Source organism: Blautia aquisgranensis (assembly GCF_040096615.1).
In the GTDB taxonomy this organism is placed as follows: domain Bacteria; phylum Bacillota; class Clostridia; order Lachnospirales; family Lachnospiraceae; genus Blautia_A; species Blautia_A aquisgranensis.
The window spans coordinates 57,672-115,342 of record NZ_JBBMEJ010000001.1; the positions used below are offsets into that span (position 1 = coordinate 57,672).

Annotated in this window: 54 protein-coding genes, 2 pseudogenes and 1 riboswitch (1 of these 57 only partly in view); of the genes and pseudogenes, 4 read left to right on the forward strand and 52 right to left on the reverse strand. The window is 42.7% G+C overall.

Annotated features, from left to right (window positions below):
- Positions 1–118 precede the first annotated feature (118 nt).
- From WMO28_RS00300 to ribD, 35 genes and pseudogenes are all read right to left on the reverse strand, one after another.
- Positions 119–1,222, reverse strand: coding sequence for a DUF362 domain-containing protein (locus tag WMO28_RS00300; protein ID WP_178642472.1), 1,104 nt, complete (start codon positions 1,220–1,222; stop codon positions 119–121).
- 3 nt (positions 1,223–1,225) lie between these two features.
- Positions 1,226–1,879, reverse strand: a complete 654-nt coding sequence (locus WMO28_RS00305) for an ABC-2 transporter permease (protein WP_349055732.1) — start codon at positions 1,877–1,879, stop codon at positions 1,226–1,228.
- Positions 1,876–2,727: an ABC transporter ATP-binding protein gene (locus WMO28_RS00310; protein WP_349055733.1), complete on the reverse strand. Its 852-nt coding sequence runs from the start codon at positions 2,725–2,727 to the stop codon at positions 1,876–1,878. Before WMO28_RS00310 ends, WMO28_RS00305 begins: the two co-directional genes overlap by 4 nt.
- Positions 2,728–2,772: 45 nt before the next feature.
- Entirely contained in the window at positions 2,773–3,150 is a 378-nt protein-coding gene (locus WMO28_RS00315; protein WP_349055734.1) for a GntR family transcriptional regulator, read from the reverse strand.
- Between the two features lie 159 nt (positions 3,151–3,309).
- Positions 3,310–5,343 (reverse strand): glycoside hydrolase family 31 protein, encoded by a 2,034-nt coding sequence (locus tag WMO28_RS00320; protein WP_349055735.1) that lies wholly within the window; start codon positions 5,341–5,343, stop codon positions 3,310–3,312.
- A gap of 60 nt (positions 5,344–5,403) precedes the next feature.
- Positions 5,404–6,246 carry an ABC transporter permease subunit gene (locus WMO28_RS00325; RefSeq protein ID WP_178644496.1) on the reverse strand — a complete coding sequence of 281 codons (843 nt, stop codon included), beginning with the start codon at positions 6,244–6,246 and terminating at the stop codon, positions 5,404–5,406.
- Between the two features lies 1 nt (position 6,247).
- Positions 6,248–7,150, reverse strand: a complete 903-nt coding sequence (locus WMO28_RS00330; RefSeq protein WP_178644494.1) for an ABC transporter permease subunit — start codon at positions 7,148–7,150, stop codon at positions 6,248–6,250.
- A 32-nt stretch (positions 7,151–7,182) separates the two neighbouring features.
- Positions 7,183–8,439 (reverse strand): extracellular solute-binding protein, encoded by a 1,257-nt coding sequence (locus WMO28_RS00335; protein ID WP_178644492.1) that lies wholly within the window; start codon positions 8,437–8,439, stop codon positions 7,183–7,185.
- A gap of 199 nt (positions 8,440–8,638) precedes the next feature.
- Positions 8,639–9,388 carry a response regulator transcription factor gene (locus WMO28_RS00340; protein ID WP_349055736.1) on the reverse strand — a complete coding sequence of 250 codons (750 nt, stop codon included), beginning with the start codon at positions 9,386–9,388 and terminating at the stop codon, positions 8,639–8,641.
- A 35-nt stretch (positions 9,389–9,423) separates the two neighbouring features.
- On the reverse strand, positions 9,424–11,271 hold the full coding sequence (locus WMO28_RS00345) for a sensor histidine kinase (RefSeq protein ID WP_349055737.1): 1,848 nt from the start codon (positions 11,269–11,271) through the stop codon (positions 9,424–9,426).
- A 251-nt stretch (positions 11,272–11,522) separates the two neighbouring features.
- Positions 11,523–12,077: a helix-turn-helix domain-containing protein gene (locus WMO28_RS00350; RefSeq protein ID WP_178645116.1), complete on the reverse strand. Its 555-nt coding sequence runs from the start codon at positions 12,075–12,077 to the stop codon at positions 11,523–11,525.
- Between the two features lie 49 nt (positions 12,078–12,126).
- Positions 12,127–13,404: a transglutaminase-like domain-containing protein gene (locus WMO28_RS00355; protein WP_349055738.1), complete on the reverse strand. Its 1,278-nt coding sequence runs from the start codon at positions 13,402–13,404 to the stop codon at positions 12,127–12,129.
- Positions 13,401–13,637 (reverse strand): hypothetical protein, encoded by a 237-nt coding sequence (locus tag WMO28_RS00360; RefSeq protein WP_178645114.1) that lies wholly within the window; start codon positions 13,635–13,637, stop codon positions 13,401–13,403. Before WMO28_RS00360 ends, WMO28_RS00355 begins: the two co-directional genes overlap by 4 nt.
- Positions 13,638–15,362 (reverse strand): ATP-binding protein, encoded by a 1,725-nt coding sequence (locus WMO28_RS00365; protein ID WP_349055739.1) that lies wholly within the window; start codon positions 15,360–15,362, stop codon positions 13,638–13,640.
- Positions 15,363–15,579: 217 nt separating this feature from the next.
- Positions 15,580–16,182 carry a bifunctional phosphoserine phosphatase/homoserine phosphotransferase ThrH gene (gene thrH / locus WMO28_RS00370; RefSeq protein WP_349055740.1) on the reverse strand — a complete coding sequence of 201 codons (603 nt, stop codon included), beginning with the start codon at positions 16,180–16,182 and terminating at the stop codon, positions 15,580–15,582.
- A 176-nt stretch (positions 16,183–16,358) separates the two neighbouring features.
- Positions 16,359–17,759, reverse strand: a complete 1,401-nt coding sequence (locus WMO28_RS00375; RefSeq protein WP_178644324.1) for an amino acid carrier protein — start codon at positions 17,757–17,759, stop codon at positions 16,359–16,361.
- Between the two features lie 269 nt (positions 17,760–18,028).
- A complete protein-coding gene (mgtE, locus tag WMO28_RS00380; protein WP_349055741.1) occupies positions 18,029–19,423 on the reverse strand; it encodes a magnesium transporter in 1,395 nt (464 codons plus the stop codon).
- 364 nt (positions 19,424–19,787) lie between these two features.
- Positions 19,788–20,024: pseudogene (locus tag WMO28_RS00385) on the reverse strand (hypothetical protein); the annotation flags it as partial.
- A gap of 156 nt (positions 20,025–20,180) precedes the next feature.
- A complete protein-coding gene (locus WMO28_RS00390; RefSeq protein WP_349055742.1) occupies positions 20,181–20,615 on the reverse strand; it encodes a phosphatase PAP2 family protein in 435 nt (144 codons plus the stop codon).
- Positions 20,616–20,736: 121 nt separating this feature from the next.
- Positions 20,737–21,294 carry a Fe-S-containing hydro-lyase gene (locus tag WMO28_RS00395; RefSeq protein WP_349055743.1) on the reverse strand — a complete coding sequence of 186 codons (558 nt, stop codon included), beginning with the start codon at positions 21,292–21,294 and terminating at the stop codon, positions 20,737–20,739.
- Positions 21,295–21,321: 27 nt separating this feature from the next.
- The gene (locus tag WMO28_RS00400; RefSeq protein ID WP_349055744.1) at positions 21,322–21,474 is read right to left on the reverse strand and encodes a hypothetical protein; all 153 of its coding nucleotides are present in this window, start codon (positions 21,472–21,474) and stop codon (positions 21,322–21,324) included.
- A 183-nt stretch (positions 21,475–21,657) separates the two neighbouring features.
- Entirely contained in the window at positions 21,658–23,088 is a 1,431-nt protein-coding gene (locus WMO28_RS00405; RefSeq protein WP_349055745.1) for a L,D-transpeptidase family protein, read from the reverse strand.
- 168 nt (positions 23,089–23,256) lie between these two features.
- Positions 23,257–24,501, reverse strand: a complete 1,245-nt coding sequence (locus WMO28_RS00410; protein WP_178644312.1) for an aconitase/3-isopropylmalate dehydratase large subunit family protein — start codon at positions 24,499–24,501, stop codon at positions 23,257–23,259.
- Between the two features lie 21 nt (positions 24,502–24,522).
- Positions 24,523–25,014 carry a LeuD/DmdB family oxidoreductase small subunit gene (locus tag WMO28_RS00415; protein ID WP_178644311.1) on the reverse strand — a complete coding sequence of 164 codons (492 nt, stop codon included), beginning with the start codon at positions 25,012–25,014 and terminating at the stop codon, positions 24,523–24,525.
- 293 nt (positions 25,015–25,307) lie between these two features.
- A complete protein-coding gene (locus WMO28_RS00420; protein WP_349055746.1) occupies positions 25,308–26,558 on the reverse strand; it encodes a 3-isopropylmalate dehydratase large subunit in 1,251 nt (416 codons plus the stop codon).
- A gap of 3 nt (positions 26,559–26,561) precedes the next feature.
- Positions 26,562–27,044 carry a LeuD/DmdB family oxidoreductase small subunit gene (locus WMO28_RS00425; RefSeq protein ID WP_021978214.1) on the reverse strand — a complete coding sequence of 161 codons (483 nt, stop codon included), beginning with the start codon at positions 27,042–27,044 and terminating at the stop codon, positions 26,562–26,564.
- 217 nt (positions 27,045–27,261) lie between these two features.
- Positions 27,262–28,644 carry an MATE family efflux transporter gene (locus WMO28_RS00430; protein WP_349055747.1) on the reverse strand — a complete coding sequence of 461 codons (1,383 nt, stop codon included), beginning with the start codon at positions 28,642–28,644 and terminating at the stop codon, positions 27,262–27,264.
- A 126-nt stretch (positions 28,645–28,770) separates the two neighbouring features.
- Positions 28,771–29,322: a collagen-like domain-containing protein gene (locus WMO28_RS17085; RefSeq protein ID WP_178644427.1), complete on the reverse strand. Its 552-nt coding sequence runs from the start codon at positions 29,320–29,322 to the stop codon at positions 28,771–28,773.
- 117 nt (positions 29,323–29,439) lie between these two features.
- Positions 29,440–30,519, reverse strand: a complete 1,080-nt coding sequence (locus WMO28_RS00440) for a glycosyltransferase (RefSeq protein ID WP_178644425.1) — start codon at positions 30,517–30,519, stop codon at positions 29,440–29,442.
- A gap of 139 nt (positions 30,520–30,658) precedes the next feature.
- Positions 30,659–31,963, reverse strand: coding sequence for a putative ABC transporter permease (locus tag WMO28_RS00445; protein WP_178644422.1), 1,305 nt, complete (start codon positions 31,961–31,963; stop codon positions 30,659–30,661).
- Positions 31,964–32,118: 155 nt separating this feature from the next.
- Positions 32,119–32,769: an HAD family hydrolase gene (locus WMO28_RS00450; RefSeq protein WP_349055748.1), complete on the reverse strand. Its 651-nt coding sequence runs from the start codon at positions 32,767–32,769 to the stop codon at positions 32,119–32,121.
- Positions 32,770–32,784: 15 nt separating this feature from the next.
- A complete protein-coding gene (gene ribH, locus WMO28_RS00455; protein ID WP_004844980.1) occupies positions 32,785–33,258 on the reverse strand; it encodes a 6,7-dimethyl-8-ribityllumazine synthase in 474 nt (157 codons plus the stop codon).
- A 29-nt stretch (positions 33,259–33,287) separates the two neighbouring features.
- Positions 33,288–34,505 (reverse strand): bifunctional 3,4-dihydroxy-2-butanone-4-phosphate synthase/GTP cyclohydrolase II, encoded by a 1,218-nt coding sequence (locus WMO28_RS00460; RefSeq protein WP_349055749.1) that lies wholly within the window; start codon positions 34,503–34,505, stop codon positions 33,288–33,290.
- Positions 34,506–34,523: 18 nt separating this feature from the next.
- Entirely contained in the window at positions 34,524–35,177 is a 654-nt protein-coding gene (ribE, locus tag WMO28_RS00465) for a riboflavin synthase (RefSeq protein WP_349055750.1), read from the reverse strand.
- Positions 35,159–36,286 (reverse strand): bifunctional diaminohydroxyphosphoribosylaminopyrimidine deaminase/5-amino-6-(5-phosphoribosylamino)uracil reductase RibD, encoded by a 1,128-nt coding sequence (gene ribD / locus WMO28_RS00470; RefSeq protein WP_349055751.1) that lies wholly within the window; start codon positions 36,284–36,286, stop codon positions 35,159–35,161. Before ribD ends, ribE begins: the two co-directional genes overlap by 19 nt.
- Positions 36,287–36,504: 218 nt before the next feature.
- Positions 36,505–36,619, reverse strand: a riboswitch (FMN riboswitch).
- A gap of 211 nt (positions 36,620–36,830) precedes the next feature.
- Between ribD and WMO28_RS00475 the strand changes: the two are divergent.
- Positions 36,831–37,076, forward strand: a pseudogene (locus WMO28_RS00475) (IS1634 family transposase); the annotation flags it as partial.
- A gap of 375 nt (positions 37,077–37,451) precedes the next feature.
- Here WMO28_RS00475 and WMO28_RS00480 read toward each other — a convergent pair.
- From WMO28_RS00480 to WMO28_RS00490, 3 genes are read right to left on the reverse strand one after another with little or no spacing between them, the layout of a single operon-like run.
- Positions 37,452–37,898, reverse strand: a complete 447-nt coding sequence (locus WMO28_RS00480; protein WP_349055753.1) for a polysaccharide deacetylase family protein — start codon at positions 37,896–37,898, stop codon at positions 37,452–37,454.
- Between the two features lie 4 nt (positions 37,899–37,902).
- On the reverse strand, positions 37,903–40,002 hold the full coding sequence (locus tag WMO28_RS00485) for a glycoside hydrolase family 3 C-terminal domain-containing protein (protein WP_349055754.1): 2,100 nt from the start codon (positions 40,000–40,002) through the stop codon (positions 37,903–37,905).
- 32 nt (positions 40,003–40,034) lie between these two features.
- Positions 40,035–40,859 carry a carbohydrate ABC transporter permease gene (locus tag WMO28_RS00490; RefSeq protein ID WP_349055755.1) on the reverse strand — a complete coding sequence of 275 codons (825 nt, stop codon included), beginning with the start codon at positions 40,857–40,859 and terminating at the stop codon, positions 40,035–40,037.
- 225 nt (positions 40,860–41,084) lie between these two features.
- Here WMO28_RS00490 and WMO28_RS00495 point away from each other — a divergent pair, with 225 nt between their 5' ends.
- Positions 41,085–41,975, forward strand: coding sequence for a helix-turn-helix domain-containing protein (locus WMO28_RS00495; RefSeq protein ID WP_349055756.1), 891 nt, complete (start codon positions 41,085–41,087; stop codon positions 41,973–41,975).
- Between the two features lie 113 nt (positions 41,976–42,088).
- Here WMO28_RS00495 and WMO28_RS00500 read toward each other — a convergent pair whose 3' ends face one another.
- The 3 genes from WMO28_RS00500 to WMO28_RS00510 all read right to left on the reverse strand — a co-directional run bounded on the left by WMO28_RS00500 (position 42,089) and on the right by WMO28_RS00510 (position 44,824).
- Entirely contained in the window at positions 42,089–42,949 is an 861-nt protein-coding gene (locus WMO28_RS00500) for an ADP-ribosylglycohydrolase family protein (RefSeq protein WP_494337479.1), read from the reverse strand.
- Positions 42,950–43,140: 191 nt separating this feature from the next.
- Positions 43,141–44,208, reverse strand: a complete 1,068-nt coding sequence (locus tag WMO28_RS00505) for a macro domain-containing protein (RefSeq protein WP_349055757.1) — start codon at positions 44,206–44,208, stop codon at positions 43,141–43,143.
- On the reverse strand, positions 44,198–44,824 hold the full coding sequence (locus tag WMO28_RS00510; RefSeq protein ID WP_349055758.1) for a hypothetical protein: 627 nt from the start codon (positions 44,822–44,824) through the stop codon (positions 44,198–44,200). Before WMO28_RS00510 ends, WMO28_RS00505 begins: the two co-directional genes overlap by 11 nt.
- A 505-nt stretch (positions 44,825–45,329) precedes the next feature.
- On the opposite strand from WMO28_RS00510, the gene WMO28_RS00515 reads away from it, so the two are divergent.
- A complete protein-coding gene (locus WMO28_RS00515; RefSeq protein ID WP_349055759.1) occupies positions 45,330–45,599 on the forward strand; it encodes a hypothetical protein in 270 nt (89 codons plus the stop codon).
- A gap of 296 nt (positions 45,600–45,895) precedes the next feature.
- Complete coding sequence (locus WMO28_RS00520) at positions 45,896–46,438, forward strand: SMI1/KNR4 family protein (protein WP_349055760.1); 543 nt, start codon at positions 45,896–45,898, stop codon at positions 46,436–46,438.
- Positions 46,439–46,746: 308 nt separating this feature from the next.
- On the opposite strand, the gene WMO28_RS00525 is transcribed toward WMO28_RS00520, so the two are convergent.
- From WMO28_RS00525 to WMO28_RS00575, 11 genes are all read right to left on the reverse strand, one after another.
- Positions 46,747–46,848: a DUF4357 domain-containing protein gene (locus WMO28_RS00525; RefSeq protein ID WP_349055904.1), complete on the reverse strand. Its 102-nt coding sequence runs from the start codon at positions 46,846–46,848 to the stop codon at positions 46,747–46,749.
- A 103-nt stretch (positions 46,849–46,951) separates the two neighbouring features.
- On the reverse strand, positions 46,952–47,209 hold the full coding sequence (locus tag WMO28_RS00530; protein WP_349055761.1) for a GIY-YIG nuclease family protein: 258 nt from the start codon (positions 47,207–47,209) through the stop codon (positions 46,952–46,954).
- A gap of 616 nt (positions 47,210–47,825) precedes the next feature.
- Positions 47,826–48,674 (reverse strand): Sir2 family NAD-dependent protein deacetylase, encoded by an 849-nt coding sequence (locus WMO28_RS00535; RefSeq protein WP_243251668.1) that lies wholly within the window; start codon positions 48,672–48,674, stop codon positions 47,826–47,828.
- A 4-nt stretch (positions 48,675–48,678) separates the two neighbouring features.
- Positions 48,679–49,005 carry a TIGR04076 family protein gene (locus tag WMO28_RS00540; RefSeq protein WP_349055762.1) on the reverse strand — a complete coding sequence of 109 codons (327 nt, stop codon included), beginning with the start codon at positions 49,003–49,005 and terminating at the stop codon, positions 48,679–48,681.
- Positions 49,002–49,376 carry a hypothetical protein gene (locus tag WMO28_RS00545; RefSeq protein ID WP_349055763.1) on the reverse strand — a complete coding sequence of 125 codons (375 nt, stop codon included), beginning with the start codon at positions 49,374–49,376 and terminating at the stop codon, positions 49,002–49,004. Before WMO28_RS00545 ends, WMO28_RS00540 begins: the two co-directional genes overlap by 4 nt.
- A gap of 457 nt (positions 49,377–49,833) precedes the next feature.
- Positions 49,834–50,715, reverse strand: coding sequence for an SIR2 family NAD-dependent protein deacylase (locus WMO28_RS00550; protein WP_349055764.1), 882 nt, complete (start codon positions 50,713–50,715; stop codon positions 49,834–49,836).
- A gap of 164 nt (positions 50,716–50,879) precedes the next feature.
- On the reverse strand, positions 50,880–51,527 hold the full coding sequence (locus WMO28_RS00555; RefSeq protein WP_349055905.1) for an aminotransferase class III-fold pyridoxal phosphate-dependent enzyme: 648 nt from the start codon (positions 51,525–51,527) through the stop codon (positions 50,880–50,882).
- Between the two features lie 19 nt (positions 51,528–51,546).
- Positions 51,547–52,137 (reverse strand): hypothetical protein, encoded by a 591-nt coding sequence (locus WMO28_RS00560; RefSeq protein ID WP_005423172.1) that lies wholly within the window; start codon positions 52,135–52,137, stop codon positions 51,547–51,549.
- Positions 52,134–54,572: a glycoside hydrolase family 3 C-terminal domain-containing protein gene (locus tag WMO28_RS00565; RefSeq protein ID WP_349055765.1), complete on the reverse strand. Its 2,439-nt coding sequence runs from the start codon at positions 54,570–54,572 to the stop codon at positions 52,134–52,136. Before WMO28_RS00565 ends, WMO28_RS00560 begins: the two co-directional genes overlap by 4 nt.
- A 26-nt stretch (positions 54,573–54,598) precedes the next feature.
- Positions 54,599–57,460: a glycoside hydrolase family 3 N-terminal domain-containing protein gene (locus WMO28_RS00570; protein WP_349055766.1), complete on the reverse strand. Its 2,862-nt coding sequence runs from the start codon at positions 57,458–57,460 to the stop codon at positions 54,599–54,601.
- Positions 57,461–57,643: 183 nt separating this feature from the next.
- A protein-coding gene (locus tag WMO28_RS00575) for an ATP-binding protein (protein ID WP_349055767.1) crosses the window boundary here: on the reverse strand, positions 57,644–57,671 show its 3' end. The gene runs 1,085 nt beyond the window's last position; 28 of the gene's 1,113 nt are visible here — the last part of the coding sequence; the start codon falls outside the window, past its right edge; it ends in the stop codon at positions 57,644–57,646.

A 57,671-nucleotide genomic window follows, 5' to 3' on the forward strand; every position in this document is an offset into this window, starting at 1 on the left:
CTACGGGGCTGGCAGGCGCTGCGCTGTGCCGAGATTGTTGCAGTAGTTAAAAGGATTCCCGTCCAGATTCGACTCTTTTCCGGTGGCACGCAGCGCGTCCGCGACGCCACTCCACCATTCACGGCGTCCGTTCGTCTAACACATACCCTTTCAAAAACTCATAAATATCATTCTCCAACGGCGGACATCCCGCCACATAATGTCTGAACTTACACGTACAGTTCCCCACGCCCAGCTCACCCGTCTGGCCACGGTATCCCTGCCCGATACAGATCTTCTCATGAAGCTTCTCAAAAAGCCCCTCATCCTTCAGCATCTCCAGTGCCGGGATCAGATATCCGTAGCAGGCACTGCAGGACTCTACCTCTTCCACGGCATCCGCAAGCTCCACAACCTTCCTGGATTTCGGAAGCACTCTGTCCGCCTCAGCCGCACAGAACCGTATCTCCGCCTTCGTGATATCCGAACATCCAACACCAAGCTCGCCAGCCAGCTTCACATAAGGCACATCCTCAACCTCGTAGTGCATCATCTGACACACATAAGCATCTACAAGAACAGGATCACAGACAGCCAGTACACGGTTCATTACAACCGGATTACCACCGTCCTCAAAATCCAGATCCCCGCAGATATTATCCACCACAATAAAATCCTGTCGGATTCCCATATTCAGATGCGCGATCGGCTTATGAAGCCCCAGTGAATGAAAACGCCTCTTCTCCCTATTCGGGATCAGACCCTTCATATTCTTAAGCGCACACGTGATCTTCGTCTGACAGTGGCCCTTCAGAACCGGCACATTGATCAGAAAATCGATCTCCCTCACACGCTCACAGATATTCAGCTCCATGCCACCGCAATCCACTGGAACCCCTTTATCCTTCTGCATATCCCAGAAAGGCACCTGATACTCTTTCGAAAGACGATCATAACCACATACCTCAACCGCCTCATTCGTCTTATCTCCCACCCAGGAGCCCTCCATCATCACAATATCCGAAAAACCACGTTCCTTAAGATATTCAATAATACCGGCAACCACCTCTGGATGGGTCGTTGCCCCCCAGGAAGCCTCTGATGGAGAAACCAGGTTCGGTTTGATTCCGATCTTCTTTGTTCTGTCCATAATATGGGACTGAAGATCCGCTTCTTCCAGAATCTCCTTCGTTATTTTTTTATAATCCGTACCAGCGGTAATCAGAATCTGATTCTTTTTCATTGTCTAAAATTCCTTTCTCTCCAGGATGCAGATGCTGATTCCACAGGAAATACACGTAACAGCGCCAAGCAGAACAAGACATATCAAAAACAGCACCGGAATACCAGAAGACCGGATATCCACCAGCAGCTGATCCATATCTATCCCTGCCTCTTCTGCCACCCTGGAGACCAGATAAACAGCTCCGAAAATTCCCATAAACACAGCAGCCATAACGATTCTACCATTATCCGTGCCAAACTTCAATTGTATCGGCACAAGAACGACCAGCATCACAACCACTATCAGGAGTCCGATCCCACAGTTCATCAGCAGCTCCTCCGGTTCCAGGCTGATTCCTCTGAATATATCTGCCACAAGCCATGCAAGAATCCCAAATGCCAGAAACAGAATACTTACTCCATATCCAAAAATATATTTCTCCACAACATAAAGTCGCCTTGTAGACGGCAGCGTCATAAGATACCCCATTCCCTGATCCGCTTCATCATAGGATATCGTAGACATTGACACAAAGCCACCCATCATGCCAAGATAGCTGACAACAAAAGATTCATTCTTAGCACAGATCATAAAAACCGTCATGACCAGAATGATCACAGGCATTGACCTGTTCTGTGTCATAAGCTCCATATCTTTCTGTAAAAAACCTCTCATAAGTCTTCTCCTTTCGAGATCATGGAAACGATCTCATCCACCGAACCCTTTTCCACCACAAGCTCTGGATAATTTTCCACATAAAACTGCTTCTCATTTGTCAGACAGCTGTAACCCCAGGCTTCCTTTACTGTCCGAAGAATATAGCTCTTATCCAGCTTCCCGAAGCTGTCTGGATTCATTTTCAGCAGACCATAGCTATCAAGGATCACATCCATATCTTCATGAAGAAGAATTTTTCCCTCATGGATCAGATAAACATCATCGCAAAGCCCCTCCAGATCTGATGAAATATGCGAGCTTATGAGAATTCCTCTACCCTCCTGCTCCATATATTCCCTGAGAAGATCCAGTATCTGTTCCCTGGCAACCACATCCAGTCCTGCCGTCGGTTCATCCAGGATCAACATCCTTGCCCCATAACTCAGCGCAAGAAGAACCTTCAGTTTCGCCCGTGTTCCTGTGGAGAATTCTTTTATTTTTTTATCCAGAGGAACAGCTGTTTTATGACATTCAGCTATAAACCTTTCCCTTTCAAAGCCAGGATACATTTTTTCCATAATATGTATGACCTGTTTCACAGTCAGATAGCCGCTGAATGTACTGTCCGAAAGTGCAACACCGATCTGACCTTTCTGCTGTACATTAAGTGGGACTCCGTTCTGTCCCATAACGCGGACTGTACCTCCATCTATATGGATCAGCCCGAGAAGTGCTTTAAATGCTGTGCTCTTCCCTGCCCCATTCTTCCCGATCAGTCCTGTAACTCTGCCTTCCTCAAGGCACATGGTACAGTTCATGAAAAAATCCCCATACTGTTTCCTTACCTCTGTAAGCTCTGCTAACATACCCGATACCTCCATTTTCCTTCTCAGATCATCCCATGGCACAGATCACTCTAGGTCGCTGATGATACACGTAAACATCTCCCGGATCTCCTTGCAGGTAAGCCCTGCGGATATTCCCCGGCGAATCGCCTTCTCCAGATCTGCCTCCACTTCCTTCTGTCGCTCTTCCATGATGAGATTTCTGTTGGTCTCCGCCACAAAGCTTCCTTTTCCGTGGACTGTGACGATCAGACCCTCCTCATCCAGAAGATCATACGCTTTTTTCACAGTAAGGGCACTGATCTTCAGCTCTCTTGACAGTGCCCGTACAGAAGGAAGCAGTTCATTTTCTTTAAGGGAACCTTCTATGATCTGTCCCCGGATCTGCCGGACGATCTGTTCATAGATAGGTTCCATTGATGTGTGATTAATGATAATATTCATAGTGGCCTCCTATTTAGCAAACAGTATATAACAGTATATAACTGTTGTCAAGCACATTCACACGCAAAAAAAGACAGACACTACGTTTTCTGCCGCAGCATCTGTCTTTCTTTCAATATTGCTGATTTCAAAACCAGCTTTTTTTATCGTTCTTACTCCTTATTCCATCGGAAGCTTATATCCATCTCTTGTAAACAGCGGGATCTGCTCGATCGGAGCTGCTACATGTACAGTCTGTCCACCCTCGAAAGTCTCTCCTGTCCATGCATTTGTCCAGGAAGCTCCCTTCGGAAGATATACATCTGTCTCACGTGCATCCTTATCTGTGATCGGTTTTACAAGAACCTTTGGTCCGAACATATACTCTGTCTCAACATTCCAGCTGTCCTTGTCATCCGGGAAGTCATAAAACAGCGGACGCATAACCGGAGTACCTTTCTCATGAGCCGCTTCCATCAGCTCTGTAATATATGGAAGCATACGCTCTCTCAGTCTCAGATAATCGGAAAGGATCTCATAAACCTGATCTGTATAGCTCCATACCTCGTTCGGTGCACCAGATACGCAGGTAGCTCCTCCTGTTGTACCATATTGTGGCTGAAGCGGCCAACGGTATCCGTGAAGTCTCATAACCGGGCAGAAGCATCCATACTCGAACCAGCGGATCAGAAGCTCGTGGAATTCCGGATCATTGACATTGGCACCGAAGAAGCCTCCGATATCTGTTGTCCACCACGGAATACCTGCGATACCCATGTTCAGACCTGCTGCAACCTGGTTTTTCATGCTCGGGAAGGAGGATTTGATATCACCGGACCATACCAGTGCGCCGTATTTCTGGGAACCAGCCCATGCACAGCGAAGAAGGTTGATGATGTTTTTCTGTCCTTCTGCTTTCATTCCATCGAAGAAAGTTTTTGCATACATAACCGGATAAATATTTCCGACCTGGATATCCGGTCCCAGATGATAACGGTAATTCTCGAAATCATAAACTGTATACTCAGGCTCTGCCTCATCCAGCCAGAATACTTTTACGCCCTTGTCGTAGTAGTTCTTCTTTGCTTTGTTCCATACATATTCACGTGCTTCCGGATTGGTTGCATCATAGTGAAGTGTATTTCCCTGGAAATCCATGGAGATCGGATATCCGGAATCTACGCGGATCAGAAGGCCTTTGCTCTTCATCTCATTGAAATTCTCACTGCGGTAATCTACAGTCGGCCAGATGGAAACCATCAGTTCAATGCCCATACCCTTCAGCTCTTTGATCATCGCATCCGGATCCGGCCAGTAGGTCGGGTCAAACTTCCATTCACCCTGCATCGGCCAGTGGAAGAAATCCACTACGATCACAGAGATCGGAAGGTTACGGCGTTTATACTCTCTTGCTACCTCAAGAAGCTCTTCCTGGGTCTGGTAACGCAGCTTGCACTGCCAGAAGCCCATTGCGTACTCCGGCATCATCGGAACCTTACCGGTTGCATCCGCATAAGCCTCCTCGATCTCAGCCGGTGTGTCACCTGCTGTGATCCAGTAGTCCAGTTTTTTGGAGGAAAATGCCTCCCATGTTGTGATATTTTTACCGAAATTTACACGTCCTACAGCCGGGTTGTTCCAGAGGAAGCCATAGCCAAGGCTGGAAAGCATGAACGGAACACTTGCCTGTGAATTTCTGTGTGCCAGCTCCAGGTCTGCTCCTTTTACATCCAGGTATGGCTGCTGATACTGTCCCATTCCGTAGATCTTCTCATCCGGCGTGGAAACAAAACGCATGGTCAGTCTGTAATCTCCGCCTGTGATCGGCTTGAATTCTCTTGCTTCTACTTCAAGGGAGCTGCAGGTATTTCCGAACATATCTTTTCTGTTACGGACATACTCATCCAGAAGGAGCTCTCCTTTTTCGTTATAAAATGCGATCTTTCCGATCAGATTGACCTCTGCGCGGATCTTTCCGTTGCGGATCGTTGCACCATCCTCACGAACCTCGATCTCCGGAACAATCTCTTTTTCCGGTGTGATCAGTGCCCAGTCAGCAGGATCCATCTCTGCTGTCTTCCATGCACGTACACGAAGACTGTTAGCCCCCCACGGCTCAATTCTTACGCGTTCTGCCTCATAACGGTAGCAGAGTGCATTTCCTTTCTGCTCAAAATAACCATATACGTCTCTTACTTCTTCCTGATTTGCCATTTTGCCTTCTCCTTTTTTAACAGTTTTTCTTTTAACAGCAAATGAATTTCGTTTGTTTTATCAGTCCTTTACAGCACCTGCAACAAGACCGCCTACAATATATTTCTGCAGGAAAATAAACATCAGAATTACCGGAAGTACCAGTATTGCACCATAGGCCATGATACAGTTCCATCTTGTACCATAGGCACTCTGGAATTTGTAGATATTCGCTGTCAGAGGTCTCATCATCTCTGCAACGTTGAAAGTCATGGAATATACCAGGTCATTCCATCCATTTAAGAAGGAAATAACCATGATCGTAATGATTCCTGTTTTTACTGCCGGAAGCATAACCAGAAGGAATGCTTTTACGGAGCCGCAGCCATCCAGTCGCGCCGCCTCATCCAGCGACACCGGAATGCTCTTGAAATAAGGTCGTAATGTTACGATTACGAAAGGTATCGAACCAGCTGCTATCGCAACCGGAGCTGTGAAATGATTTCCAAGGAAACCGATCTTGCTGAAGATCAGATACATCGGTGTCAGTGTCAGTGACGGGGGAAGCATCTGGGATACCAGAAAAGTAAGCAGGAATACATTTCCGCCCTTTACCTTGTAACGGCCCATTCCGTATGCTGCCGGAACACCAAGTACCAGAGCGATCGCCATTGTGATCAGTCCGTTGAGGAAACTGTTTTTCAGTGAACTTAAGAAAGTCTTATCTGTCAGGTTTTCCAGCCACGGATCCACTGTGAAATCATGGGGAAAATATGTAAGAACCTTTCCAAATGTTTCTGCATCGGATTTAAAGGAGATCTGGATCAGCCAGTAAATCGGAAACAGAAAGATAACTGCGATCAGTATCGCAAAGATAGAGTTTCGGATTTCTTTTGCCTTTTCGGCACCTGTCATATTTCCCATATCAGCCTTCCTCCTTCTCTTCTTTTGATAACAGTCTAAGATAGAACAGGCCGATCAGGAACAGGCAGGCAAACAGTACCATTGCGACCGCTGCACCTTTCGAAAAGTTAAACTGCGTAAATGATAACATGTAGGAATAAGTACCAAGTACATCTGTGGAGTTCAGAGGACCACCGGAGGTCATGATATACATCAGGTCAAATGCACGGAATGTATAAATGAAGCCTAGCATCAGTACCGCGAGAATGGATTCTTTCATCAGAGGAAGCGTGATAAAGATGAAACGCTGTCCCCAGTTCGCTCCGTCCATAGATGCACTCTCGTATACATCCGGGGAAATACTGGTAAGTCCTGATACCAGAAGGAGCATGTTAAACGGAATACCTACCCAGCAGTTCATAATGATGACCGCGATCAGTGCAGTGCCAGTGTTTACAAGCCACTGTGGACCTGAGATTCCGATTTTTCCAAGCAGGTCATTGACAAGACCTGCATTGGAAAAGATATTTTTGCCAAGAAGACCGGTTACTGCCATCGGCATCATGTAGCTGACGAGAACCAGGCCTCTGATCGGACCGGCAAGTTTGAATTTCTGGTTAAAGAACATTGCAAACGCAAATCCAATCGTAAACTGAAATACAAGACACGCAATCGTAAATATAAATGTGTTGCGCAGTACCAGAAGAAATGTTGGATCGTGGAACAGTTCCACGTAGTTCTGCAATCCGACAAATACAGAGGTTCCTGATTTCATGTTTTTTACATTGACATCCTTAAGGCTCAGGATAATGTTGTAAACAACCGGATATCCCAATACCAGAAGCATGTAGATAAATGCCGGTAAGATAAAACAGTATGCTTCTTTTGTCTTCTGCTGCGCCATAGTTCTAGACTTTGCTGCCATAAAGCCACTTCCTTTCTTCCTGTGTTATTGATTTACTTACTCTCAGGAAGAGGATTCTCTTTTACGATCGGGTCGATCTTGCCTGCTGCTGTAGCAAGAGCATCTTTTGCAGATGTTCCGTCTACGAATACAGACTGTGCTGCTGTGTAAACTGCCTCAGAGATGGTTGGCCATTCAGCGTGTGGTCCACGTGCCTGTGCATAGTTCATCTCGTCTGTGAATACCTTAAATCCATCCTGCTCGAATGTGTACTCAGCTGTTGCATCCTGTCTTGTAGGGATCTTTCCGCCTACAGCTGCCCATTTAGCTTCGTTGTCTTTGGAGCAGAGCCATTCAAGGAATTTCACGCATGCTTCTTTGTTCTCAGAGCCTTTGCATACACCGAAGTTCTCACCACCGATAGTAGATGTGGAGGTTCCCTCATCACCGGTAGGAAGAAGTGTAAAGTCATAATCAAATGCACCGTTGATCGCATCGGTCTGTGCCAGATGCCATGTTCCGCACTCTACAAATGCAGCTTTTCCTGCACAGAACTGATTCCATGCATCTGCCTGTGTCCAGTTTACACACTCTTTACTCATGTATCCGTTTGCTACGAAATCACCAAGTGTCTGTAATCCGTTTACTGCGGAATCAGCAGTGATATCATCAACGTTTACGCTCTTTCCGTCTTCTACAGATCTGATCCATGGAAGAAGCTGGAAGGTTCCCTCCTCTGTGGATACGGCACACATTGCAAATCCGTAAACATCATTGGAAGTATCTGTTGTTTTTTCAACCATTTCCTTGAATTCATCAAGGCTTGTCGGCATGTGGTCATATCCGGCTGCCTTCAAAAGATCCATATTGCAGGCAAGTGCAAGACAGTTACTGTTCTGCGGAAGTCCGTAATATTTTCCGTCAGCATCCTGGCAGGAGCTTAATGGTCCCGGATAGAACTGATCTATCTCACCCCAGTCTGTCAGCTCATCTGTGATATCCTCGAACACTCCAAGAGATACGTAGGAAGCCATATCCGGGGAATCTACCTGTCCGATATCCGGAAGCTCACCGGAAAGTGCACCAACTGTGTACTGGTTCATCAGCTCTGTTCTGGATACGAAGGTTGCATTGATGTGGATATCATCCTGAGAAGAGTTGTACTCATCAACCATCTCTGTGAGCATCTCCTGCTCCGGTTTCTGATCGAAGTAATGCCACATGGTTACTTCCTGCGGCTCTGCCTGGACAGCTGTTGCTCCGATGAGAGATACCGCCAATACTGTTGCTGCAAATAATGCTTTTTTCATGTCTTTTTCCTCCCTTTTCTTTCATGATTGGTTTTTGTTTTTGGTTACTTGCACAATTTTTGTCGTTCCTTCGTTGTTTTGTTGTACATATTTTACCATCCCAGTTTTTCCCACATAACCCAATATTTTATGAAAAAAGGGAATTTATACGGATAATATTTTAAGATTTCGGGATTTTTTTAAGATTTTTCCCAAAAAATCACTCCTTTATTTCTGTCAGGTACTCGGAAGGACTCTTTCCTGTTACTTCCCGGAAAACCTTTTTGAAGTATTTGGAATCTGAGAATCCTACTTGATAAGGAACCTCTCTCTGATCACAAGCTTCCTCACGAAGCATGGTCTGGGCCTGTTCGATTCGGTATTCCCGGAGAAACGTACTGAAATTCTCTCCGATATTTTTGCCAAAAAGATAGCTGAAATATTCCTGAGTCAGCCCCAGATCCTCAGAGAGCTTTTTCTGGCTGATCTTTCCTGCATATCCATCCTGAATAATATCAAGTGCCTGAAGAATGATCGGATGTGCATCCGGATATTTATCCCTCAAATTCCTGGACCGTCTGCGTGAATAGCTGTTTTTGCCATTGATCTTATCCTCGATCTTTCTAAGGACCGCCTCTGCTTCGTCCCTGGTAAGCGGTTTCAGAAGATATTCCGTTACCCCCAGAGAAATCGACTGCTTCGCAAAATCAAAATCCGCATAGGCACTGACGATCACGAATTCTGTTTTTATCCCGTGTGCTCTGGCTGCCTCGATCACAGAAAGACCATCCATAAACGGCATTTTAATGTCAATAAAAACCACATCCGGCTTCTGCTCCAGGATCATCTCCAGTGCCGCCTTTCCATTCGAAGCCTGTGCCACGATCTCGTACTGATCTCCAAGGCTCTGCAGTACTCTCACCAGTCCCTGGCGTGTTCTCTGTTCATCCTCTGCGATTAAAATCTTCATGTTTCCTTTCCTCCGTTATGTTATGTATCACGTTTCTATTCCTCGATCTCCTGCTCCGGATTCTCCGGTATCGGAAGCCAGAAAGTGAATTTCGTACCTTCTCCAGGTGCTGATTCCAGCATAATGGAGAGTTTTTCTCCATAGTACATCCTGAGTCTTGTCACAACATTCTGAATTCCAATCCCTGTTCCTGCCAGATCCAGCGTATGCTTCTCCTCCAGGATCTGCTGCATCGGCTCCTCTGTCTCCCTGCTCATTCCGCATCCGTTATCCTCTATACTCAGGCGGAACCTGGAACCGTCAATGCCACCCTTAATACGGATCATTCCACCGTTTTCTCTTCCTTCGAAGCCATGAAGAATGGAATTCTCCACAAATGGCTGGATAAAAAGCTTACAGCAGGGCCATTCACTGTACTCCTCCTGCACCTCGATCTCATAGTCAAACACATCCATCAGCCGGAATTTCTGCAGATAAAGATACTGTTCCACCCACCTGAGCTCCTGCCCCAAACTTACGGAAACCAGTTTTCTGGAAAACGTATATGAAAGCATACTTGAAAGCTTTTTCAGAAGATCCGCTACCTCGTAGTCCTCATTCTCAATGGCATCGTAATTGATGGCTGTCAGTGTATTGCACAGAAAATGCGCGTTGATCTGAGATTCCAGTGCTTCCTTCTCTGCCTTGTTTTTCTGACGGATAGAAAGTGTTTTTTCACGGTAATACCGTCGGATCTCCTTGTACTGACGTTCCAGGGTCTCTGCCATCTCATTATAATACCCTGCTAGCTGCCAGATCTCATTGGTTCCCTTAACCTCAATCTTCGGAAGGTTCTTGGAGAGCTTGATGTTACGCATGGAATCCCGGATAATATCCACCGGTTTTAAGATTCTGCGTATCGCAAACTGCCAGAGGATTCCGCAGCCACACAGAAGAAGCAGATACAGATAAATACTCTTGCCGTACATTTCATTCACCTGGGCATTCATTTTTCCCAGATCCAGGGTAATATAGGCTCTCCAGCCAAAATATTTCAGCGGAAGGCTGATGTTCTCACTTCGTTCCAGAGTTTTCTGGTATTCTGTCACCTTCATTCCGTTATAGTTTTCATCGGAATGATATACGATCCTAGAATCTTTATCGACGATATATCCCGGTGAAAGTGCCCGGTCTGCCACACTGTCGAATGCACTGTTTTTCAGAAGCTCTCCCAGATCAAAAGACATGACCACAACCTTGTTTACATGGCAGAAGCTGGAGTTCTTTCCCACCAGCGGAACCCCAATATGGACCATTTTTATATTCGGCCAGGATTCATGAACTGCCGGCTCCGTTGCCACGTAATAACGAACCTTTGCATTCTGCTCCTGCAGCTCCATGGTACCATCATATATTTCCTTAAGTTTCTCAAGATTTTCATCTTTCCAGAGTCCGCCGTAGCCTGTCTTATACCAGTAAACACCATATTCCTGAATAAGATCTTCTTCTGATGCGATCGCTATGGAAACCACATTTCCGCTCTGGTGGGCAATACTGTCCATTCGTTCTTCCAATGTCAGCTTCTCTTTTTCCTGCAGAACTCCATCTTCAGTGAAATTCTCCACCAGTGAACGGATTGATTCATTTACACCAACTGTACACGCTGTATTCACGATATCCTTCAGATTGCTGTTAATATTAATGGTGGAAGTCTCGATTATGGACTCCTCCATAGATCTCGTATCCTCCAGAAGATAATTAAAATACTGAGTTTTCACATAAAACTGCAGGATCAGTCCTGTCAGAATCAGAAGAAGCACGACAGCCACATTGACCTGGGCACTCATATGCGAATGAAAATATGCCTTCACTCTTCCCGGAAATCCAAATATTTTTTCTTTCATCGTCTTTTTTCCCCTCTTATGATTCTTCCACGATCGTATCAATTGATCGTACATTTGCCATAATTTTAATCTTTCAGTCGATGAGCGTCAATACTATCCTTGCTTTTTGCTACAATATGCCTAATTTTCCAGTCACATTTTTATATATTTTTACTATAATCAGATTTATTCAAAGAAAAAAAAGACACAAAAGCATATATTTTTTCATGCTTTCATGTCTTTTCTATTTCATCAGCCAATCAGACGGTTATTCAGTGATAATCCAGAAATGTAACAACAACGACCGCTTTCTCTATCCCTTCATTTCGGTATACATGGAGCTGATCTGTCTCAAAACGAAGCACATCCTCCGTAGTTACCGTATGGACACTTCCTTCTGCTTCCACAGTGATCTCCCCCTGCAGAACTGAAATATATTCTCTTGTTTTTTCCCCATGGCCTCCACTGGTATAAGCCTTTCCCGGCTCCACCTCGATCCGGTAGATCTCCACCAGCTGATTATCCTCATAGGGAAAGCAGGTCCAGACTCTGTACTGTCCGGTCACCTCTTTTGTGGGAATCATATCCTTCACATGAACCAGACAGGAATCCAAAGGCGGTGCCTGGATCAGCTCCTGGAACCGGATCCGAAGACCACTGGTAATCTTTCCCAGAACTCCAAGAGAAGGATTTGCACTGCCTTTTTCAATCTGGGCCAGCATGCTTTTGCTCACACCCGTCTGCTCCGATACCACATCCAGGCTCATGCCCTTAGATTTCCGAATCCTTTTTAGATTTACAGATACATTATGGGATAAGTAGTCCATTTCTGTTTTTTCCACCTCTCTCTTTTAGAATGCAACACCCGCTACGAAATTATAGCACATAAAGATATCTCAGCTTCAATTTTCCATAAAACCTCTGTTTTCTGTACAGACAATGCTGCAGCCTCTCTCTGAATTTCCACAGTACTCTCAACTCTTTCGCTTCCAGCTCCAGACCTCCAAAACGATATTTCTGTGTCAGATCACATACCCGGAAATACTCTTCCTCCCGGATTCCCGGGAAACAACATTCTACTTTCTCCCAGAGAACACCCGGATCTGTGAGCTCACCTTTCACACCGCCGATTCTGAAAATTCTTTCCACCTGTGCTACATGCCATTCCACCAGATGTCCTTCCTGCCTCTTCTGTTCTTCCTTTGCTGCCAGCTTTTTCAGACGTAACGCTCTCTGAAGCTCCAGCAGCAGATAGACACCAAATACAACATACAGAAGTAATACCACAATTTCCGGTATCATCAGCGGGTTCTGCGGAGTAGCCGTGGAATTCTCCGTTTTTCCCACATTTCCTCCTGTTCCCTCATCTGTTGTATCCATACCGCCATCCTGATTGTGGGTTTCGTTCACACGATAGGACGGTTTTCCCTGTACCAGCTGATCTGTATAGGTTTCTACATAAAGTCCCGGTACAACCTCCACCGGCATCCAGCCAAGCCCGGAAATATAAACTTCTGCCCAGGCATGAGCATTCTTCGTTGTCAGCACCAGTTCTTTTTCACCATCATCAGCTGCAGCCTGGGCATCCATGGATGACAGATGATATCCTTCTGCATATCTGGCCGGATATCCTGCTGCGCGGTATGCCATAACTGCCACCGAAGCAAAAGCAACTGCATTTGCTTTTCTTGTTCCGTCCAGAAGCCAGCTTATTCCATCCTGATCCGTCGGTATCTCTTCCGGATTTTCCGAATACTGAAGACCGTTTCGTAATACCTGACGGATCTGCGTTGTCAGTTCATCGAAACTCATCGCCTCCGGATCTGTTCCATCCGAGAAAAATTTCTCCTGAATCCTGTTTTTTAATTCATCAGAAATCTCCGTGTACGAATCTGTAACAAAAGAATGATATACTGACTCCGCCTGAGCATAACTCTCCTCTTCTTTTCCCGAAGGATTCTCCAGCCAGTTTCCCGGAATCTGACTGTCCGCAGTTGCTGTATCTTCCGGCACCTGGAACTGATACCTCCTTGCTCCGAAAAAGCTTGCAGATTCCACATTCCAGTCTTTATTATCATGTCCGTTTTTCCATGCCTCTGCCACCGCCGGAAGATAGACATATTTACGGTAAGCACCTGTATTTTCCACATTCACGCGTGTGTAGCTTCTTTATCTTTTTTACTGTTCCCGGCAATGTTCGTTTCTTCTTCGTCACCTGCCACATAGTCATACTCTTCCGAGCTGTATTTATTATCAAATTTCTCGAATTTGTCAGGATTAAATACCGTTTCCAGTTTTGATCCGTTGACCAGGGCAACGGCTGCAACACCAATCACTGTCGCTCCTGTCACTGCTGTTAATGTCTTCTTTTTTGTGTTTTTTTTCATTTAATGGCTCCTTACTGCCCAAAGCTGCTCGCCAATAATCCTGCGGACCTCATCATAATCCACCGGTTTGTTGATATGTGCATTCATACCAGATTCCTGAGATTTCCTCTTATCCTCCAGAAAAGCATTGGCTGACATAGCCAGGATCGGCAGATTTGCATCTTCTCTTTCCATTTTACGGATCACCCGGGTTGCTTCCCAGCCATCCATACCCGGCATCTGAATATCCATAAGGATCACATCAAACGTATAAGGCTGGCTCTCTCCAAAAAGCTTCACAGCTTCATTTCCGTCACAAGCTCTTGTAAGAATTGCTCCCTCCATGGCAAGAATTTCCATGGCGATCTCTGCATTGATGTCATTATCCTCTGCAAGAAGAATACGGATTCCTTTAAGTGTAAAGCCTTCAAGTACACGAGCTCTTTCCGGATTTTCTTCCTCATTCGGAAATACTTCGTTTTCTTTTTCCACTGTCTGCTCTGCAACCGGAAGGGAAAGATAAACACTGAACTCAGTTCCCTTGCCTTCTTCACTCTCGACAAGGATCTGACCATCCATCAGCTTCACCATGCTGTCTGCAATCGCCATTCCCAGTCCGCTTCCACCATAATTATGAGCGGTAGAAGCATCCTCCTGTTCAAACGGGCGGAAGATCTTACTGAGGAAATCTTCCTTGATTCCTTTTCCGGTATCACTGACACGGATCATGAAATGAAGATCATTTCCGATTCTGTCCATCTGGCGGAACAGTACCTTTACTGTTCCTCCCGGCGGTGTGAATTTATTCGCATTGGAAATGAAGTTGATAATAACCTGACTGAGACGCATCTCATCACCGATCACATACTTCACATCAAAGTCCTGCATCTCAATTTTCCAGTTGATTCCCTTGGCTTCTGCGGTGCTTCGGAACATGGAATCCAGTTTCTCAGCCATCTGTTCCAGTGAAAAAGGAACTTCTTCAAGCTGAACCTTGCCACTCTCGATTCTGGACATATCCAGAATATCATTGATCAGTGTCAGAAGAAAATGTGACAGATTCTCCGTTTTTGCAAGATATTCCTCTGCTGCACTTCTATCACCCAGATGTGCTTTCAGAAGGCTTAACATACCGAGAATTCCGTTCATAGGGGTACGGATCTCGTGGGACATCTGAGACAGGAAATCTGTTTTGGACTGACTCTCTTTCTGTGCCGTCAGAAGTCTGCTCTCGATTTCACGGCGGTTTTCATATTCCTCTGTAATGTTGCTGAGGCTTAAGATATATCCGCCGGCTTTCGGGCTGTAATGTACCTCCGCTTTTCCGTGGTGAATATCTTTTTCCCCTTTTCTGCTGTAGTTCATCTCACTGCTGAATACTTCACGTCTGTCCCATTTTTTCAGTTTTCTCTGAATTTCTCTGGCTTCACTCCGTGGAATGAGTTTATTCAGAAGATCAATATCTGTTTTCAGGTCTTCCTGTTTTATTCCTGTGACCAGTTCCAGATTCGGTGTTGCATACAATGCCCGGAAATCCTTCTCACTTACAAAAATATACGCAGTTCTCGGATTATTGCCGAAAGCATTATAAAATTTCACCCGGTTTGAATTTTCTTCTTTTATGCGTCTGGCTATCCGTTTCTCTCTTCTGTAAAGATTCCAGAAAACTGCCGCCAATACCATAACTCCCAGCAGCACGATCATATAGGCCAGATTGTTCTGTGTATATTCCAGTATACTTCTCATGTATTCCGTACTCCATCTCTCTCAATTTGCGATCTGACATTCATACACAGGCATCCAAAAATGTCCTTACATCAAAATCAGACCATCTTACGTATAATTATACACGCACCTAACATAAAAAGCAAAAAAAGCAGGCAGAAAACCGACATATTTTGATTTATTGTCGATTCTCTGCCTGTATTTGTGTTGTTTTGGTATTACCGATGTTGATCTGTGTTTATTTCATCGCATTTTTAATCGCTGCAAGAAGATCATCATAATCCTCAAAAGCCTGAAGATCCGGATTGTCTGCCTTGATCTGATCGGTGCTTCTGAAAAGAAATCCTGCCTTGCTGGCCCGGATCATGCCGAGATCATTGTAGGAATCTCCGCTTGCAATAGTGTCAAATCCCATAGACTGGAGAGCCTTTACAGTGGTAAGCTTGGACTGTTCACATCTCATCTTAAAGCCTGTGATCTCGCCGTTCTCTGCCACCTCAAGAGAATTACAGAAAAGTGTCGGCCATCCCAGCTTCTCCATCAGAGGAGTTGCAAACTGTGTGAATGTGTCACTGATCAGGATCACCTGGGAAAAAGTTCTCAGCTCATCCAGGAATTTCTTCGCTCCAGGAAGGGGATCGATCTTCGCGATCGTCTCCTGGATCTCTTTCAGTCCAAGACCATGCTCTTTCAGAACGGAAAGTCTCCAGTTCATCAGTTTATTATAATCCGGCTCATCACGGGTCGTTTTTTTCAACTCGGGAATTCCGCTTGCCTCGGCAAAAGCGATCCAGATCTCCGGTACCAGTACACCTTCTACGTCCAGACATGTAATATACATAACATTTCCTCCTCTAAAAAAATGTGCCGCCTGTTTTTGTTCTGTATCTGTGCTCTCCAGGGACACTTTATTCTTTTATTGCTTTACTTTGCTATATTATCACATCTTTTCTGTGTCTGTAAACATTTTTCTGGCGGACTGTGACTTTTTTTGCTGTCATAATCCGCCAGTGCTTATTACGAAATATTTTTTTGTTTTTTCTCAGCTTCATAGTTCTTCAGCTCTTTCAGGGCTTTTTCCCCGAGTGGATAGAGCATAAAGATATTGAATATCGTCATCAGGCCGATTCCCACATCGCCAAGGTCCCACACGAATGTATAGGCTGCGATTCCGCCGATGAACAGCATGATAAGGGCAAGGATCTTATACCCTGTCTGTGAAGCCCAGTTGTCTCCGAACAGATAAGCTACATTGCTTCTCGCATAAAACAGGATTCCCAGGAATGTAGAAAAACTGAACATGAACAGAGTCGCCGCAATAAAGATCACGCCAAATTCCCCCAGATGGTAGTTCATAGCTGTCTGAAGAAGCTCCATTCCGGAAAGTCCGCTTACCAGGTCTTCCGGTACCAGAAGCATGATCATCGCCGTACAGCTGCAGATCACAATGGTATCGATAAATACACCCAGTGCCTGCACAAAACCAGCCTTTACAGGGCGGTCACATTCTGCTGCCGCTGCCGCGCATGGAGCAGAACCGGAACCTGCCTCATTGGAAAACAGGCCTCTTTTTACTCCGTTCATGAGCACCGCACCGAAACCACCGGCTGCCGCTTGCCGAATGCCGAAAGCCTCCTCAAAAATACGCTTAAACACGCCGGGCATGCTTCCAAGATTCGTCACGATGATAAACAAAGTAATTCCAAAATAAAGCACTGCCATTACTGGTACCAGAAGATCCAGAACCTTGACGGTCGCATTCTTCCGGAGCACGATCACTGCTGCTATCACTACCAGCACGATCGTTGTATAGATCGGTGGAATATTGAATGCGTTCTTAAAGGATGCTGTCACAGAGTTGCTGATGACCTGGCTGATTCCGCACCAGCAGATCAGACCAGAAATCGCAAATAACACAGAGAGTAAGACTTTTTTTCTTTTTCTGCCCTGTTTCTCTTCCCAGTAGCGGTGGATATAGTAAGCAGGACCTCCACGATACCCTCCGTAGAGAGGATCTTTTTCTTTATAGAGCTGGGCCAGTGTTGCCTCGATAAAAGCAGTGGAGGAACCGATCAGTGCCATGATCCACATCCAGAATACTGCTCCTGCACCTCCTGCTGAGATCGCAGCCACAACACCGACCAAATTTCCCATTCCTACACGGGTGGCTGTTGATACGATCAGCGTCTGAAATGAGGAAAGATTGTTTTTTTCGCTCTTCTTCTCCACAAGTGCATGAACCATATCCGGGAACATCCGGATCGGAAGAAATCTCGTCCTTATTGTGAAATAGATTCCGGTAGGAATCAGCAGAATAATGAGAAGAGAAATTCCCATGCTGCTCCCACCCGGTAATGGGATCCGTATCAGATCTCCCCACAGAAATGTGTAGATCTTTTCGATCAGGGTTACTATCATTTTTATTGTTTCCTTTCATCAGGCGGATTCTTATGACCGCCGGTTGATCGCCCGCTTAAGTTCTTTTGTTCTGCTATTTCGTACCTTAAAGCTCAACAATTTAAACGGTCAAAGCGTATTTCTATTATAGCTTTTTTTTTCCCTTGTGTAAAGGAAAATCCGGATTTTTCGACCCGGATTTTCCTGTTTTCATATGGATTTTTCTGTATATAGTTTTTCTGCCCGTGAAATACGTTTTTTATCTGCTTTTTCCCTTTATATCTTCGCTTTTATCCTGCCAGATGAAGTACCTCGATTAAGAAGATCCAGCTCATTCCGTAGTAAGTCACTACTGCCACAAGGTCATTCACGGTTGTGATCAGCGGACCGGAAGCTACCGCCGGATCCACACCGATCTTTTTGAAGAACAGCGGAATGCAGGTTCCTACTGCACTGGATACCAGCATGGCCACCAGAAGAGAAAGGCCGATACAGCCGGATACCGCATAGGCAAAAGCGAGTGTTTTTCCCTTAAAGAGAAAGATATATAAGCCAATCAGAACAAATGACAGGATTCCAAGAAGTCCTCCATTGCATAAACCAATTCGCATTTCCTTCAAAACCAGCTCTGCCTTCTGTCTGCCGGTCAGTGTCTCATCCATCAGTACACGGATGGTCACAGCCAGAGACTGGGTTCCCACGTTTCCTGCCATATCCAGGATCAGCGACTGGAAGCACATGATGATGGGCAGACAGGTGACAACCTTCTCAAATATCCCCACTACAGAGGATACTACCATGCCAAGTCCCAACAGTACGATCAGCCAGGGCATTCTTTTTTTCATGCTCTCAAGAAGTGGTTCCTTCAGATCCTCCTCCGCAGTCAGACCAGCCAGCTTCGCATAGTCCTCGCCCATCTCATCGTCTACCAGGTCAATGATTCCTGCCGATGTGATCACACCCAGAAAACGGTTGTCATCATCCAGCACAGGAATGAAATCCTCGGAATAATCCTTCAGTCGTTCCATGCAGTCATCGATCTGTTCTGTTCCATATACATAAGGATAGGATGTTACGATCAGTTCCTCCATTGAATGATCCTGTCTGGCCGTGATAAGATCCTTCAGATCCAGTGCCCCGTAAAAATCTCCTCTTGCTGTCACCACAAAAATCGTGGAAATATTATCATTGTCAGCCGCCTGGGCAACCAGCTCGTTCATGGCCTGCTTCACGGTAAGATTCTCGCGGATCACAATACAGTTGGTTGTCATCCTGCTTCCGATCTCATCCTCATCAAAGGACCGGATCAGCTCGATATCTTTTCGCACCTGCTCGTCCAAAAGCTGGATCAGTAATTTACGTTTTTCCCGGTCGATCTGTTTCAGAACATCGGCCAGTGCATCGGTTTCCATTTTGGAAAGAATGGCGGCAGCTTTTTTTACATCCATTTCTTCCAGATATTTTACAGTTTCTTCTTCCTCCAGATACTCAAAAATATCTGCCAGCATACTGCTCTCCAAAATCCGGTACAGTCTGCTGCGTTCTGCGGTGCTGAGCTCTCTTAAGACTTCTGCCAGGTCATTTTCGTGGAAATCCTGCAGTTTTTCGCTCAAAACAGCCGGAGAGACATTGCTTCTGATCAGCGTCAGAATATCTTTTGAAAAATCCTGTGTTCTTTTTGTCATCTTCTCATCCTCCGTTCCCATAATTTCGCACAGATTGGCACACCAAAAACAGACATGTTAAAGCATGTCCTGTGCTTTCTGATCTTCGATTGTGTTTCCTTGGGATTTGAATAAAGAGCGCGAATGTACGCGTCACTTAAGAATTCTCAGAATGAGAAGATAAAATATACCTGTAGATTATATACTTACAAACAAAACGGATCTGCTGTGCTTCCGCTCTGTTCTGCCCTGTTCATCTTCCATTCCGAGCTTCTACTTCGCCCATGAGAATCACAACTGTCCATTCTGTTCACCTGCCTTTTTTTTAAAAATTTTTTTCAACCCGGCCATTATAACCGTCATGGCCGGGATTTGTCAATATGATTTATAACATTTTATTTTCGCAATATGATTCAAATATATATGACGGATTTTCATAATATACACTACTGTTGTAATCATCAATTTTTTCGCTGATAAAGGAATTATATACTTTTCCGATATCCCAATGCGAAGGAATGCTGTATTTGCACTCACCCACATTATCAAACTCACCTTTTTTTATATCTGCTTCTTCAATAAAATCATCGCTCACTGTATCAATATTATCGCAATGATATACGGTCATCATGGCTATTGTAACTCCCCCTTTCTTTCATCATTTTGTATTTTTGGCAACAATTCCAGAAAATGCTGTCCTATTTTTTCTGCATCATAATTATACGCCTCACAGATAAATCGTATACCGTCACCTGTGAGTAATCTGCCTTTAATACGTTCACGGCAAAGCTGTTCGTAATCTTCTATCTGCTGTTTGGTCATATATTTCCTTGGCATAAAATTGCTCCTTATTTTCTTTTATAAAATAAATACCCAGAGCAGCTCCGAACAATACATCTGTCGGGTAATGAACAAAGAAGTACATTCTGCTGAAACCTACCAATGCTGCAAATACGAGCACCCCGATTCCTGCTTTTCTGTAATAGTGAAAAATCGCCATTGCACTGGAAAATGCCAGATATGCATGCACCGACGGGCAGGAAAAACTTCCCGGTTTTTTTACGATCAGCGTGACCGTATCGTCCACGGCACAGGGGCGGGGTCTTGTGATCAGGTCTTTCAGCCACTCATTTCCGATCAGAAAAGATACCACATAGGATAAAAGAACTGCCGCACCACATTTTCGGGTTTTCGGAATGATCAGCAGTATCACTCCAACTATGATCCACAGCTATCCAAGTGACCCTACGAAATTATTAAAAACTGTGACCATTATCTGATCCAGAACCGGATTATGTAAGGACTGGAGCATATGTAATATACTTAACTCCATATTAATGCTCTCGCAGATACTCTGCGCGGCCCTCTTCATAAAGGTTGTTGCCTTCACTGTCAATAATAACAACCAACGGCATATCCTCCACATAAAGCTTGCGAAGTGCTTCCGCTCCCAGATCCTCATATGCGATCAGCTCTGCTTTTTTGATACATTTGGCAAGAAGAGCACCTGCACCACCGATGGCTCCGAAATAAACGCCGCTGTATTTCTTCATGGCATCCACAACTTCAGGAAGGCGGGCACCTTTTCCGATCATTCCACGGGCACCTACAGACATCATGGTCGGTGCATAAGCATCCATACGGCCACTGGTAGTCGGGCCTGCGGAACCGATCACTGCACCTGGCTTCGCCGGTGTGGGACCTACATAATAGATCGTTGCATCCGTCGGATCGAAGGGAATTTTTTCTCCGCGGGCAAGAGCCTCACACATTCTTTTGTGTCCGGCATCACGGGAAGTATAGATGGTTCCGGTCAAAAGAACCTGATCTCCTGCGTGGAGTGTCTGCGCCAGCTCTTTTGTAAGTGGTAATGTGATCTTTCTTCTTTCCATCTTAAAGCACCTCCGTTTTATGGCGTGTCACATGACAGTTGATGTTAACAACACACGGCATACCTGCGATATGTGGCAGGTTCTGATAGCCTCCTTTACATCCTCCGGCAGATGCTCATTGGCTTCGATACAGAGTTTTTCGATGACGTCTGTAAGTCTGCTTACTTCGATTTCTCGCATAGCGTAAACTCCTTTCGTTTCTCTTGCGTGTTTTTTCTATGATAACACATTTTTCCTGTTATTGACGAGTATATTTTCCTGTACAAAAATATCTCCCCAAAAAGAAAAGCTCCGGATCAACCGGCATACCCGATCTCCGAAGCCCTTTCTTCGCATAATATATTAACAATTATTTTCTTATGATCAGTAAATAATGATCGGATATCCCGCATCGATCGTATTATAGATCGTTGCAGCCTGATCCTTCGGCAGATTAATACAGCCATGACTTCCGTTTGTCTTATAACGGTTTCCGCCAAAGGAAGACTGCCAGGTGGCATCATGAAGTCCCTGTCCGTAGACAAAAGGCATCCAGTAGTTGACCTTGACATTGTAGCCATACTCTGCGCTGGTAAGGTTATACGGGCTTGCCTTATAGGCGATCGGCCATGCACCTCTGTATGTCTCACGGCCCTTTACCGGTTTGCCGCTGACAATATCCGTCTCTGTCACAAGATTTCCGTCTTTGTAAAGCCACAGATGCTGGGCATCCAGGCTGACTTCTATGTAGCTGCCTGCCAGATCGTCCGTTCCGTTTCTCTGATAGCCGGTCTTGCTGTAGATTGGATCCCTTGTCACAGCTGTACCGCTTTTGAGATCCTCCAGAAGCTGTGCCAGCTCACCGTCCTGGTCGATCCGGTATCCATACTCATTTCCCTCGATCGTAATATCTGTTCCCGTAGAAGTGTGAAAAGCACGCGGCACATAAATCGTGTTGTATTTATTTGCAAGGTCACTGATGTATGTCTTAACCGCCTCTTCATCAACAGAAAGCGTCTCTCCCTCTGCTTTCAGCCAGGAATCGATGGTATCTGAATCCAGAACCACCGTCTCACTTCCAAATGTATAGGTAACTGTAGTCTTGCGGTATTTGGCAAGCTGGGCATTAAGACTGTCTACTTTGTTCTGCATATCTTCCGTAGCTGTTACCAATGGGCTTACATACACGTGCTTATTGACCGGGACAGTGATCACATCTCCCAGAAATGCCGTATCAAAAGCAGCGTCCAGTGTGGTATCCACGGTAGTCAGAAGCTTATCCTCATCAATCTCATTTCCCTGCTTCTGTTTGGTCAGGATAAATTCTTTTTTCTCTTTGTCGTACGAAATGCTGGCATCTATGGAAGCTTTTCGTTCCTTATCTCCGAAATTTGAAAGGTTCAGAGCCTGTTTTTCCTGCTCCTCATCCTGTTTAATCTGATATTCCAGATCCACGTTCTCTTCCTTCGGAAAAAGCTTTCTGTTTTCTTCCCGCTGTTTCTGAAGCTTGTTAAGCTTCTCAAGGAGCGCATCCTTATTAAGACTGTAGCCAAGATTTTTCAGCGTGGTACTGTAAACCTGCTGATCATTCTCCTGGAAAACTACTGTTCTGTTCTCAAAAGAAGAAATGATCTTTTCTTCTGCCTGCTCTGCTGTCAGTCTGGAAACGTCCAGCCCGCTTACGGAGATCTTCCGGCCCAGTGTGTTATGATCTGCCATATATGTGTAGCCGAACAGCCCTGCCACGGCCACGACTGCTGCCACAATGCAGATCCCCAGCACAAGTGTTTTTCTGCTGATTGATTTTTTCTCCATACCCTTATCCCTCGAGTCTTATGTATTATATGATTATGTTGCCATACTGCCTGTTATTATAATCAGCATATTTCTCTTTTCTGTAATAAGCATTTATCCCGTTTCTATGATCTGTCCTGTAAAAAAAGACAGACTCCGCTTTAACGAAACCTGTCTTTTTCAGCTTTATTATTCCGGCATTACGATCTTACCAGCAACTGCACATGCAGCGGCTGTTTTCGGGGATGCCAGATAGATCTGTACCTTGGAAGTTCCCATACGTCCCAGGAAATTACGGTTGTTGGTTGCTACAACCTTCTCCCCGTCTGTCAGGATTCCGCCGGTTCTTCCACAGCAAAGACCGCAACCCGGGTGTGTGATGATCGCACCAGCCTCAGCAAGCGTATCCAGAATACCGAGCTCAATAGCCTGACGGTAGATCTTGCGGCTTGCAGGAGTTACGATCAGTTTCACAAAATCTGCAACTTTTTTGCCTTTCAGGACTTCAGCTGCTGCCATAAGATCCTCAAGACGTCCGTTTGTACAGGAACCGATAAATACCTGGTCAATGGTTTCACCCTGAAGCTCGCTGACATCGCGGATCTTGTCCACCTGTGACGGACACGCCATTACCGGCACAAAATCCTCTGCCTTGTATGTCATGGTTTTCATGTAAACTGCATCTTCATCACCCACAAGACTCTTCTGATAATCGTCAAGCTCAACATTACAGTATGCTGCAGTCTTCGCATCCGGTGTAAAAAGAGCACATTTTGCGCCAGCCTCGATAGCCATGTTCGCCATGGTCATACGGCTTGCCACAGACATGTTCTCAATGGTACTTCCGGAAAACTCCAGCGCACGGTAGGTTGCTCCGTCTGCACGAAGATCACCGATCAGACGGAGAATGATATCCTTGGACATTACATTCTCCGGAAGCTCTCCGTCGATCACAACCTTGATCGTCTCCGGAACCTTGATCCACATGGTTCCTGTTCCCAGAATGCTGGCCATTTCTGTGTATCCGATACCGGAAGAAAATGCTCCCACACATCCATAAGTTGTTGTATGGCTGTCTGTACCAAATACAATATTTCCAGGCTTCACATAACCGGCCTCTGTCATCAGCTGGTGGCAGATTCCGTCACTTCTGTGTACATTTTTCATGCCATATTTTGCAGCAAAAGCATCTCCTACGTGGAAATGTCTTGTATCATCCTGCTGGCTTGCAGGTACAAGATGATCATAGATCAGGACAACCTTGTCCGGATCCCACAGCTTCTGAAAGCCCATCTCCTCAAATTTCTCCGCTACAAACGGAATAAAGATATCATGGATCATTACTCTGTCTACATTGACAGTCACGATATCGCCAGGCTTTACTGCCGTGCCTGTATTATGTCTGATAATTTTCTCAATGATCGTCTCGCCCATTTTTTCTCTCCTCTCCGTTTTTTAGTCCAGGCCGTTCAATTTACGCATAGCTTTCACAAGTCCGCCAGCCTGAATGATATCCATAAGATTCTCCGGAAGAGAAGCGATCGGATACTGTTTTCCATTGTGATCTACGTGCTCATTCATTACAACCGTAACCTGATCTCCTTCTTTTACATTGTCATGAAGATCCGGCTGTTCGATCAGAAGAAGTCCGTTATTAATCGAATTACGGAAAAAGATCCGGGCAAAAGATTTCGCAATGACACACTGGATTCCCAGTGCCTTGATGATCTCCGGTGCCTGCTCTCTGGAGGAACCGCAGCCGAAGTTTTTTCCAGCTACGATGATGTCACCTTTCTGGATCTGTCCTGCAAGCTCCGGGCGGAGCGGGCTGAATCCATACTGTTTCATATCGTCAATGGTTTTCAGTGCAAGGTATTCTGTCGGAATGATGATATCCGTATCAATATCATCTCCAAGTACCCACACCTTTCCTGTAAATGCTTCCATATGTATATCTCCTATTTATTCCGTTCCGTATCATCAGGCAAAAGTTTTCTGTCTGCCCTGTTATAAGAACCCACGCCGAAACGGAGTATCCTCTGATAATTTCTGAATATATTGTGTCAATCGGATATTCGCAATCCGCTTTCGCTACTTGCTCATAACCGAATAACTGCTCCGCAGTTTATCAGGAGGGGCTTGTACCCCTCCTGATACAAGTAAGTCCCACCCACTGCTTATTGCTCCTCGCAATTGAAGCAGGGGACTTACTTGATTCGGTTAAATCTTTTCTGAGACTCTTATACTCTGTCAGCAGTTGCAATCTCGCCTGCAATGGCAGATGCAGTAACGGTTGCAGCAGATCCCAGGTAAACCTTGGAGCTTGGATGTCCGGCACGTCCCTTGAAGTTACGTGTTCCTGTACTGATCAGAACTTCATTTTCACCGATAACCCCCTGGCAGCTTCCCCAGCATACACTGCAGTTCGGATTCATAACGATCGCTCCTGCTTCCATAAAGATATCGATCAAACCTTCTTTTAATGCCTGGCGATAAATAGTCTGGCTTGCCGGAACAACCAGGAAACGTACACCCTCTGCAACTTTTTTGCCCTTGATAACCTCTGCACCTACACGGAGATCTTCAATACGTCCATTGTTGCAGGAACCAAGGAATGCTTCGTTGATCTTAATTCCGCATGTCTCTTCCGCCGGAACTACGTTATCAACAAAATCCGGTTTCGCTACAACAGGACGAACTTTGGAAAGATCGAAAGTGTACTCTCCTGCATAAACTGCATCCGGATCACTGTGGTATACAGCTTTTGGCTCACGGCCATGCTCTTTCAGATATTCCAGAGCCTTGTCATCTGCTTCAAAAATACCAGTCTTCGCACCGGCCTCAACAGCCATGTTGCAAAGAGCCATACGGTCGCTGATGCTTAATGTCCTTGCACCCTCACCTGTAAACTCCATAGCCTGGTAATTACATCCGTTTGCTCCGATCTCACCAATAATGGTAAGAATCAGATCTCTTGCATAAACACCTTCCGGCAGCTTGCCTGTCAGATTGAATTTTACGGTTTCCGGAACCATGACCCAGGAAGTTCCTGTTACCATTCCGTAAAGGAAATCTGTGCAGCCCACACCGGTACCGAACGCACCAAGTGCACCATAAGAACAAGTATGGCTGTCAGCACCGAAGATCAGCTGTCCCGGACGGACATAATTTTCGATCATGATCTGGTGACATACACCTTTACCTTCCCAGAAATCAATATTGTTCTCCCTTGCAAAATCTCTCATTTTTTTCTGGGATGCTGCTGTTTTCGGGCTGTCAGACGGTACATTGTGGTCTACGATAAACACAAGCTTCCTGGTATCTGCAATGTGCGGATTTTTTAATTTATTATTGTACATATCAACAGTCAGATGTGTGGTTCCGTCATTACTCATCAGATGATCCAACTGTACCGTATAGATATCTCCAGGTTTTACGCTGTCCACACCTGCTGCAGCTGCAATGATTTTTTCTGCGATCGTCATTCCCATCTCTTATTCCTCCTCTCTGTTCAGAGAAGCGATAAGGCCACCCTGATTCAGTATATTCTGCATGTATTCTGGCAGTTTTGTGCAGGAATAAGTTTTTCCGTTGGCAACTGCTGTTCCCTCAGACATATGAAGCTCCATGGTATCTCCTGTCTTCACATCGTCCGGGAGATCCTTACAGACAATAGCCGGAAGTCCGATATTGATAGCATTGCGGAAGAAAATACGGGCAAAAGATTTCGCAATAACGGCTTTTACTCCAAGTGCTTTAAGTACACCTGGTGCCTGCTCTCTGGAAGATCCGCATCCAAAGTTCTCTCCTCCGACTACGAAATCTCCCGGTTTTACCTTCTTGGAAAAATCCGGATCCAGCGATTCAAAAGTATGGCTCTTCATTTCATCCAGATTCGGCAGAAGCAGGTACTGGGATGCAATGATCTGATCTGTGTCAAGGTCATTATGAAATTTAAAAATTGTTCCCTTATCCATAAAACAAGTTCCTTTCTGATCATTTATTCTTTTTTCTGAGGCTTTTTTATTTAGGAAGCCATTTTTATTATGCAGTGCCATAAACCTGTCTGCGGCTCTCTGACGCACTGCTATCTTGAATCGTTATCTATTCTAACACAAAATACAAGATAATCAAAATGTATATTTCATAATTTCTGCAGTTTCACTGTTTTTCTCTGATTTTCTGACGGCATTTTTATCTCTCAGCTGCTCCCATAAGCTGTCTGTGTACCTTTCTTCTTACAAACCAGAAGCAGATCACCTGCATGATGATCGTAAGGATCCAGGAAGCCGGGTAGGAAATGAACAGAACCTTAAGCGATCTGTGTGCCGGAAAGATTCCGAATATCCATACGATCCTCAGTCCTACTGTACCGATGATGGACAGGATCATGGGCACACCGGAACGTCCCATTCCACGAAGTGCTCCCGGGAACAGATCCATCTGTCCGCAGAGAAAATATGTAAGCGTGGTATAAGCAAGAATCTCCATTCCACACTGGATAACCTTCGGGTCTGATGTATAGATCCGAAGAAGCTCCGGGCCAAAAAAGTACGCGCCACAGCCCATGGCAAAGGATACTGCAAAAGACAGGATCAGGCAGTCGATCAGCACACGGTCCATACGCTTCGGCTTGCGGACGCCGTAATTCTGGCTGGTAAAGCTCATACATGCCTGGGTAACTGCGTTCACAGAAGTATACAGAAATCCGAAGATATTGTTGGCTGCTGTATAGCCTGCCATGGCAACAGAACCAAAGGAATTTACGGAGGACTGCAGAAGCACGTTTGAAAAATTGATAACTGTACTCTGGATTCCTGCAGGAAGTCCTACCTGAAAGATCTGTCTCAGATATGCGCCTTTGATCGACAGCTTCGAAAAACGCAGCTGATAACTGCCCTCGCTTTTATACAGGCAGCGAAGCACCAGTATGCAGGAGATCAGCTGGGAGATCACGGTTCCAATTCCGACTCCCGCCACACTTAAATGACACACGATCACAAAAAACAGATTTAAGATCGCATTGGTAACTCCTGATATGATAAGAAACAGTAACGGACGTTTTGTATCTCCTACTGCCCGCAGGATCGCTGCGCCATAATTATAAAGCATAAAAAATGGCATTCCCAGGAAATAGATCCGCATATAAAGCGTGGAAAGATTGATTACATCATCCGGCGTTGCCATCAACTCCAGGCAGATTCTGGCAAAAACCACTCCCAGAAACGCCATGATGATCCCGCTGATCAGAGCCAGCAGAATCGATGTATGTACTGTTTCTGACATTTCCTCATCTTTACCGGCAGCATAAAATCTGGCTGCCAACACATTGGCGCCAAGAGAAATCCCGATAAAAAGATTGGTAAACACATTGATCAGCGCTGTGGTGGAACCTACTGCCGCCAGTGCCTCACTTCCGCTGAAACGTCCGACTACCACGATGTCCACTGCATTGAACATCAGCTGTAAGATACCGGACAGCATCAGTGGCAGTGAAAACGAGATCAGCTTGTCCATGATCGATCCATTGCACATATCGATCTCATACTTGTTTTTTTTCACGATTTCATCCCCCATAATCATACTTAGCTGAAATCATTATAGCACCTTTCGCTGAAAAGCTACAATGAAATATTTCTATGAAGAATATGCAGCGGCTGCATAAAATACGCAGCCGCACAGTAACGTGTATTTATCATTTTACTATCGTTCCAGAAGTCCTGCATCCCGAAGGTTTGCAAGAAGTGCATTAAAATCCTCCACAATATCATCTACTGTTGTTGCATTTCCCACAGCAGCTGCCGGGGTTACTGTTCCGGCCGGACCTGTTGCTCCAGCTTCTCCTGCAGGGCCGGTAGCTCCTGTTGGACCGGTGGCTCCCGTTGGACCGGTAACTCCTGCCGGACCGGTGGCCCCAGTTGCCCCAGTTGCTCCCGCTGGACCAGTGGCTCCCGCTGGACCAGTGGCTCCTATTGCTCCTGTTGGGCCGGTAACTCCTGCCGGACCGGTGGCTCCCGTATATCCCTGTATTCCCGGCTCCCCCTGCGGTCCCTGAGGACCCATAGGCCCCGGAACTCCCGGACAGCCTCTGGGACCGGTTGGTCCTGTAGGTCCCACAGGACCCGGACAACCTCTTGTTCCACATCTGTCACATCCACAGGAACTATGATTTCCATAACAGGACATACAGGACAAATCCTCATGACTGTCCTGCTGCATTTCCATTTCCTTACGTTTTCGATGCATGAACAGCATTCTGCGATCACCTCATAAGAAAATAACTTTCCCTACAGTATATGACAGCAGCATTTACCTGTGCATACGATTCCCGCAAGCCTGCACCCTGCCAGGATAATAAAGATATCTTTCTTTTTATACCAGACCATATTTTTCCCGAAAATATTTCTGGTTATACAATACTCCAGGATCTTCCGGTTTCTGTTCTCTCGCCTTCTTATGAAAAAAGAATGCCTGCTCCGGGCATCCCATCCTATCATAACAAACGCAAAGCTGCATATACGGCACAAATCCATGGCACTCAGCCATAAAAAAACCACCTTTTTTCTTATCTGTCGGCACAGTAAGCGCCTGCCCGTACCAGTAGGCAGCCTGTCTGTGCAGCTCTCTTTCCAGAAAAATTCCACCGACCTCACAGCAGATTTCTGCCCTCGGCACATCCATAGTCAGACTATAAAGAAAAGCTTCCAGTGCGTTTTTTTGTTCTCCCATTTTCCGGCAGCACTGTCCAAGTACATAACAGGCATCTATCTTATTTTCCAACCATCCGGACGGATTTTTCAGCAACTCCACCAGCACAGCCTCTGCCTCCGGATACCGCTGATGATAATACAGTTCTCTCCCATAATAAAGCTGATGTCTGGGTTCCAGCGTTTCTCCTCCTGCCAGCATTTTTTCATAGATCTGCAAATTCCTGTCCGGATCTCCCTGCACACATTTCCGGTGCTGAACTTCGATATCTGAATAAAAAATATTTCCCCTTGGCATTACCGCCTCATGTACTCTTCCACTCCACCGAAATCCCCCGGAAGTCTTCAGAATCCTTTCCCTGTAATAGGAAAACGTTGTCTTCCCATCAGTATCAAAGCCAACCGCATATTCCATCATCACTACATCAGTCTCTCCATCCAGAGCTGCCTTCAGCTTCTTCATTTTTTCCAGATTTTCCTCATTCATGACATCATCCGCATCCAGCCACATCCAGTAATCCGTGCATACTTTTTCCACGAGAAAATTCCTTGCAGCAGAAAAATCATCACACCAGACAAAATCAAATATCTGCGACGTATACTGTTCTGCAATTTCTTTCGTTCTGTCCGAAGAACCTGTATCCGCAATCAGAATCTCATCCATGATTCCAGAAATCGGTTTCAGGATCCTCTCCAGCACAGCTTCTTCATTTTTTACGATCATACAAAGACTGAGAGAACTCATATTTAATAATCGACCTTCATAACTTTATAAAATCTATGTACCTCTCTTTCGTTGTATGCCCTCTGTCATTTTCCCACATAAATTAAGAGAGCCTTATGTCGGCTCTCTTACCTGTTTTGTCTGATGCTTTTTCATTAAATCAATCCGTTGCCTTAGCCTTCGGATAAATTTGCTTCATCCTGTCATCATCAAAATGTGTATCTACCCATTCCAGGACTGTATTCTCCGTTTCAATTCCTTTAGCCCTCTGATCGTAACGCACAAGAGCCATGGAAGAAACAATAATATTAACAAACATGAAAACTGTCAGCATCCATGTAATGATCTTTCCAGGAAGAACAGGAATCTTCTCGATCCATGCAGATAAAACAGGATACACTTTTTTAAACCAGATCACAGCCGCAATTCCCCAGAAAAAGCAGTACAGAAGATTGATCCTGCCGCCCAGATTAAACGGAAGCTCACTGTAGTCCCAAAATACTTTTCCAAAAAAAATCTCTGTAAACACACTGCAAAGATACTCATAACCACCGCCAAGCAGTGTTCCCATCATAAAAAGAAAACTGTCACTGTGGTCTTTATATTTATAAAGAAGCAATGTTACAAGAGCCAGTGCCAGTCCCCACACAATGCTGAACGGCCCCCAGACAAGACTGCTCCGGCTCATCCAGTATCCCATGGTGACACGGCAGAAAATGGTCTCTACAATATCTCCCAGAAAAGCTCCGATGATAAACAGAAGCATGAGTTTATAAAAGCCGCACCCCTCTGCAAAAACACCTTCCTCTGCAGATTTCTCTGCTTTCCGGACCTTCTTTACTTTCGGATAAGCTTTCCTAATTCTTTTCTCGATCCACTGCGTGATCAGGAAGCTCAAATGATCGCTGACTTTATCCAGCTGTTCATTGGCTGCTGCCCACTGTTCCAGATTGGGACCTTTTTTTATCAGAAGCAAAAATGACGCTGTGATATCTATCGCCATTACTGCCATCAACACCAGCAGCAGAATATGCATCAAAAGTGTCGGCAGAAAAGAAAGCAGTTTCCATGTCAGAGCATTCCCCCATGTCACGCTCACAAATCCGAGAATACCCCATAAAAAAGATGCCGGAAAACAGATATATCCATCCAGGTTCCATTTTACATCAGAATAATCCCACCATCTCTCCTTAAAAGCTTTCTCGATCAGATGCCCGCCGATCCATTCGATCACTGTCGCATAAACCATCGAAAACAAAAACAGCCAAAATCCTGTCAACTCCTGTAAGCCCACCGAGATCAGCACTGCTGTAATACCATACATCACACAGAATGGACCGTTTACCAGACCTCTGTTTGAAAACTTTCGCTGCCGCAGTGTGGCTGTTACTGTCTCCAGAATCCATCCCAAGAATGAATATAAAAAAAACAGCCACAGCAATTCATACCCTGAAAAAACTCTCATTTGTACTTTCTCCTATTGTCATTCTCTGTTGTAACATTTTTATCAGAGTATATCATAAAGCAATATACTTTCTCAACAATACCCTGGCGTTTTCTTTTATTTTACAGAAGTACTTAATTTTAACTTTTTTCCTTCAGATTTTTATATTACAAAAATTATATCACCAGCTGCAGTATATCCTCTATATGTTCTGCAAGATGATCTGCCCCATTCAGTTCCCCTTTCTCACCATATCCATACAGGCATCCTATAAAAGGGCTTTTGCAGGCTCTGGCACATTCCAGATCCTGCCTTCTGTCTCCGACCACCAGATAAGGGCCTGCATATTCCCGGATGATTTCCTGCACAATTTCTGTCTTTGGACGGAATCCGTATGATTCACAGTCATAAAAACGGTCAAACCATCGTTCCATCCCAAATTCCTTCCAGTGTGCCTCACGATATGAAGCTTTACAGTTACTTAAGATCACAAGATGATATCTCCGGTTCTTCAAAGCTGTTAGCATCTCCTCTGCTCCCGGATACCACACTGCCTTATGTTTCCTGATCTGTCTTACCATCAGGTCTCCTACCATCCTGCTTGCCTGCTCTTTATAGCTCTGATCCAGCTCCGGCAAAAATGTATTCCACATTTCCTTACTGTTAAGTCCCAGCCATCCGGCAATTTCCGCCGAGCCTATCTCCCGTTCTTCTGCAGCCTTCTGTTTTGTCAGCCACTGATAGGTTTCACGAAATGCCGGTTCATAGATTCCAAGGGTATTATGGATCGTTCCATCATAATCGAATATGATCGTTTTTGTCATCATTTATTTTCCTGTCTTTTAGAGCTGCTTCATCAGATTGACCATCTCGATTGCAGATAACGCGCAGTCATAACCTTTATTTCCCGCTTTGCTTCCTGCACGCGCAATAGCCTGCTCGATATTTTCAGTCGTGATCACTCCGAATAAGACCGGGATTCCTGTTGCAAGTTCAACCTGTGCGATCCCCTTAGCAGATTCATTGCATACCAGATCATAATGTGAAGTATCTCCACGGATGACAGCTCCCACGCAGATAATTGCATCATATTTTCCTGACTGCGCCATTTTCTGTGCTGTAATCGGAATCTCAAATGCTCCCGGTACCCATGCTGCAGTAATATTCTCTTCTTCTACTCCATGTCTTACCAGTCCGTCGACTGCCCCTCCCAATAATTTATTCACAATGATCTCATTGAATCTCGCTGCCACGATACCAACCTTCATTCCCTCCGGTGCTACTACTTTTCCTTCTACTAAATTGATCTGTCTCATTTTTTCTTCCTCCTGATATTTGCTGTTTTTTATAAATTTATTTCTTTAAAAATATGACCCATCTTTTCCTGCTTCGTCTTCATATATTTCCGGTCATACTTTTGTACCGGAATCTCCAGAGGTACTCTCTCATTGATCTTCAGCCCGAATTCACCAAGTCCATAAACTTTATCCGGGTTATTTGTCAGTAATCTTAATGATTTCACACCAAGGTCTGACAGTATCTGTGCCCCGACCCAGTACTCTCTGAGATCCGGTGCAAATCCTAACTTCACATTAGCCTCCACAGTATCGTATCCCTGTTCCTGAAGCGCATATGCTTTGATCTTATTGATCAGTCCGATTCCTCTGCCTTCCTGTCTCATATACAGAATGATTCCTCTGCCTTCCGACTCTACCTGGCGCATTGCTGTCTGCAGCTGCAAGCCGCAATCACATCTGAGCGATCCGAATGCATCCCCTGTCAGACACTCCGAATGTACCCGGCAAAGCACATCCTCACCATCTCCTATATCACCTTTTACCAGTGCCAGATGGTGCTCTCCTGTAATGTCATTGATATATCCATACATTTTAAAATCACCGTACTGTGTTGGGAGGTTTGCAGCTGCTTCCTCCTTTACATGCTTTTCATGTATTCTTATATAATCCTGCAGATCACGGATGGTAATAAATGTAAGGTTATGCTCTTTTGCCATTTCCCATAGCTGTGATGTACGCATCATCGTGCCATCTTCTTTCATAACTTCACAGCACACACCACATTCTTTCAGCCCGGCAAGTCTCATAAGATCTGTCGTTGCCTCTGTATGGCCATTCCGTACCAGAACCCCGCCTTTTCTGGAAATAAGTGGAAATACATGTCCTGGTCTTCTGAAATCCTCCGGTTTCGACTCATCATCCACACACTTCATAATGGTATAGGAGCGCTCTGCTGCTGAGATACCGGTCGTTGTATCTGCGTGATCCACTGCCACGGTAAATGCTGTACTGTGATTGTCCGTATTTTCAGCAACCATCGGTGGAAAATTCAATCTCGCTGCAAGTTCCGCACTCATCGGTGTACAGATAAGACCCTTTGCATAGGTCGCCATGAAATTAATATTTTCCCTGGTCGCAAACTCTGCCGCACATATCAGATCTCCCTCATTTTCTCTGTCCGGATCATCTGTGACCAGAACTATTTTCCCTTCCTTAAGATCCCTAAGTGCCTCTTCAATTGTATTGTACTGATAGTTTTGTGACATACTATATATCCTCCTGTTCTAAAATCCGAATTCTTCAAGAAACTCCATCGTAATTCCGGATTCTTTTTTCTCTTCTTCGTTTTTTCTGATGCCAAGCAGTTTTTCTACGTATTTTCCGATCACATCATTTTCCAGATTAACCAGATCCCCCGGCATTTTTTCCAAAAGAGTTGTTTCTTCTCCTGTATGTGGAATGACCGACACTTGAAAACCAGCTTCATCAATCCTTGCAACTGTCAGGCTGATCCCATCAATGCAGATTGATCCTTTTTCCACGATCAGATGCAAAATCTGTGGTGATGTCTCAATCGATACCCAGATGGCATTTTCTTCCCGGAGCATGGAACGTATCACACCAGTCCCATCAATATGGCCACTTACTATGTGTCCCCCGAACCTGCCATCTGCAGCCATTGCTCGTTCCAGGTTTACCTGGCTTCCGGTTTTGCAGCTGCCAAGACTGCTTCTTCTGATCGTCTCTGCCATCACATCGGCGGTAAATCCGTCCGGCTGGATCGACGTAACTGTCAGACACACGCCATTCACGGCAATGCTGTCACCGATTCTTGTGCCTTCCAGTACCTTCCTGGCTTTCACTGCCAGGATCCCTGATTCCCCTGTCAGCTGTATATAACGGACTTTTCCTTTCTCTTCTACGATTCCTGTAAACATGATTCCTCCTGTTTTTTATCACACACCTGACATTTTATCCTGATATCCTCACCGATCTGGCAGATATCTGTATATTTCAGTTCAACTGCTTCAGACGGCAGTTCAACTCCAATACCCTCTACCGGTGTCTTCCCGGCCACACCACCAAACAACTTTGGTGCCACAAAAGCCTGTACTTCCTTTACAATTCCAGCTCGCAGTGCACTGTCATTTAATGTACCTCCTCCCTCCAGGAGGATGCTGTCAATGCCTCTGTTTCCAAGATCTGCCATCAGCTTCTTAAGGTCTATCTGATTCTTTTCATCGGGACAGTAAATGGTTTCAACTCCCATGGTATGTAATATTTTTATTTTCTCTTCTGTATTTTTCTGATCTGCATAAGCCACGATCGTCCGGTACTTTTCCGCACTTTTTACGATCTGACTGTCCGGCGGGATTCTGAGCTTACTGTCACACACAATCCTGACAGGACTTTTCCAGCCTTCTATCCGGACGTTTAACATCGGATCATCTGCAAGCACAGTTCCAATGCCTGCCATGATCCCCATATACTGATGCCGCATATGCTGTACTTCTTTTCGTGCAGCTTCTCCGGTGATCCATTTTGATGCTCCTGTTTTCGTTGCGATCTTCCCATCCAGTGTCATGGCATACTTCATTACCACATAAGGAGTCTTCGTAGTAATATAATGGAAAAACACCGGGTTCAGCTGATCACATTCTTCTCTCATAAAATCTTCAACTACTGTTACACCGGCTTCCCTTAACATCTGTACACCTTTTCCTGCCACTTTCGGATTCGGATCTCGGGAACCGATCACCACTTTTCTGATCTTCTGTTCAATGATCGCTTCCGTACATGGAGGTGTTTTACCATGATGACAGCAAGGCTCCAACGTGACATAAATCACCGCACCTTCTGCTGATTCTGTAAGAGAAGCAATTGCATTACGTTCCGCGTGAAGTTCTCCATACTTTTTATGATAGCCTTCCCCGATGATCTTTCCGTCTTTTACGATCACTGCCCCTACCATCGGATTGGGATTCGTCCAGCCTTCTCCTTTTTTGGCCAGCTGAATTGCCCGAAGCATATATTCCTGATCCGTCATTTCTATTCCTTCTTTCTTATTCCTGTTCTTTGCCTGGTATTTCGAAAACGATGTACCAGATACAAAAAAAGCCTGCAGAAATATCTGCAGGGTGGAATTAATCTGTTACATATGATCGATAAATGAATGTCTGATTATTTCCTACATAAAAAGCTCTGAAATGGATCACCATCTCAGAGCTCTGATACTACATTCATTCATACAAAAATCAACTGTACTATCATCTTCTTCCATCCAGACTGTACTGTCGGCCCCGGAATCTCACCGGATCATGCCTCTCGGCTCGCGGGCTTTACCGCCGGTAGGGAATCTCACCCTGCCCTGAAGATATCTTTTTGTTCATTTTAATACTTTATCTATTATTTGTAAAGCAGAATTTTTATTTTACGCATTTCACATTTTTCTCGGGAGTTTGACAGTTGAATAATCAAAACTCACCCTGCAGGCCTTATAAAACCTGCATTTTTTATGTCAAATTTTACGTTTTTATATGTACTTGTTTATAATAGTGTAGTGTAATAAAAGAAAAAAGGATTTATTTATCATGTATATCGCAATCACAGGCAGTAAAAATAATAAAGATGTATATATTTATCGTTCTTTCCGCAAAGAAAACGGAAAAGCCTCTTCATGTATTTATAAAAAACTTGGGAAGTACAATGCCCTTCTGGAACAGTTTGATGGGAATGAATACAAGTTGATGGTGTGGTCAAAGGAACAGGCAGCAAAAGAAACAGAACTTTATAAGCAGCATACCGGAAAAGTGTCTGTAGAGTTCTCCAAAGCGTCAACTTTTATACAACAGACCAGATATTGGAAACATTACGCTCTATGCAAATGACTCTGCTGAACACAGCGAGCGGATATATCCCCTCTTATACAAGAACCGAACTAACCGATGCCTTACATAAAATATTTGATTTTAGAACGGATCATGAATTCATTACTAAAGCAGATATGCGGACCCTCATCAAGAATACAAAACAGATAAAATCAAAGCAAGGATAATATAGTACATATCGCTGCAAAAAGAAAAACGGCCACAACACCCATATTTACTGGGTTTGTAGCCGTTTTGTCACCTTACAACTGTCAAAGATGGGATCTTAACACAAACGCGAAGGCAGAACAACCAATTGCCGGAATCATCAGAATGATTGTTACTTTACCGTAAATCTGCAAAACTGCGCACAGTTTCTGTAGACTCCACAGTCCTACTGTATGCAAACCCAAGATTCTTCAGGGTATTGATGACCCTTTCGTCATATTCTCCAAACGCATAAGAACATCCCCTGATAATCCTTCCCGTTTCTCTCTCCAGACTGCATCTGTCCTGATAAAATTCCTGAACCAGTCTTTCCTGCGAAAGATGTGTGGGATACTCATGTGCAACACCATGACAGGCAATTTCATGTCCCTGATATAAGCTTTTCAGTTCTTGTGTTTTTACAAATCCTTCTGTATCCAAAGTCCCTGAATTCAGATGAAATGTTGCTTTCAGATTATATTTATTAAAAATATCAACCAGTCTTCTATCAAAAATCTGGCCATCATCATAGCTGAATGTAACTGCCCGGTCTTTCCACTGCGGATAAAACAATTCAAATTTCACAAGCTCAGTCTTCTTTCTCCCAGATTATCTTTACAGGTTCTGTTCCGGTAAGCTCTATACTTCTTTCATCCGGCTGGCTGCAGCCTGCAAAAATCTCATATTTCCTGCCATCCTCTACGCGTTCTCCATTTTCATCTACCACTGTAAATGCCTTTTCCCAGACAGGGACCATAACTTTTCTGCGTTCTCCTGCTTTTATAAAAATTCTCTGGAATCCTCCCAGTGCAGGATTTGGAATTGCATTTTTACTGTCAAGATTTTTTACATAAACCTGGACAACTTCCTCAGTATCTGCATTACCCTTATTATATACTTCTGCCTCTACTGTTATCTTACGTCCGCACTGTCTTACCTCTGCATTTTCTACTTTTACATTGCTGTAGGTAAGTCCATATCCAAAGGGGAACTGTGCTTTTCCTTCCATATAACGATAGGTTCTGCCTTTCATGGAATAATCTGTAAATTCCGGAAGTTCTTCAAGGCTCTCGTAAAAGGTAACCGGAAGTTTGCCGGATGGGGAGTTTTCCCCAAACAGAATTTTTGCTGCCGCTTTTCCGCCCTGACTTCCCGGATACCACAGAACCATAACTGCATCAAATTTCTCTGCTGCATAGCTCATATCAATATCACTTCCTGCCATCAGACAAAGAACCACCGGTTTTCCGGAACCAGCCATTGCTTCCATTAAATCAATCTGGGACTGAGGAAGCTTCAGGCTCTCTTTATCTCCGGATGCATAGCTGTTTCCGGTATCTCCTTCTTCACCCTCCAGTGTCTCATCCAGACCTACACAAAGAATCACCACATCACTGTTTTCTGCAACGATCTTAGCTTCCGCAAGACGATCTCTGCTGAATGCCAGAGGTTCTGTTCTGTCTCTAAACAACTCGCTTCCTACAGAACTAAGAATTCTCACATCCTCACCTACATAATCCTGGATTCCCTCCTGGATTGTAATATATCTGGATGCAGTTCCATGATAATTTCCAATCAAAGCCTTTCTGCTGTCTGCATTAGGTCCCACAATTCCGATTGTTTTGATATCCTCTTTTTTTAATGGAAGAATTCCATTATTCTTCAAAAGTACAAAACTCTTCGCTGCTGCTTTCTCTGCTACTGCCAGATGTTCTGCTGATTCTACTTCCCTATAGGAAATATTATCATATTCACTGCCATCAAATAGCCCAAGAAGATATCTGGTAGTAAAAAGTCTTACTGCTGATTCTGTAATCCTTTCCTCTGTGACAAGCCCCTTTTCATATGCTTTCATAATATGAAGATATGTATTTCCACAGTTCAGATCGCAGCCATTATTAATGGCAAGTGCTGCTGACTCATAAGCCGTATTAGTCACCATATGATGTTCATGGAAATCTCTGATCGCCCAGCAGTCTGATACAAAATGTCCCTGGAACTTCCAGTCATCTCTCAGTTTTTTCTGCAGAGCAGGGCTTCCACAGCAGGGTTCTCCATTTGTGCGGTTATATGCTCCCATAACTGCCTCTACATCAGCCTCCTCTACCAGGCTTTCAAATGCAGGCAGATACGTTTCTTCCATATCTTTTGCAGATGCCTTTGCATCAAACTCATGTCTGATCGCTTCCGGTCCGGAATGCACTGCAAAATGCTTTGCACATGCCGCAGCTTTCATAGTTTCTCCATTACCCTGAAGAGCTTTTACAAAAGCTACTCCAAGCTCTTTGGTCAGATACGGATCTTCCCCGTAAGTTTCATGGCCTCTGCCCCATCTCGGATCACGGAAAATATTTACATTGGGGGACCAGAATGTCAGTCCTTTATAAATATCTCTGTCTTCTTCACTGGAATATGCATTGTATTTTGCACGTCCTTCTGTTGCTACAATATCTGCCATTTCAGCTACGCAATCTCTGTCAAATGTGGCAGCCATGCCAATTGCCTGCGGAAATACAGTTGCCTGTCCTGCCCTGGCTACCCCGTGAAGTCCTTCATTCCACCAATTATAAGCAGGAACACCAAGTCTCTTTATAGCCGGCGCATCATATCTTAACTGACTGGCTTTTTCTTCCAGTGTCATTTTGGATACCAGTTCCTGTGCTTTCTTTCTTGCCTCGTCTCTGTTCATACAAGCCTCCTTTTACACATTCCTTTCATACATCATCCTTTTACAGCACCTGTAGTCAGACCTTCTACAATTTGATTACTGAACAGGCAGTATACAATAATGGTAGGTGCAATTGCGATAATGATTGCTGCGAATATCTGTACATAGTTTGTGGCATATGGTCCTACGAAATATGTAAGTGTTACAGGCAGTGTTTTCTTTGCCGGATCTGAGACAAATACCATAGCCATCAGCAGCTCATTCCAGTTACCTACGAATGTCATAAGACCTGAAACAAAGAATCCTGTTCTGCAAAGGGGAAGTGCGATTCTGAAAAAGCATCCATAAATTCCACATCCGTCAATGGCTGCTGCCTCAAATAATTCTCCAGGCATAGATTTGAAAAATCCTGTCAGAAGGAAAATAGTCATCGGAAGGGAAAACGTAATATACGGGATCATCAGACCTACTCTTGAGTTAGTCAATCCCAGCCCTGCAAAACGTACGAACAGCGGAATCAGGATACAATGTACCGGAACCATCATTCCGATCAGGAAAAATGTGTGTGCTGCTTCTGATAATTTCCAACGCATTCTTGCAATGGCAAATGCTGCCATTGCTCCAAAAAACAGACTGACTACAAGTGTGATCCCACAGACCAGTACTGAGTTTACAAGTGCAATTCCAAGCTTACCCATTGTCCATGCCTGCTGGTAATTTTCCCAGTGAAATACTTCCGGCAGGGCAAATGGAGCTGCCATTACGCCTGCATTATCTTTTAATGAAACACTTAACATCCATAACAGCGGAGCCACATAAATCACAGCAAGTGCAATAATATCAGAATGTCCTGTGATTGGCTCCATAATTCTTGTCATGTTGCTATCAATTCTTGCTATTTATCTGCTACTATTTTCTTTAATATGTCAATTTTAATAGATTTTTATATTCTTTTTTATGTATTTTGACATATGTTTTTATTATTTCAATTTTTCCAATGTTATATATTGCCATTTACACATGTTTTTGATACATTATACACACAAACATTAAAAAGCAACATTTGCTATCAAAAGCAATAATTAGGTGTGAAAGGAGTCCATATGATCCATAATTTACAGGGAATTCATGAAACCGTTGATTACAAAGCAGATACCCAGATCTGTCTTTATTACAATGAGGAAGCCGAAAACTATCCGCCTCACTGGCATCCCTCATTCGAAGTGATCATGCCTATTATTAATGACTACCGGGTTGTCTGCGGTCATAACGATTATCTTATCAAAGAAGGAGAAATTCTTGTTATATGTCCCTGTATACTTCACGAGCTCTTTGCTCCGGCTACAGGAGAAAGGATTATTTTTCAGCCCGGCCTGAACCACATCAAGCTAAAAGAGCTAGATCTGATCACACCACTCCTCAGTCCTGCCATTCTGGTCACCAAGGAAGAATATCCACAGGTCTATGAACACATCCACCGTCTTATGTTGGAAATCAAGGATGAATATATGAATTTTACCACCTATTCTGAAATTTCCATCATTGCAAAATTCCTGGAAATCTTTGTGGATATTGGCAGAAATCACAAAGCTTTTCATCAGCAGGACGGAGACCGTGATATTCACCGTCAGAAAGAATATATGGAGAAATTTCTGTTTATCACCGACTATATCAGCAACCACTTTTCTGAAAACCTTACTCTGGAGGAGGTTGCCAGTCTGGCAGGGTTCAGCAAATATCACTTTGCCCGCCTTTTTAAACAATATACTAATTCCTCCTTCTACAAATTTCTGAACCAGAAAAGAATTGAATACGCAAAATCTCTTTTGCTGGATCCGGAGCTTGCTGTTACCGAAGTGGCAGTACAATCAGGCTTTTCCAGCCTGTCCGCCTTTTTACGGATGTTCAAACAATTAAACCTGTGCACTCCCACAGAATTCCGAAATATGTATGATTCACAATTCAAAAAAACACCTGCTTCCAGGAAAAAGTAATCCCGGAAGCAGGTGTCTGTATTTGCTGCTTTGCAGCAAATACACCCCAGAAACAACAGCATCCCGTTTTCATCCTGCTGAACATAATACTGTTCTATTGCTTCTTCAATCATTTAATTTGCCTGTGTCCCATTCTTCTCATCCGAATCAGCATTTTTATCTCTGCCAAGTATATGATCAAACTCATCAAGAATATCCGTCATCAAGCCTTCATCAATCCGACTTCTACACTCTGCAATCAATACATCAGAAATTCCATAAAATGCTTCTGCAATACTGCCTGTAATAGCACCAAGCGTGTCAGTATCTCCACCAAGTGATACTGCATTCCGTATGGCATCCTCAAAATCTTTGGATTCCAGAAATGCAATAATTGCCTCCGGTACTGTTCTCTGACAAGTCTCGTCCATATGATATCCCGGTCTGATCTCATCAAGTGTTCTATCAAGATTGTAATGAAACTCCCTCTCGATGTATTCTTTAATTTCTTCTTTTGAAGATTCATTCCTAGCCATGTATATTGCACTGGCTGTTGCCTCTGCACCCTTAATGCCTTCCGGATGATTATGTGTCACATTTGCTGTCGCTCTTGCCACCTCTCTCGTTCTTTCCAGCGAATCATAAAGCCATCCCACCGCTGACACTCTCATGGCGGATCCATTCCCATAACTTCCGTATGGCTTAGGATTTCTTTCTCTAAGCCAATACCTGAATCTTCCACCATAACCTGCATATGGATATCTTTTTCCCCAATCCTGCATATTAGTTACTACTGCCTCTTCAATTTCCTTTACTGTAGCTTCCGGTCCAACTGCAAGAAGAGCTTCTCCAACCGCTATTGTCATAACAGAATCATCTGTAAAGTCACAGCCTTTAGTAAACAGATCAAATTCCTTTGTTTTATCTCCTCTATCAAATTCAAATGGACTTCCTATAATATCTCCTAAAATTGCTCCGTACATATATGCCTCCAATCTCCGGATTGCTCCGGCAGCTCTTTTTCTTTGTTACAATATGAGTATAGTTGAGCGGCATCTTTATATGGTCGCTGTCCGGGCGACACTTTTTAGGACAAAACATACGCCGATACTATAAGTACCAACGTAACATATGACAATCTATCACAAAAAGCTGTATGCATCATACTTCCATATACATCTTGCTCCTATACTCCAAGAATTTCATTCGTATACTTAAACAAAGTTACATTCAACTGCATCATATCATACTGCTTATCTATTATTGCCTTCTGTACAATCAGATCCACCTTACTGCTTGGGCTGAACGCCCAGTCCGCTCTGGCAAGTAAGTCTTTTGACTGTTCCAAATCAAGATGCAGTGCAATACAGAGTGCCATTACCGTCTTTTTCTTTGGATGATAGTTCTGGTCACACTGAATCTTTGAAAAATGTTTCCTATCAAGATTTGCCCGTTTCCACACATCCTTATTATCAAGATGTGCTTCATCAATCAGCTGAAATAATTTGTCATGAAACGAAACTCCAATATTCGCAAGCTGGTCTTCCAATGATATATTTTCTAACGACATGAGCAATTCTGTCATGCCAGTATCTGTCATTTCCTCAAATGGATAGTTGTCTTCTTCTCTCTGAAGCATTTCTTCATTGAAATCTTCTTCTGCCAATTCTTTTATACGAGTACTTCTTCTGCTCCTTATCGGATACTCTTTTCTATGGATTTCTCTGACATAATTAGCATCTATATAAGAATCAATATCCCCAACAATCTGACCGGACAGCTGAAAAGATCTTTTATCAAACACTACCAGTATGATTTCCATTTCATTTTCTGTAAGAAACTGGCTGAATACTGACACAGCGATCTGTAATGCCTTGTCCTTGGGGAATCCATATACTCCTGTCGAAATCAGTGGAAATGCTATACTCTCACACTCAAGCTCCCATGCTTTCTGTAATGATTTTCGATAACAATTCTCAAGGATTTCAAATTCATAATGCTTTCCATCTGTCCATACCGGTCCTACTGCATGAATAATATATTTTGCCTTTAGATTGTATGCACCGGTAACAGCAATATCACCTCTTGCAATCTTGCCGATGCCTGCTCTTTCGGCAAGAAGCTGTTCTTTTCCTGCCGCCTCATATATGGCTAAATCTGTACCGCTTGCACATATCGGATTCGGATTTGCAGTATTTACAATCACATCTGCTTTCACTTTTGTTATATCGTTGCGAACTATCTTAAATGGCATCGTACATCTCCTTATACTGATATCTGTTCTGGTTTTCTTCCCTGTACTTTTCATTTCTTATTTTATCGACTGCATTTTGTTTTTCTATCTTTGCTTCCATTGCAGCATAACCATTTTGCTTAAATTTTTCTATCAGCTCGTCCCCATAACAATCACGAAATTCTTCTCTACATTTCTTTAATGCATCCAGTTGTGTAGATAAAAACTTATCAAAGAAGCTTTCCGGAATATGCAACCTGCTTGAAAATTGTCTTTTTCTCTTTGGTATCGTTCTTTGAGTGCTGGCATATCCCAACACCCCTATAGACACATCTAACACCCCTGCTAATTCTACTGAATTTAATTCATATACTTTTTCAATCGCATCATAAATATTTATTTCTACACCGACTCCCTGTTCATCCTGTTGTAAAAGATCCAGTAATTTTTCATAACTTATTTTACATCGATCATAAGGTTCCTTAATATACCAAGGTGCTTTTTTCGTGATCTCGGTATAATACTCCAAAGAAGCTTCCCAGTCATCGCACTCTTCGCCTTCCTTGCATGTGGTATACATGCCACACATACCATTGGAGTCAAATCCACAAGTTTTGCAAGTTTTGTCAACCCTCATACTGATCCCCTCTCGATCCATCAATACTTTTCTGCATAGATAAATTTTTTCATCGAATTCTTTCCTTGTAATTATACACTTTTTCTGATGATATTACTATCTGCATGGATATTTGAACTTACTATTGAACTCTTCTTACTGAAAACTATAGATACTCAATTTGAATATAGGTTTTCGACAATTACATTGTATTTCAACCCGAATATTCTTATTGTCCTTCAGTGTGTTTGTAAATGAATTTTATTATATATTTATAAAATTTTATACTAAAAGTTTCAAAATAGTGATACTATATTTATATTTAGATTAAAAAATCAACAACATACACAACGTCACCTTTTTTCTTTCCAAATACGCTCTTTGGGGCTCAATTACTCAATTCTTACTGTAACTACTTTTCTAGTAATATTATGTTTTTTCATAATAATCTCTATACAAATCCTATAAATGCTCAAAAAACTATTGAAAAAAACGTAAAACGTGCTATAATTTTGTTATAGACTCTATGATTGGAGAAAAACCTAAAGTTCTCACTGTTCATTTCACACTACGTCATGGATTAAATATAAAACAAATAACAACTAATACAAATTTAGGAACTGTAACTTTCAAAAGTAGCGAAATAAGAAGGGGACAAGTTAAATATGTCACTACCGCTGCTAATACAATGTTTTGGAAATTAAATACTTCCTTTAACGCGGTTATGGCTGATGGCACTTCTAATCCTGGTGCAAACGGACAAATAACTCCTATTTTAACAAATAAAAAAGGATAAATCTTCCCTCAGTATGTTGATCCGTATCTAAAAAAGATGCTGAATCTACAATTAGCACCACCTGGAAAAAGCTTGCGAAATCTCCTACATAGAATAGACGATCAAAGTATATAAAACAATACGAAGAAAAAAATGGAAAACAGCCTTATTCCTTTTGGTCAAGTGTTCAAATTCATCATATACGCCCAAGACAATATGGCGGTGCTTTAAATGGTTTTAATAATTTAATGCCTGTCAAAACCGAAAGCCATAGAGCAATAACTTCTTGGTTTAGAAATTATTAAGGAGAGTACATAATGGAAGATGTAAATGCAATACACAGAATTTTCAAAAATTTAAAATATGAGATGGATAATAATGGTTGGGTCTATCAATGGCATTTAGGTGATGAGCCTATAAAAGTAACTCATAAATTTTACCCACCTGTATCCTCTGAAGAATTTCAGTTATTTGAAAAATACTTCCCCAACATGAAACTTCCCGCTTCTTATAAAGCCTTTTTATCTTGTTCAAATGGAATGGAGCTTTTTTGCGGAGAAGAGGGTAGTTCTCTGGTCAGTTGTACCATTTACTCTTTAAAAGAAGCTCTTAATCAAAAAGAATTTTGGAATAATACACCCATTTTATCTGATCCAGAATTCACATATCATCTCCCCATTCTTTGTCTGCAAGATATAGGTGATATAACCATGGATTTGCAAGCTGTATCAGAAGGTAGAGAAGATTATTTATGTTATCCTGCTCCTGACACCGATCGTTTTAACCTTCCTTTTAATGAATGGCTGGAGCGATATATTGTATGCCAGGGACATGAATTTTGGTTTTTCTTAAATCCGTAACTACCAAAATACTTTCTCTCTATTTTTTATAGAAAAAAATATATGCTTATGAAAAACACTCTGACTACTAATAAGTTGGAGTGTTTTTATAATTCATATTATATTTATAGATTTACTCTCAGTGCTACACATTCCGGGGGTGAGGCCGTCCCCAAAGTGTGTTTTGATATCCAAACGCTATGCTTGCCGGGTACTTCCGAACACTTTTTAAGGAAACCATACCATCCATCCAACCATTTTATATTAATTCTCATCCATATTATCTTTCTTCTCCTTATCTCCTAATTCTCATCCGATTCGCAATAACATTAGTTGCATTTTGTTTCATCGCTTTCAATATCTTTAAGTGTAATACCGTCTGCATTTTTCCAGTTTGTCAACCCGTTAGCGCTCTTACCTACCACAAACATTGCTGCTCCTGATGGACTTGAAAACAAAACATCCTCCTGTAGAATGCCCTCTACAATATTAGCTTTATTCCTCTTTTCTTTAATACCTGCTGAGATTGTCTCATCATCCTCTGGAGCAATATGACTCCAAGTGTTCTTTTACATTTTCTGCTTCTCCGATATATACTGAATCTGTTCCATCATCTTCTTTGCAAAAGAGGAAATATACTCCTGCTTGAGTAATATCCTCTCTATAGCACGAAGATAATTCAATTCTTGGTATCTTAATTGCTTTTCCATTCCAATTTGACAACTCCGCTATAGTCAAGCTATCGGCTGTTCCATTGACCAAAAACAGCTCTATAGTCTTTCCATACGCCATTGCTATTCCTCCCCTGTTCTATCCTTGGTTTAACACCTACTCAGCATACTTTTCAATCCAATTTTCGCCATCATATTCATCAATTTGTTTTACTAATCTCGTAAGATAATCTTGCAACCTACTATCCTCTTCACTGGCATGACAGTTATCTGATACTTATAATGAATTACAACTGTTCTCAGTATAGCATATATTGCTTTATTAAGTATCCATAATTTGCCTTATGAGAAGATTTGAAAGAACGAACCAGTATGTATTGCGGATGAAGTACCATTTGAGATTCCAGAGAGTTGGGAATGGATAAGGTTAGGAAGACATCGAGCACTTATACCAGTTCCTCCGGAAGCAGAACAAAAGCATATCGTAAAAAAATCAAAGAAGTTTTGCCTTATGTTGATATATCTGCGCCAGGAAAATTATCTCTGCTGAATATAACAAGATGCTCACACATAATCTACATAATTTTTCAGAACTTGAAGACCGCATAGTCTTGTTACATATGCAGCAAAAAGAGGTAAATACCACTGTTGTTTCTCTCGAATCTCAGATACGTCATCTTCAAGAAATGCTAAAATATGCCGAACAATATCAGAAAAATAAAATTTTTCCAACATTATCACTCCCTATAAGCTCTCTCTATTTGAGGTAATATCTGCGACAAATCACCATCTACCCCTATTGCCTTATCTGCAATCTGTGTTGGAATATAAATCTCACCTTTGTTAAAAGTTATATAAAAAACATTTGGTTCTTTTGCTGCAATTTTCATAAACGGAGCTTTTATCATCTGATTTCTGGCACCGATTCCAAATTCCAAAATCAGCAGTTTTTTCCCTTGAAAACGCGCCATAAATTTCTGATAATTCTGATAACTCATCTGTGTCTCTGAACCCTTGATAAAGTTCTGATTTACTGGCACATGAATCTTCATAACACCACCACATTTTGGACATTTCGGCAAATATTCTGACGGAATTTCCATTCCATGCTCATGTTCCCTCATAGTTAATACTACTTCTCGATTGGAGTAAATCTGCTTGTGACAACCGTTCGCACACTGCATATCTTTCATGTTGCCCTCTAATTCCCAAATATGCTGACGTTCAAACCCTGCCATTGCAAAATGATCATCTGTATTAGAAGTCACCACAAAATATGGTTTATCTTTTACAAGTGTATATAGTATCTGCATGAGCGTGCTTGACTGTGTATGATACATATAATAATATGCCATACGGCTATAATAGCTCCACATTTCATTTTCTGATTCAAATCTGCTGAAACTTCCCTGAATCAAACTTCTAAAACCATATTTTTTCTGAAAGTCAGAAAAATAGCTCTGAAATCTCTCATCGTTTGCAAAAATATTATATCCTTCCGCTATGGATAATCCATTACTTGCACCAATCAGAATTCCATCTGCGTCTTTTATTTTTTCAGCAATTTGTTTATATTTTTCTTCCATTATTTCATTCATCCTCATCTGCATGAATCGCCTCAATCAGCATAATAACCGGTCTTAATCCATCTACACAGGAAAAAACACCTTTGTCATCATCTACCATCCATGTACCTCTCGGCTGGAGAAGTTCTCCTTCTGATAGCATTTTTACCATCTCTTTAATTGGTTTCCAGGCATACTCACATAATCCTTCCGGTTTATGTTCACCGTCACTGACAAAAACCTGTCCTGTTTTATGAAATGGACAAGCTTCAAACCCTGAAACTGCATATTGCTCTGCAAGCTTTTGATCCATTTCTGATTTTAAAATCGTTATTCTTACATCTCGCTTCATTGAATCTGTCCCCGTAATTTTTGCAAAAAATACAATAAATCTTCATTTATAGTTAAACATTTTCCATTTAAATGCTCAGGTGAACTACCTGCATCCAGATTTACTGTTACCAGAAAAGTATCCGAAAAATTATATGCCATATCCCAAAAAGGTAATTTGATCACACTCGGTGTCATATCTCCAACACCTAATTCCAGCAATAACAATTTTTTATTTTTGTAGGTATCAACAAAATTTTTATATTGTTGATATGCTGTTTTCCAGTATTCTCCCTGCAAAAAAGTATTATCCTGTACCCACGGAACCATCTTCCATCCACATTTCGGACAACGTGGAATCTTTTCTGATGGTATTTCCTGGTTATCATTCATTGAATCCAGCATATCCTGAATCATAGCATGGTTTTCATATATTTGATCATGACAAGGCTGACTGCACTGGAAATATCGAAAGTCTCCCTGGAACTGACATATTCTGTTCTCAGGAAAAACTTTCGGAATCTGAATATCACAGTTTGTAGTCAAGATAAAATATTCTTTTCCTTTCAGACATTCATAGAGATCACAATATGGCTGTCCGGCAGGTGACTCTTCCATGAATGCAATATATCTGGAATAAAATCCCCATTGCTGCTCTGGCTTTGAGTAAACATAATAAAATCCCTGAAATAGATTTCTGATTCCATAAGTCTGTTCAAAATCTTTAAAATACTTTTTGAACATTTCATTGCAATGATAATGATTATATCCCGCTGCACTGGACATTCCAGATCCAGCCCCTACAAGAACTGCATCTGCCTGCCGGATCAGTTCTGCTACATTTTTTATTTTATCTTGATTCATTCCGCCCCTCATTAAAATTCTTTCTGGCATCAGCTAATACTTTTGCAATATCTTCGTAAATGGCAAAACCTTTCTGCTTCAATTCTTCCGGTACAAGCGCATCCCTGGGATTAATCGTAATATAATAAGCATCCGGCCACGCATATGTCATCTTCCAGAATGGTTCCTGAATAAACATAGGAGTCATACGGCCTACACCAAGTTCCAAAAACAGAATCTTTTTATTTTTGTTTGCCTTTAAAAATGTATTTAATTTATTGTATTCTTCGCGATATTTTTTTCCTTCCAGAAATGTCCATGACCGAACCCATGGTTCCATTTCTGCACCACATTTTGGACAACGTGGAATCATGTTCTTTGGAACCCGCAGATTTTCATCAATACTTTTATTTAACTTTTGCAGTGTGTCCACCGAGCTGTAAAGCTCATCATGACATCTGCGGCTGCACTGAAAGTATCTCCAGTCACCCTGAATTGCACTAATTTTCTCTTCTGGAAATACACGGGTAAACTGTGTATCCTGGTTGGTCGTTAAAATATAATAATTCTTATCCTTTAAAATATCATGCAAATCATAATAAGGCTGACCCGTTTCCGCATCCAGGATCATACAAAGATTTCTTGCGATAAATGCCCAACGTTCTTCACTGGTTCGATACCGATAATAAAATCCATCAAATGAATTACGATATCCATACTTTTTTTCAAACTCGCCAAGATTATCTATAAAATCCTTATCATGCTCATAATAATGACGAAATCCCGCCGCTGCAGACATCCCGGAAGCAGCCCCAACAACAATAGCATCCGCATCTTGAATGTGTCGAACCAGAGCATTTACTGCCTCTTTATACTGTTCATTTTTCATAATGGAAGTTCTCCTCACTTGTTCTCTTGTTGTTATTTTATAAATAACTTCTTTGCAGTAGTATATCATCACTTCATCTGTACGTCAAGCAATTGTTATATTATTAATTACATCACAATCAGAGCCAGCTATCACTGTAATAGCTGGCTCCAAATAATAACAAATTACTTATAAATCTCTGTGATTAATTCCTTAGATGTTTCAATAAATCCAGTAATATTCTCATCTGTCATAGGTAGTGTAAGTGCAATCTGTCCTCTCACAACTGGATAATATCCTCTGACAGCCATCTCTAATGCGTAAATCTGCATTGCATTACCGTTAGTATTACCCCAGTAATCTCTGATTGTGTTGATTTTTCTATCTACCTTATCTGTAAATGCATATCCAAGAATAGAATGCTCTCCATAATAACCAAATGGTATTTCATTTTCAATTGCCCATGAATTAATTTCATTTTTAATTCTGCTTGCCTGTCCATTTAACTTTTCAAATGCAGCTTCATCTAATTGCTTTAATGTGGCAATACCTGCCATGGCTGCCATTAGATGACCATGATGTGTTCCTGATAAAGCTACTTTATTTTCAAGCGCTTCCATAACTTCCTTGCTGCCACCAACTGCACCAATTGGAACACCACCACCAATAATTTTGCCCATAACTGTTAAATCTGGTCTTACACCATAGATTCCTTGCATACCATGATATCCAGCTCTTAAGGTACATGTTTCATCAAAAACCAAGACAATACCTAATTCCTTTGTGATCGCTCTGATTCTTTCTACAAATTCTTTTGTTAAAACATTTTTCAGGCATACTTGCTATTTTCTTCTATTCAGCCTTTCCCTCTGGGAAAATAATTTTAAACACAAAGAAAAAAATCACCATGGAAACTCCACCTGTGATAATTGTCACAAGCATGTTATAGACTGCCGGGGCCACATATGCAGATGCAACTGGCATCCACAGATTATTAAATCCATTACAAATCAGTGAAATTACCACCCATGCAACAAAATACCAGATTGCCTGATATACAGGATTTCCATGGCTTTTAAAAGTAATATTTCTCTGAAGTGGAAAATTGATACACTGTGCAAGAAATGACCCCAATTCATAACTGATAAAATAGCCAAGTCCACCACCGATCAGTATATTTCCCGTTGCATCACGCAATACATTATACCCCAGCAAACTCCATGTAAATTTTACTCCAAACAGATTCATGGAAACCTTTGGCCACATAAACTCTGTACCAGCCAGTCCAATTCCCAAAATCCCTGGTAAAAATGTAAATACAAGATACTGGAATACTGTCACGCCCATACTGAATATAACAAAATAGAATATCTGATAAAGCCATTTTGCAATAGCAGAATGTTTCTCTTCAAAACATTTCCATATATTTTTTATATGATTCATCTGCACTTTCCTCCGGCTCCTTTTAATAATTTTTCATATTTCTTATTATTTCTTCTGTTTCTGAAATATCCGCCAACTACTTTTTTTACTCCAAGCATAAAGTGGCCATTTACAGCATCGACAATTCCATATACCATTTCCATACTGACTGCCCCGCCGGTCATCTTGGCAATCCCCCGAAACGGCATATTATAAATAAAAAGAATATTCAGATCCGGTTTTCCCTGTGCCTCACTCTTCTTTTTCATTTTTGTGAGACATCTATATATCAGTCTTGCAAGTCGGCTTTTTGCATAATACATCTGACAGATTGCATCATTGATTCCCAGATTTCCACTCCATCTTCCGTTCGGTATCTCATGGCCAAGAAGTTCACGAAATTCCTCATCTGATATTTTCTGCACGATTCCTGTATAATAGTAAGGCATTTTTGCCGGATTATAAGGATATCCTTTACTATTTCCTTTTCTCTCAGTCATACCTGTTAAACGAATATCAGCAACACTGGCTCCTACCATAATCTGATAAGTTCCTGTTTCTATTTCCCACTGTCCCGTTTTTATATTCCAATAACGAAATGTCTTATCATCAAACGGAATCCTGAGCTGTCTGCTTTCTCCTGCCTTTAGATAAACTTTTGCAAAACCTTTCAGTTCTTTTTCCGGTCGGAACACGATTGCATTAGGAAGTCCTACATACATCTGAACAACCTCAGCACCGTCTCTGTCACCTGTATTGGTAACCGAAACTTTGATTCCATCCTCTTCTATAATAAGATCAGAATATGTAAATTCCGTATAGGAAAGCCCAAAGCCAAATGGATATTGCACCCGGACTTTTGAAGTATCATAGTAGCGATATCCTACATAAACACTCTCGCGATATTCCGATGTTTTCTCATTACTTGGATAATATCGGAATGCCGGTGTCTGTTCATAAGATATGGGATATGTTTCTGCCAGTCTTCCTGATGGATTCACTTTTCCGGTCAGAATATCCAATGTTGCAGAAGCGCCTGCCTGTCCATTCAGATAGCCATGCAAAATCGCTTTGCAGCAGGTGTGCCATGGCATTTCTATCGCAGATCCTGCACTCAGTATTCCAATAATATTTTCATTCACTTTACTGATATCCTGCAGAAGATCGATCTGATCCTGCGGAATACGCATATGGGTCCTGTCCAGTCCTTCTGATTCACTGATCTCATCAAGACCAAAGCAGAAAATCACAATATCCGCATTCATAGCCAAATTTAATGCAAACTTTCTATCATTCTCATCTACATCTCCATTTCTATGATAGCCTCTTGTCATTCCCAGAATATTCAGATCATATTGCTGCAAAATCGATGATATATCTTCTACTTTTGTTGGATTGACCATAGAAGATCCTGCCCCCTGATATCTGGGTGAAAAAGCAAAATCCCCAATAACAGCGATGGATTTTTTGGTATCCAGCGGAAGAATCTGTTTTTCATTTTTCAGAAGAATCATGCTTTCTGCTGCTGCTTTCCTTGCCAGTTGATGATGTGCATTTCTGTCAAAGTTTTTATCTGAAAGCTTCTTCCCTGATATCAGTTCCATCACTGCATCCACCAATTCTCCAACTCTTTCATCCAAATCCGCTTCCTTCAGCTTTCCGCTTTGGACAGCAGCAATCACTTCTCTTGCAGAATCGTACCCACAGGACGGCATCTCCAGATTTGAGCCGGCAGCAACACCTTTCACATGGTCATTGCTTCCGCCCCAGTCTGTTACTACAATTCCATCAAATCCCCAGTCTTTGCGCAGGATGTCTGTCAAAAGATGTTTGTCCTCATTAGCATAAATCCCATTAATCTGGTTGTAACTGCTCATGATTGCTTTTGCGTGTCCTTCTTTAACAGCTATCTCAAAACCGGTCAGATAAATTTCTCTTAATGTCCGTTCGTCAACAACTGCGTCCATTGCCATTCTCCGAAGTTCCTGACTGTTAACCGCCAGATGCTTCGGGCAGGCATAAACGCCTTTACTCTGTATTCCACGAATATATGATGCTGCCATCTTCCCGGAAAGATATGGATCTTCTGAAAAATATTCAAAATTTCTTCCGCATAATGGGCTTCTTTTAATATTTAATCCCGGACCAAGCAGGATATTTACATCCATACTTGCTGCTTCCTCTCCAAGAGCCTGTCCAATCTCTTCCCCCAGATCCTGATTCCAGCTGTTTGCTATCGTCGCTGCTGTGGGAAAACAAGTTGCATTCAAGGATGCATTCAGTCCCAGATGGTCTCCTGCTCCTGCCTGTTTTCTGATTCCATGCGGTCCATCTGAAAGAAAGATGGACGGGATGGAAAGCCTGTCAATTTCTCTGGTCTGCCAGACAGTTTTTCCACTGAGTATCGCTGCCTTTTCTTCTATTGTCATCTTTTCAACCAATTTTTGCTGTTTCATAACTGTTTTCCATCCCACTTTCATCCTTATTCAGCATTCTTTCTTTTCTTATATCCTCTGATTACCAGTACTTCCATTCCTGCCATGAAAAGTGCTATTACAATGTCGATACCAATTCCTGCTTTTTTCCAGTTTTCCATACCTGTTTCTTCGTGTTCTCCATCATAAGCCCAGCTGCTTACAACTGTATACATGACATTTTTGCAGGCATTCCTCATCTGAAGTACAGATGTTGGATGCTCCGGATTGGCTACATTGTTCTCTTCTCCGTTGAATGTGGACAACATTGCATCTACTCCATTCGCCAAAGCTGCATCTGCATTCATAAATCCATGACCATTGTTTCGGAAGAAGTCTGTAAGCGCCATTCCCCTGAATCCCCATTCATCTCTGAGAACTGTATTCATAAGGTTACTGCTTTCTCCAGTCCATTTATCTCCAAGGAAACTCCAGGAAACCATAACCGCATTTGCGCCTCCCTGTTTTACAGAGATTTCAAATGGTTTCAGATAGATTTCACGGATTGCCTGCTCATTTGACCAGACACTTACCATCTTTGCATTTCCTTCATACAGTGCGAAATGCTTAATGTAAGAATAAACTCCATATTTTCTTGCACCTTCTACTGCATTTGCACCCATATTTCCTGCAAGAACTCCATCTTCTGAAAAATATTCATAGTTTCTTGCTCCAAATGCAGTTCTATGAGTATTCATACCTGGTGCATACCAGCCCTCTGCACCCATTTCCTGACTGATCTTGCCCATGCATTCACCCCATGCCTGTGCAAGTTCCTTATTCCATGTGGATGCAACCACAACTTCAATTGGGAATCCAATAGAACCAACTCCTGTAAAGTTGTTATTAATTGCTGCTGGTCCATCGAAATCAAGTGTAGCCACTTTTCCCACAGAATCCATGGCTGCTGTCTGATAACCGGCCATTGCAATCATATTTGCCATTTCATCAACAGTAAGCTGATCCAGAAGTTTTTCCCAACGAGGATCGTCATAATCAGCATCACGCATATCAGCTAATGTAAGTCCATTATCTGCTCCCGTTGTCGGCATTACATCCTCATCATTGAGGTATGTAGTCTTATCAAAGTTACTGTTCAGATGATATTCAGAAACATATGGCTCACCCAGCTCTGCAGATGCCGGTGCTGCTGTAGCCTCTTCATAATTTGCAAAATGATCTGCACGTGACAGATATGTTATATCTCCTTTTGCATCTTCAAATACATTTGTTGCTGCAGTATCATCTGATGCTCTTTTACTTTCTCCCTTATATACTACATCAGCATCTGCGGTATAAGTTTTCTGATCCAGCACAGTGTGTGAATCGCTGTTAATAGAGATTACATAGTCACCTTTTTCAAGAACATACGCTTTTGCATTATTCTCATCATAAGAGGCCATATCTTCTATACTGAATGTAACTGTAACAGTCTGAGATTCTCCCGGCTGAAGCAGATCTGTTTTTGCAAACTCGATCAGATTTGCAGAAGATTTCTCAATTCCCCCATTTGTATATGGCGGTTTATAATACACTTCTACTACATCTTTCCCGGCAACATCTCCGGTATTGGTTACTTCTACATCTACAGAAATCTGTCCGTCTTTTTCCTTCAGTTCACCCATTTTCTGTTCAAATTCCGTGTAACTCAGACCATATCCAAATGGATACTGTACAGTCTTATCGTAATCAATCGCACCTTCCTGTGCAGCTGTTTCATAGTACTTGTATCCTACATAAATACCTTCCACATAATTGGTAAATGCCGGAGCATACACCTGCGCAGTTCCTGCGTTCATTCCTTCAACGGCCATATCTGCCAGATTTGTATACTCCGTTTTTTCTGCATTATTCCACCACGGAGCAGTCGTCATATCATAAACAAAGGTATCTGGTGTTTTTCCGGAAGGATTGACTTCACCTGAAAATACTTTACCAAGTGCATTAAATCCTACATTTCCCGTTCCGGGGCACCATACAACAGATTTAATCTGAGGATATTCATCTACGAAACCAAGTTCAAACTGATTTGCTCCATTATAAATTACTATAACATCATCAAAGTTGGAGCAGACCATATCCACCATGTCTTTTTCAGTCTGAGATAGCTGTAAATAATGTTCTCCCTCTGAGAAATCGTCATACTTATCTGAATTATTATCATATGCCGCTTTACTTACATCCATAGGAATATCATTATGACCTTCACCTGCTTTTCTGGAAAGAACCACAACTGCCACATCAGAATACTCTTTCGCACCTTTAATAAGCTCATCACTGTAAGTATCTACAGGTGGCTCCGGTAATGTCCAGCTCTGTTTCTGGATAGACATTTCCGGATTATCTGCACCATAATTGTTATAAAAATCAACCAGTTCCTGGTTAATAGAAAATCCGGCATTTTCAAGTCCCTGATTCAGACTGACAATATCATACAGATCATTAATTCCACCGGAGCCAGCTCCTCCGTAAGCCGGATTAATAGATTCCCAGCCAAAAATATTCAGTTTTTTTGTTTCATTTAAAGGAAGCAGGCTTTCATTCTTCAGAAGAACAATTCCGTCTTCCATAATTTCTTCTGCTACTTCCGCAGCTTCTTCATTTGTTTCATCGCTTAAAGTTCCATTTCCCGTTGCCAGTCCGATCAACGTAGCCATTGGTCCAAAACAGATCATATTTACGCAGACAGCAACTGCAAGAACCATCGCAATCGCAGCTTCCCCTCTTATCAGAAATCTTTTGCCCCTGGACATCCTGCGGCATGCGATCATAATTACGATTCCAATTACAAGTGCAGCAATAATACCGATAATATACGGTTTGCATAATTGTAATACCGCCAGAACATCTTCCATTTCAACACTGATCATTCTCTTTTTTCCTCCTTTGACTCTCTCATCTTTTTCAGGTATCATTTCCTGTTGGCATTACTATAGCATGGTTATTATTTCATGCCGTTTTTGGCACAAGATGCAGCAAATATGGCACAAAATACTAAAAAAGATCCACCGGACCTTTTTGACGTATGCTTGGCAACAAAAATACCCAGAGCATTACAATACTCTGGGTAAAAGAATTTTT

Coding starts and splice junctions, on each gene's coding strand:
- WMO28_RS00300 (WP_178642472.1), bottom strand. CDS start 1,222: ATGAAAAAGAATCAGATTCTGATTACCGCTGGTACGGATTATAAAAAA.
- WMO28_RS00305 (WP_349055732.1), bottom strand. CDS start 1,879: ATGAGAGGTTTTTTACAGAAAGATATGGAGCTTATGACACAGAACAGG.
- WMO28_RS00310 (WP_349055733.1), bottom strand. CDS start 2,727: ATGTTAGCAGAGCTTACAGAGGTAAGGAAACAGTATGGGGATTTTTTC.
- WMO28_RS00315 (WP_349055734.1), bottom strand. CDS start 3,150: ATGAATATTATCATTAATCACACATCAATGGAACCTATCTATGAACAG.
- WMO28_RS00320 (WP_349055735.1), bottom strand. CDS start 5,343: ATGGCAAATCAGGAAGAAGTAAGAGACGTATATGGTTATTTTGAGCAG.
- WMO28_RS00325 (WP_178644496.1), bottom strand. CDS start 6,246: ATGGGAAATATGACAGGTGCCGAAAAGGCAAAAGAAATCCGAAACTCT.
- WMO28_RS00330 (WP_178644494.1), bottom strand. CDS start 7,150: ATGGCAGCAAAGTCTAGAACTATGGCGCAGCAGAAGACAAAAGAAGCA.
- WMO28_RS00335 (WP_178644492.1), bottom strand. CDS start 8,439: ATGAAAAAAGCATTATTTGCAGCAACAGTATTGGCGGTATCTCTCATC.
- WMO28_RS00340 (WP_349055736.1), bottom strand. CDS start 9,388: ATGAAGATTTTAATCGCAGAGGATGAACAGAGAACACGCCAGGGACTG.
- WMO28_RS00345 (WP_349055737.1), bottom strand. CDS start 11,271: ATGAAAGAAAAAATATTTGGATTTCCGGGAAGAGTGAAGGCATATTTT.
- WMO28_RS00350 (WP_178645116.1), bottom strand. CDS start 12,077: ATGGACTACTTATCCCATAATGTATCTGTAAATCTAAAAAGGATTCGG.
- WMO28_RS00360 (WP_178645114.1), bottom strand. CDS start 13,637: ATGAAAAAAAACACAAAAAAGAAGACATTAACAGCAGTGACAGGAGCG.
- WMO28_RS00365 (WP_349055739.1), bottom strand. CDS start 15,362: ATGAGAAGTATACTGGAATATACACAGAACAATCTGGCCTATATGATC.
- thrH (WP_349055740.1), bottom strand. CDS start 16,182: ATGTATATTACATGTCTGGACGTAGAAGGTGTACTGGTACCGGAGATC.
- WMO28_RS00375 (WP_178644324.1), bottom strand. CDS start 17,759: ATGATAGTAACCCTGATCGAAAAGATCTACACATTTCTGTGGGGAGAT.
- mgtE (WP_349055741.1), bottom strand. CDS start 19,423: ATGACAAAAAGAACACAGGATTTTTCAAAAGATATTCTGACGCTGATC.
- WMO28_RS00395 (WP_349055743.1), bottom strand. CDS start 21,294: ATGGAAAGAAGAAAGATCACATTACCACTTACAAAAGAGCTGGCGCAG.
- WMO28_RS00400 (WP_349055744.1), bottom strand. CDS start 21,474: ATGCGAGAAATCGAAGTAAGCAGACTTACAGACGTCATCGAAAAACTC.
- WMO28_RS00405 (WP_349055745.1), bottom strand. CDS start 23,088: ATGGAGAAAAAATCAATCAGCAGAAAAACACTTGTGCTGGGGATCTGC.
- WMO28_RS00410 (WP_178644312.1), bottom strand. CDS start 24,501: ATGGGCGAGACGATCATTGAGAAAATTATCAGACATAATACAGGCACG.
- WMO28_RS00415 (WP_178644311.1), bottom strand. CDS start 25,014: ATGGAAGCATTTACAGGAAAGGTGTGGGTACTTGGAGATGATATTGAT.
- WMO28_RS00420 (WP_349055746.1), bottom strand. CDS start 26,558: ATGGGAATGACGATCGCAGAAAAAATCATTGCAGCTGCAGCAGGTGTG.
- WMO28_RS00425 (WP_021978214.1), bottom strand. CDS start 27,044: ATGGATAAGGGAACAATTTTTAAATTTCATAATGACCTTGACACAGAT.
- WMO28_RS00430 (WP_349055747.1), bottom strand. CDS start 28,644: ATGGGGGATGAAATCGTGAAAAAAAACAAGTATGAGATCGATATGTGC.
- WMO28_RS17085 (WP_178644427.1), bottom strand. CDS start 29,322: ATGCTGTTCATGCATCGAAAACGTAAGGAAATGGAAATGCAGCAGGAC.
- WMO28_RS00440 (WP_178644425.1), bottom strand. CDS start 30,519: ATGAGTTCTCTCAGTCTTTGTATGATCGTAAAAAATGAAGAAGCTGTG.
- WMO28_RS00445 (WP_178644422.1), bottom strand. CDS start 31,963: ATGAGAGTTTTTTCAGGGTATGAATTGCTGTGGCTGTTTTTTTTATAT.
- WMO28_RS00450 (WP_349055748.1), bottom strand. CDS start 32,769: ATGATGACAAAAACGATCATATTCGATTATGATGGAACGATCCATAAT.
- ribH (WP_004844980.1), bottom strand. CDS start 33,258: ATGAGACAGATCAATTTAGTAGAAGGAAAAGTAGTAGCACCGGAGGGA.
- WMO28_RS00460 (WP_349055749.1), bottom strand. CDS start 34,505: ATGTCACAAAACTATCAGTACAATACAATTGAAGAGGCACTTAGGGAT.
- ribE (WP_349055750.1), bottom strand. CDS start 35,177: ATGTTTACAGGAATCGTAGAAGAGAAAGGAAAAGTCCGTTATATACAG.
- ribD (WP_349055751.1), bottom strand. CDS start 36,286: ATGACGGATCAGGAATATATGCTTCGGGCAATTCAGCTGGCCAAAAAA.
- WMO28_RS00485 (WP_349055754.1), bottom strand. CDS start 40,002: ATGAACAGAGACGAGGCAAGAAAGAAAGCACAGGAACTGGTATCCAAA.
- WMO28_RS00490 (WP_349055755.1), bottom strand. CDS start 40,859: ATGACAAGAATTATGGAGCCAATCACAGGACATTCTGATATTATTGCA.
- WMO28_RS00495 (WP_349055756.1), top strand. CDS start 41,085: ATGATCCATAATTTACAGGGAATTCATGAAACCGTTGATTACAAAGCA.
- WMO28_RS00505 (WP_349055757.1), bottom strand. CDS start 44,208: ATGCCATTTAAGATAGTTCGCAACGATATAACAAAAGTGAAAGCAGAT.
- WMO28_RS00510 (WP_349055758.1), bottom strand. CDS start 44,824: ATGAGGGTTGACAAAACTTGCAAAACTTGTGGATTTGACTCCAATGGT.
- WMO28_RS00515 (WP_349055759.1), top strand. CDS start 45,330: ATGATTGGAGAAAAACCTAAAGTTCTCACTGTTCATTTCACACTACGT.
- WMO28_RS00520 (WP_349055760.1), top strand. CDS start 45,896: ATGGAAGATGTAAATGCAATACACAGAATTTTCAAAAATTTAAAATAT.
- WMO28_RS00525 (WP_349055904.1), bottom strand. CDS start 46,848: ATGTTTGTGGTAGGTAAGAGCGCTAACGGGTTGACAAACTGGAAAAAT.
- WMO28_RS00530 (WP_349055761.1), bottom strand. CDS start 47,209: ATGGCGTATGGAAAGACTATAGAGCTGTTTTTGGTCAATGGAACAGCC.
- WMO28_RS00535 (WP_243251668.1), bottom strand. CDS start 48,674: ATGGAAGAAAAATATAAACAAATTGCTGAAAAAATAAAAGACGCAGAT.
- WMO28_RS00540 (WP_349055762.1), bottom strand. CDS start 49,005: ATGAAGCGAGATGTAAGAATAACGATTTTAAAATCAGAAATGGATCAA.
- WMO28_RS00545 (WP_349055763.1), bottom strand. CDS start 49,376: ATGAATGATAACCAGGAAATACCATCAGAAAAGATTCCACGTTGTCCG.
- WMO28_RS00550 (WP_349055764.1), bottom strand. CDS start 50,715: ATGAAAAATGAACAGTATAAAGAGGCAGTAAATGCTCTGGTTCGACAC.
- WMO28_RS00560 (WP_005423172.1), bottom strand. CDS start 52,137: ATGAATCATATAAAAAATATATGGAAATGTTTTGAAGAGAAACATTCT.
- WMO28_RS00565 (WP_349055765.1), bottom strand. CDS start 54,572: ATGAAACAGCAAAAATTGGTTGAAAAGATGACAATAGAAGAAAAGGCA.
- WMO28_RS00570 (WP_349055766.1), bottom strand. CDS start 57,460: ATGATCAGTGTTGAAATGGAAGATGTTCTGGCGGTATTACAATTATGC.